This window comes from Acidovorax sp. GW823-FHT02H02, assembly GCF_058797075.1.
On the sequence record NZ_JBXAJH010000013.1, the window covers coordinates 1 to 56,107 of the forward strand.

General features: G+C 65.6%; 48 protein-coding genes, 1 pseudogene and 1 riboswitch (1 of these 50 cut by a window edge). Of the genes and pseudogenes, 26 read left to right on the top strand and 23 right to left on the bottom strand.

Annotated features, from left to right (window positions below):
* Positions 1 to 212: 212 nt before the first annotated feature.
* Entirely contained in the window at positions 213 to 1,913 is a 1,701-nt protein-coding gene (locus AC1RDS_RS14230; RefSeq protein ID WP_244273756.1) for a cation acetate symporter, read from the bottom strand.
* Between the two features lie 32 nt (positions 1,914 to 1,945).
* The gene (locus AC1RDS_RS14235; RefSeq protein ID WP_026437035.1) at positions 1,946 to 2,254 is read right to left on the bottom strand and encodes a DUF485 domain-containing protein; all 309 of its coding nucleotides are present in this window, start codon (positions 2,252 to 2,254) and stop codon (positions 1,946 to 1,948) included.
* A gap of 363 nt (positions 2,255 to 2,617) precedes the next feature.
* Between AC1RDS_RS14235 and AC1RDS_RS14240 the strand changes: the two genes are divergently transcribed.
* From AC1RDS_RS14240 to AC1RDS_RS14250, 3 genes are all read left to right on the top strand, one after another.
* The gene (locus AC1RDS_RS14240; protein ID WP_092701272.1) at positions 2,618 to 4,291 is read left to right on the top strand and encodes an MFS transporter; all 1,674 of its coding nucleotides are present in this window, start codon (positions 2,618 to 2,620) and stop codon (positions 4,289 to 4,291) included.
* Between the two features lie 143 nt (positions 4,292 to 4,434).
* Entirely contained in the window at positions 4,435 to 4,617 is a 183-nt protein-coding gene (locus AC1RDS_RS14245; protein ID WP_092701275.1) for a hypothetical protein, read from the top strand.
* 242 nt (positions 4,618 to 4,859) lie between these two features.
* On the top strand, positions 4,860 to 5,864 hold the full coding sequence (locus tag AC1RDS_RS14250) for a porin (RefSeq protein WP_092701278.1): 1,005 nt from the start codon (positions 4,860 to 4,862) through the stop codon (positions 5,862 to 5,864).
* A 433-nt stretch (positions 5,865 to 6,297) separates the two neighbouring features.
* Here the strand turns inward: AC1RDS_RS14250 and AC1RDS_RS14255 are convergent, their stop codons facing one another.
* Both AC1RDS_RS14255 and AC1RDS_RS14260 read right to left on the bottom strand, forming a co-directional pair.
* Positions 6,298 to 7,413: an ABC transporter substrate-binding protein gene (locus AC1RDS_RS14255; protein WP_348682453.1), complete on the bottom strand. Its 1,116-nt coding sequence runs from the start codon at positions 7,411 to 7,413 to the stop codon at positions 6,298 to 6,300.
* A gap of 147 nt (positions 7,414 to 7,560) precedes the next feature.
* Positions 7,561 to 8,646 (bottom strand): ABC transporter substrate-binding protein, encoded by a 1,086-nt coding sequence (locus tag AC1RDS_RS14260; protein WP_348682475.1) that lies wholly within the window; start codon positions 8,644 to 8,646, stop codon positions 7,561 to 7,563.
* A gap of 242 nt (positions 8,647 to 8,888) precedes the next feature.
* On the opposite strand from AC1RDS_RS14260, the gene uvrA reads away from it, so the two are divergent.
* Positions 8,889 to 14,759: an excinuclease ABC subunit UvrA gene (uvrA, locus tag AC1RDS_RS14265; RefSeq protein WP_348682454.1), complete on the top strand. Its 5,871-nt coding sequence runs from the start codon at positions 8,889 to 8,891 to the stop codon at positions 14,757 to 14,759.
* 127 nt (positions 14,760 to 14,886) lie between these two features.
* Here the strand turns inward: uvrA and AC1RDS_RS14270 are convergent, their stop codons facing one another.
* From AC1RDS_RS14270 to AC1RDS_RS14290, 5 genes are read right to left on the bottom strand one after another with little or no spacing between them, the layout of a single operon-like run.
* The gene (locus AC1RDS_RS14270) at positions 14,887 to 16,716 is read right to left on the bottom strand and encodes a nitric oxide reductase activation protein NorD (protein ID WP_348682455.1); all 1,830 of its coding nucleotides are present in this window, start codon (positions 16,714 to 16,716) and stop codon (positions 14,887 to 14,889) included.
* On the bottom strand, positions 16,716 to 17,747 hold the full coding sequence (locus AC1RDS_RS14275) for a 4Fe-4S binding protein (protein ID WP_348682456.1): 1,032 nt from the start codon (positions 17,745 to 17,747) through the stop codon (positions 16,716 to 16,718). The genes AC1RDS_RS14270 and AC1RDS_RS14275 overlap by 1 nt, the downstream gene beginning before the upstream one ends.
* Positions 17,737 to 18,597, bottom strand: a complete 861-nt coding sequence (locus AC1RDS_RS14280; protein ID WP_348682458.1) for a CbbQ/NirQ/NorQ/GpvN family protein — start codon at positions 18,595 to 18,597, stop codon at positions 17,737 to 17,739. The genes AC1RDS_RS14275 and AC1RDS_RS14280 overlap by 11 nt, the downstream gene beginning before the upstream one ends.
* Positions 18,598 to 18,600: 3 nt before the next feature.
* Positions 18,601 to 20,034: a cbb3-type cytochrome c oxidase subunit I gene (locus AC1RDS_RS14285; RefSeq protein WP_348682459.1), complete on the bottom strand. Its 1,434-nt coding sequence runs from the start codon at positions 20,032 to 20,034 to the stop codon at positions 18,601 to 18,603.
* A gap of 41 nt (positions 20,035 to 20,075) precedes the next feature.
* Positions 20,076 to 20,501, bottom strand: a complete 426-nt coding sequence (locus tag AC1RDS_RS14290) for a c-type cytochrome (RefSeq protein ID WP_092699546.1) — start codon at positions 20,499 to 20,501, stop codon at positions 20,076 to 20,078.
* Between the two features lie 202 nt (positions 20,502 to 20,703).
* Here AC1RDS_RS14290 and AC1RDS_RS14295 point away from each other — a divergent pair, with 202 nt between their 5' ends.
* The 4 genes from AC1RDS_RS14295 (at position 20,704) to AC1RDS_RS14310 (ending at position 23,719) form a co-directional block, all read left to right on the top strand.
* Positions 20,704 to 21,363: a cytochrome c oxidase subunit 3 family protein gene (locus tag AC1RDS_RS14295; RefSeq protein WP_303835709.1), complete on the top strand. Its 660-nt coding sequence runs from the start codon at positions 20,704 to 20,706 to the stop codon at positions 21,361 to 21,363.
* Between the two features lie 11 nt (positions 21,364 to 21,374).
* Entirely contained in the window at positions 21,375 to 21,644 is a 270-nt protein-coding gene (locus AC1RDS_RS14300) for a cytochrome C oxidase subunit IV family protein (RefSeq protein ID WP_303835711.1), read from the top strand.
* Positions 21,645 to 21,748: 104 nt separating this feature from the next.
* Positions 21,749 to 22,642, top strand: coding sequence for a polyphosphate kinase 2 (ppk2, locus tag AC1RDS_RS14305; RefSeq protein WP_303835713.1), 894 nt, complete (start codon positions 21,749 to 21,751; stop codon positions 22,640 to 22,642).
* Positions 22,643 to 22,753: 111 nt separating this feature from the next.
* A complete protein-coding gene (locus AC1RDS_RS14310; protein WP_303835714.1) occupies positions 22,754 to 23,719 on the top strand; it encodes a tripartite tricarboxylate transporter substrate binding protein in 966 nt (321 codons plus the stop codon).
* Positions 23,720 to 23,798: 79 nt separating this feature from the next.
* Here AC1RDS_RS14310 and AC1RDS_RS14315 read toward each other — a convergent pair whose 3' ends face one another.
* From AC1RDS_RS14315 to AC1RDS_RS14335, 5 genes are all read right to left on the bottom strand, one after another.
* Positions 23,799 to 24,080, bottom strand: coding sequence for a hypothetical protein (locus tag AC1RDS_RS14315; protein ID WP_092699552.1), 282 nt, complete (start codon positions 24,078 to 24,080; stop codon positions 23,799 to 23,801).
* A 57-nt stretch (positions 24,081 to 24,137) separates the two neighbouring features.
* Complete coding sequence (locus AC1RDS_RS14320) at positions 24,138 to 24,968, bottom strand: HAD-IIB family hydrolase (RefSeq protein ID WP_303835732.1); 831 nt, start codon at positions 24,966 to 24,968, stop codon at positions 24,138 to 24,140.
* A gap of 23 nt (positions 24,969 to 24,991) precedes the next feature.
* Positions 24,992 to 26,626 carry a peptide chain release factor 3 gene (locus AC1RDS_RS14325; RefSeq protein WP_303835716.1) on the bottom strand — a complete coding sequence of 545 codons (1,635 nt, stop codon included), beginning with the start codon at positions 26,624 to 26,626 and terminating at the stop codon, positions 24,992 to 24,994.
* Positions 26,627 to 26,674: 48 nt separating this feature from the next.
* Positions 26,675 to 26,941: a hypothetical protein gene (locus tag AC1RDS_RS14330; protein ID WP_348682461.1), complete on the bottom strand. Its 267-nt coding sequence runs from the start codon at positions 26,939 to 26,941 to the stop codon at positions 26,675 to 26,677.
* Between the two features lie 214 nt (positions 26,942 to 27,155).
* Entirely contained in the window at positions 27,156 to 28,730 is a 1,575-nt protein-coding gene (locus tag AC1RDS_RS14335) for a winged helix-turn-helix domain-containing protein (RefSeq protein ID WP_348682462.1), read from the bottom strand.
* 183 nt (positions 28,731 to 28,913) lie between these two features.
* Here AC1RDS_RS14335 and AC1RDS_RS14340 point away from each other — a divergent pair, with 183 nt between their 5' ends.
* From AC1RDS_RS14340 to AC1RDS_RS14365, 6 genes are all read left to right on the top strand, one after another.
* Positions 28,914 to 29,276: a group I truncated hemoglobin gene (locus tag AC1RDS_RS14340; protein ID WP_303835722.1), complete on the top strand. Its 363-nt coding sequence runs from the start codon at positions 28,914 to 28,916 to the stop codon at positions 29,274 to 29,276.
* A gap of 171 nt (positions 29,277 to 29,447) precedes the next feature.
* Positions 29,448 to 30,293 carry a class I SAM-dependent methyltransferase gene (locus AC1RDS_RS14345; protein WP_303835723.1) on the top strand — a complete coding sequence of 282 codons (846 nt, stop codon included), beginning with the start codon at positions 29,448 to 29,450 and terminating at the stop codon, positions 30,291 to 30,293.
* Between the two features lie 218 nt (positions 30,294 to 30,511).
* Positions 30,512 to 30,590: riboswitch (S-adenosyl-L-homocysteine riboswitch) on the top strand.
* 69 nt (positions 30,591 to 30,659) lie between these two features.
* Positions 30,660 to 32,096: an adenosylhomocysteinase gene (ahcY, locus tag AC1RDS_RS14350; RefSeq protein WP_303835724.1), complete on the top strand. Its 1,437-nt coding sequence runs from the start codon at positions 30,660 to 30,662 to the stop codon at positions 32,094 to 32,096.
* A 177-nt stretch (positions 32,097 to 32,273) separates the two neighbouring features.
* Entirely contained in the window at positions 32,274 to 33,272 is a 999-nt protein-coding gene (locus AC1RDS_RS14355; RefSeq protein WP_348682463.1) for a TlyA family RNA methyltransferase, read from the top strand.
* The gene (gene metF, locus AC1RDS_RS14360) at positions 33,269 to 34,120 is read left to right on the top strand and encodes a methylenetetrahydrofolate reductase [NAD(P)H] (protein ID WP_348682464.1); all 852 of its coding nucleotides are present in this window, start codon (positions 33,269 to 33,271) and stop codon (positions 34,118 to 34,120) included. Before AC1RDS_RS14355 ends, metF begins: the two co-directional genes overlap by 4 nt.
* Before the next feature lie 69 nt (positions 34,121 to 34,189).
* Positions 34,190 to 34,864: a septal ring lytic transglycosylase RlpA family protein gene (locus tag AC1RDS_RS14365; RefSeq protein WP_348682465.1), complete on the top strand. Its 675-nt coding sequence runs from the start codon at positions 34,190 to 34,192 to the stop codon at positions 34,862 to 34,864.
* A 43-nt stretch (positions 34,865 to 34,907) separates the two neighbouring features.
* Here the strand turns inward: AC1RDS_RS14365 and AC1RDS_RS14370 are convergent, their stop codons facing one another.
* Complete coding sequence (locus AC1RDS_RS14370) at positions 34,908 to 35,795, bottom strand: 23S rRNA (adenine(2030)-N(6))-methyltransferase RlmJ (RefSeq protein ID WP_348682466.1); 888 nt, start codon at positions 35,793 to 35,795, stop codon at positions 34,908 to 34,910.
* Between the two features lie 384 nt (positions 35,796 to 36,179).
* Between AC1RDS_RS14370 and AC1RDS_RS14375 the strand changes: the two genes are divergently transcribed.
* The 4 genes from AC1RDS_RS14375 to erpA all read left to right on the top strand — a co-directional run bounded on the left by AC1RDS_RS14375 (position 36,180) and on the right by erpA (position 39,660).
* Positions 36,180 to 38,099, top strand: a complete 1,920-nt coding sequence (locus tag AC1RDS_RS14375; protein WP_348682477.1) for a serine/threonine protein kinase — start codon at positions 36,180 to 36,182, stop codon at positions 38,097 to 38,099.
* Between the two features lie 180 nt (positions 38,100 to 38,279).
* Positions 38,280 to 38,711 (top strand): 50S ribosomal protein L13, encoded by a 432-nt coding sequence (gene rplM / locus AC1RDS_RS14380; protein WP_056414298.1) that lies wholly within the window; start codon positions 38,280 to 38,282, stop codon positions 38,709 to 38,711.
* Positions 38,712 to 38,722: 11 nt separating this feature from the next.
* Positions 38,723 to 39,115: a 30S ribosomal protein S9 gene (gene rpsI / locus AC1RDS_RS14385; protein ID WP_026437699.1), complete on the top strand. Its 393-nt coding sequence runs from the start codon at positions 38,723 to 38,725 to the stop codon at positions 39,113 to 39,115.
* 179 nt (positions 39,116 to 39,294) lie between these two features.
* Positions 39,295 to 39,660 carry an iron-sulfur cluster insertion protein ErpA gene (gene erpA / locus AC1RDS_RS14390; protein ID WP_092699568.1) on the top strand — a complete coding sequence of 122 codons (366 nt, stop codon included), beginning with the start codon at positions 39,295 to 39,297 and terminating at the stop codon, positions 39,658 to 39,660.
* Between the two features lie 24 nt (positions 39,661 to 39,684).
* Here erpA and AC1RDS_RS14395 read toward each other — a convergent pair whose 3' ends face one another.
* Both AC1RDS_RS14395 and AC1RDS_RS14400 read right to left on the bottom strand, forming a co-directional pair.
* Positions 39,685 to 40,794, bottom strand: a complete 1,110-nt coding sequence (locus tag AC1RDS_RS14395) for an anhydro-N-acetylmuramic acid kinase (protein WP_348682468.1) — start codon at positions 40,792 to 40,794, stop codon at positions 39,685 to 39,687.
* A 306-nt stretch (positions 40,795 to 41,100) separates the two neighbouring features.
* Positions 41,101 to 42,459: a M23 family metallopeptidase gene (locus tag AC1RDS_RS14400; protein ID WP_348682470.1), complete on the bottom strand. Its 1,359-nt coding sequence runs from the start codon at positions 42,457 to 42,459 to the stop codon at positions 41,101 to 41,103.
* A 201-nt stretch (positions 42,460 to 42,660) separates the two neighbouring features.
* Here AC1RDS_RS14400 and tyrS point away from each other — a divergent pair, with 201 nt between their 5' ends.
* A complete protein-coding gene (gene tyrS, locus AC1RDS_RS14405; RefSeq protein WP_348682471.1) occupies positions 42,661 to 43,893 on the top strand; it encodes a tyrosine--tRNA ligase in 1,233 nt (410 codons plus the stop codon).
* 98 nt (positions 43,894 to 43,991) lie between these two features.
* Here the strand turns inward: tyrS and AC1RDS_RS14410 are convergent, their stop codons facing one another.
* Entirely contained in the window at positions 43,992 to 44,987 is a 996-nt protein-coding gene (locus tag AC1RDS_RS14410) for a LysR substrate-binding domain-containing protein (RefSeq protein WP_348682478.1), read from the bottom strand.
* Between the two features lie 120 nt (positions 44,988 to 45,107).
* On the opposite strand from AC1RDS_RS14410, the gene AC1RDS_RS14415 reads away from it, so the two are divergent.
* Both AC1RDS_RS14415 and glmU read left to right on the top strand, forming a co-directional pair.
* The gene (locus AC1RDS_RS14415; protein ID WP_348682472.1) at positions 45,108 to 45,623 is read left to right on the top strand and encodes a DUF2917 domain-containing protein; all 516 of its coding nucleotides are present in this window, start codon (positions 45,108 to 45,110) and stop codon (positions 45,621 to 45,623) included.
* Positions 45,624 to 45,768: 145 nt separating this feature from the next.
* Entirely contained in the window at positions 45,769 to 47,199 is a 1,431-nt protein-coding gene (gene glmU, locus AC1RDS_RS14420) for a bifunctional UDP-N-acetylglucosamine diphosphorylase/glucosamine-1-phosphate N-acetyltransferase GlmU (protein WP_348682473.1), read from the top strand.
* Positions 47,200 to 47,353: 154 nt separating this feature from the next.
* On the opposite strand, the gene AC1RDS_RS14425 is transcribed toward glmU, so the two are convergent.
* The 4 genes from AC1RDS_RS14425 to AC1RDS_RS14440 all read right to left on the bottom strand — a co-directional run bounded on the left by AC1RDS_RS14425 (position 47,354) and on the right by AC1RDS_RS14440 (position 50,497).
* Positions 47,354 to 48,406, bottom strand: a complete 1,053-nt coding sequence (locus AC1RDS_RS14425) for a sensor domain-containing diguanylate cyclase (RefSeq protein ID WP_348682474.1) — start codon at positions 48,404 to 48,406, stop codon at positions 47,354 to 47,356.
* Positions 48,407 to 48,519: 113 nt separating this feature from the next.
* Complete coding sequence (locus AC1RDS_RS14430) at positions 48,520 to 48,864, bottom strand: chaperone modulator CbpM (RefSeq protein WP_026437691.1); 345 nt, start codon at positions 48,862 to 48,864, stop codon at positions 48,520 to 48,522.
* A 2-nt stretch (positions 48,865 to 48,866) separates the two neighbouring features.
* Positions 48,867 to 49,862: a DnaJ C-terminal domain-containing protein gene (locus AC1RDS_RS14435; RefSeq protein WP_026437690.1), complete on the bottom strand. Its 996-nt coding sequence runs from the start codon at positions 49,860 to 49,862 to the stop codon at positions 48,867 to 48,869.
* 146 nt (positions 49,863 to 50,008) lie between these two features.
* Positions 50,009 to 50,497, bottom strand: coding sequence for an Lrp/AsnC family transcriptional regulator (locus tag AC1RDS_RS14440; RefSeq protein WP_026437689.1), 489 nt, complete (start codon positions 50,495 to 50,497; stop codon positions 50,009 to 50,011).
* A 137-nt stretch (positions 50,498 to 50,634) separates the two neighbouring features.
* On the opposite strand from AC1RDS_RS14440, the gene glmS reads away from it, so the two are divergent.
* From glmS to AC1RDS_RS14455, 3 genes and pseudogenes are all read left to right on the top strand, one after another.
* A complete protein-coding gene (gene glmS, locus AC1RDS_RS14445) occupies positions 50,635 to 52,560 on the top strand; it encodes a glutamine--fructose-6-phosphate transaminase (isomerizing) (RefSeq protein WP_026437688.1) in 1,926 nt (641 codons plus the stop codon).
* Between the two features lie 79 nt (positions 52,561 to 52,639).
* Positions 52,640 to 52,816: a transposase gene (locus AC1RDS_RS14450; protein ID WP_492227114.1), complete on the top strand. Its 177-nt coding sequence runs from the start codon at positions 52,640 to 52,642 to the stop codon at positions 52,814 to 52,816.
* A pseudogene (locus tag AC1RDS_RS14455) lies at positions 52,806 to 53,195 on the top strand (IS3 family transposase); the annotation flags it as partial. The gene AC1RDS_RS14450 and the pseudogene AC1RDS_RS14455, both read left to right, overlap by 11 nt.
* 110 nt (positions 53,196 to 53,305) lie before the next feature.
* On the opposite strand, the gene AC1RDS_RS14460 reads toward AC1RDS_RS14455, so the two are convergent.
* Positions 53,306 to 54,310, bottom strand: coding sequence for a YeiH family protein (locus tag AC1RDS_RS14460; protein WP_051249085.1), 1,005 nt, complete (start codon positions 54,308 to 54,310; stop codon positions 53,306 to 53,308).
* 162 nt (positions 54,311 to 54,472) lie between these two features.
* Between AC1RDS_RS14460 and AC1RDS_RS14465 the strand changes: the two genes are divergently transcribed.
* Entirely contained in the window at positions 54,473 to 55,414 is a 942-nt protein-coding gene (locus tag AC1RDS_RS14465; protein WP_034713417.1) for a LysR family transcriptional regulator, read from the top strand.
* 220 nt (positions 55,415 to 55,634) lie between these two features.
* On the top strand, positions 55,635 to 56,107 hold the 5' portion of the coding sequence (locus AC1RDS_RS14470; protein WP_026437780.1) for a succinate dehydrogenase/fumarate reductase iron-sulfur subunit. The gene runs 262 nt beyond the window's last position; only the first 473 of its 735 coding nucleotides appear in the window; it begins with the start codon at positions 55,635 to 55,637; its stop codon lies beyond the right edge, outside the window.

Here is a 56,107-nt window from a genome sequence, read left to right on the forward strand (position 1 = left end):
TCGCCTTTCTTTTGGGTACGTTTCTTTGGCGAAGCAAAGAAAAGTACCTCGCCCGCCGGGGCGAGACCCGGCCTCCGACCTCAACCAAAGCACACCACTAACTACAAAAACAATAGCTATCACCGCATAAAAACGGAAAACCGGGCACAAGGCCCGGTCGAAGCAGCACAGCGGGCGAACCGCCATGCCAGTCTGCGCAGCGTGGCTTCCAGTCAGTGCCCTGAAGCCCCGGCCGCGCCCAGACCCGTTTCCGAACGCACCTGTTGCGCCGGGAACGCGGCGCGCTCGCGCGCGGCGTTGGCGCTCTTGTCTGTGATCGAGAAGAACCAGATGCCCACGAAGCCGATGGTCATGGAGAACAGCGCCGGCGAGGTGTAGGGGAACAGCGCCGAACCGGCCGGGTTGCCCAGCGTGGCTTCCCACACCGAGGGCGATACCACCGTCAGGCCCACCGAGGAGATCAGGCCCAGGAAGCCGCCGATCACCGCGCCGCGCGTGGTGCAGTCCTTCCACAGCACCGACAGGAACAGCACCGGGAAGTTGGCCGAGGCCGCGATGGCAAACGCCAGCGACACCATGAAGGCGATGTTCTGCTTCTCGAAGGCAATGCCCAGCGCCACGGCGATGACGCCCAGGGCCAGCGTGGTCATGCGCGAGACCTTCAGTTCCGAGGCGCTGTCGGCCTTGCCCTTCTTGAACACCGTGGCATACAGGTCGTGCGACACGGCCGATGCGCCCGAGAGCGTGAGGCCGGCCACCACGGCCAGGATGGTGGCGAACGCCACGGCCGAGATGAAGCCGTAGAAGATGTTGCCGCCCACCGACTTGGCCACCAGCACGGCCGCCATGTTGGCCGTGCCCGCGCCGCCGTGGATGACGCCCTTGACCACGTCCGCGAACTCGGGGTTGGTCAGCACCAGGGTGATGGCGCCAAAGCCGATGATGAAGATCAGGATGTAGAAGTAGCCGATCCAGGTCGTGGCCCACAGCACGGACTTGCGCGCTTCCTTGGCATCGGGCACGGTGAAGAAGCGCATCAGGATGTGCGGCAGCCCGGCGGTGCCGAACATCAGCGCCATGCCGAACGAGATGGCCGAGATGGGGTCCTTGATGAAGCCGCCCGGGCCCATGATGGACAGGCCCGCCTTGGCGGCTTCCTCGGGCGTCTTGCCCGTGTTGGCGGCAATGGCGGCACGCACTTCCACGCCCTTGGCGAACAGCGCCTCGGGGCTGAAGCCGTACTGTGCCAGCACCATGAAGGCCATGAAGCTCACGCCCGCCAGCAGCAGGCAGGCCTTGATGATCTGCACCCAGGTGGTGGCCGTCATGCCACCAAACAGCACGTAGATCATCATCAGCGCGCCGACGATGACCACGGCCATCCAGTATTCCAGGCCGAACAGCAGCTTGATCAACTGGCCGGCACCGACCATCTGCGCGATCAGGTAGAACGCCACCACCACCAGCGTGCCCGATGCGGCAAAGGCGCGGATGGGGCCCTGCTGGAAGCGGTAGCCTGCCACGTCGGCAAAGGTGAACTTGCCCAGGTTGCGCAGGCGCTCGGCCATCAGGAAGGTGATGATGGGCCAGCCCACCAGGAAGCCGATGGAGTAGATCAGCCCGTCGTAGCCGGTGGCCATCACGGCCGCCGAGATGCCCAGGAACGAGGCGGCCGACATGTAGTCACCCGCAATCGCCAGGCCATTCTGGAAGCCGGTGATGCCGCCACCGGCGGTGTAGAAGTCCGCGGCCGACTTGGTCTTGGCCGCCGCCCATTTGGTGATCCACAAGGTGCCGGCCACGAAGGCGCCAAACATGGTGATGGCCGTCCAGTTGGTGGCCTGCTTGGCGGCCTGGCCCAGGTCGGCGCCGGCCGCGTGCGCGCTGCCCGCCGCCAGCAGGGCCAGCAGCATCAACGCGCAGCCTGCATGTTTCTTGGTGGCGTTCATTTCGATGCGTCCTTCAGGATGTCTTTGGTCAGGGTGTCGAACTCGCCATTGGCGCGGCGCACGTAGATGCCGGTGATGACGATGGTGAAGATGATCACGCCCATGCCGATCGGAATGCCCAGCGAGGTCACGCCGCTGCCGATGGGCTGTGCCAGGAACTTCTTGTCGAAGGCAATCAGCGCGATGTAGCCGTAGTAAACGATCAGCATCAGTGCCGTCAGAAAGATGCCCAGGCGGTTGCGTTTGGTGCGCAGCTCCCGGTACTTCGGATGGCTCTGTATTTTCTGGACCATGGGGTCGCTCATGGATGTCTCTCCTCAAGGTTGTGTTGCACGCCGCGGTGTGGGGCGAAAGGCCGTCAAGCTGGCCGGATTCTGCAAACGCGCACTGACCAAGTGCTTACGCGACGGCGCATTGCCGCGGTTTCCTGCTGACAAAAGCCGCGGTGCGCCAGCCGAGGGGAAACCCTGAATGCTGGTTGGTCGTCGGGCGATTTTTCGCATCGAAAAATGCCGGTCGAGGGTTACTACCCGGGTTGTAAGGATTGCGGAAGTTTCGCGTCAAGTTCTGTAAGGAACGCGTCAGAGCGATGTCAGTAGCGCCACGGATAGTGGGCCCACAGGCAATTTGTATGTGCCTGTAAATTCAAATAATCAAAGGAGACAACCATGGCAACGCAACATCCCGCACCGCGGCCGATGTCCGCCGAAGAGAAGAAAGTCATCTTCGCTTCGTCGCTCGGTACCGTATTTGAGTGGTACGACTTTTATCTCTACGGCTCGCTCGCAGCCATCATTGCCAAGCAGTTCTTCAGCGGCCTGGATGCAGGCGCGGCCTTCATCTTCGCGCTGCTGGCCTTCGCGGCAGGTTTCCTGGTGCGGCCCTTTGGCGCCATCGTGTTCGGCCGCCTGGGCGACATGATCGGCCGCAAGTACACCTTCCTGGTCACCATCCTGATCATGGGCCTGTCGACCTTCATCGTCGGCCTGCTGCCCAGCTACGCCACCATCGGCGTCGCGGCCCCGGTCATCCTGATCGCGCTGCGCATGCTGCAGGGCCTGGCACTGGGCGGTGAGTACGGCGGTGCCGCCACGTATGTGGCCGAGCATGCCCCGCACGGCAAGCGCGGTGCGTACACCTCCTGGATCCAGACCACGGCCACGCTGGGTCTGTTCCTGAGCCTGCTGGTGATTCTGGGCGTGCGCCTGGGCCTGGGTGAAACGGTATTCCAGGACTGGGGCTGGCGCGTGCCGTTCCTGGTGTCCATCCTGCTGCTGGGCATCTCGGTGTGGATCCGCCTGTCGCTGTCGGAGTCGCCGGCTTTCCAGAAGATGAAGGCCGAGGGCAAGACCTCCAAGGCGCCTCTGTCTGAATCGTTCGGCCAGTGGAAGAACCTGAAGATCGTGATCCTGGCACTGGTGGGCCTGACCGCCGGCCAGGCCGTGGTCTGGTACTCCGGTCAGTTCTACGCGCTGTTCTTCCTGACGCAACAACTGAAGGTGGACAACACCACCGCCAACCTGCTGATTGCCGCCGCCTTGCTGCTGGGCACGCCCTTCTTCGTGGTGTTCGGTTCGCTGTCGGACAAGATCGGCCGCAAGCCCATCATCATGGCGGGCTGCCTGCTGGCTGTGGTGACCTATTTCCCGGTTTTCAAGATGCTGACCGAAGCGGCCAACCCCGACCTCGCCAAGGCACAGGTCTCTGCAGGCGTGGTGGTGACGGCCGACCCCGCATCGTGCTCGTTCCAGGGCAACCCGGTGGCCCGCGAGATCGACTTCCGCAGTTCGTGCGACATCGCCAAGCGCTACCTGGTGCAGAACTCGGTGAGCTATGACAACGTGGCAGGCCCCGCAGGCTCTGCGGCCGTGGTCAAGATTGGCGACAAGACGGTCGAGGCGCCTACCGGCAACGTGGTGAACCTCAAGTTCGACGAAGCGTCCGCCAAGGCCATCGCCGCCTTCAAGAAGGAAGTGGCCGACGACCTCAAGCTCGCCGGCTATCCCACGAAGGCAGATCCGGCCAAAACCAACAAGGGTCTGGTGGTGGCCCTGCTGTTCTGGCTGGTGCTGCTGGTGACCATGGTGTACGGGCCGATTGCCGCCATGCTGGTGGAAATGTTCCCGACCCGCATCCGCTATACCTCGATGAGCCTGCCGTACCACATCGGCAACGGCTGGTTCGGCGGCCTCCTGCCCACCACGGCGTTTGCCATCGTGGCGCAGACCGGCAACATGTACAACGGCCTGTGGTACCCCATCATCATCGCGGGCATGACCCTGGTGATCGGCACGCTGTTCCTGCGTGAAACCAAGGACGTGGACATCTACGCCAACGACTGACGGACGCACCGCCAGTGCACCCAGTGTCTGCCTCGCCAGCGGGGCAGGCACTGTGTTCCAGAAAAAGGCCTTGCAACGCGGAATGGTCGTGTGCGAGGCCCTTTTGTTGAACAGGCAACCCCCATCACCAGGAGATAGAAGTCATGTGGAAGATCGTTGTAGGTTTCGTGCTTTTTGCGGCGCTGTCGCTGTTCGTCATCATGAAGGCCGGCGACAAGGTGGACATGTCCGGTGAAAAACACGGTGCCGATTCCCTGAGTGCGCCGGAAACGCCCGCCAGCGCCCCTGTGCCCGCTGCGCCAGCGCCTGCGGCCAGCGTGAAGTAAGGGTTAACACCCATTCATGTTTTGGTGCGCAGGCTGCGGATTGCGCCCCGCATGAGGGCGGTCAATCCGAGGGAGTACCAACTGTTGTGGCGGCACATCACTTGTGTCATCAAAGTTTCAGCAAATAGTGCATCAAAACGTGGCGGACCATAAGATCGAGACCCCAAGCATTCTCGGCGGTCAAGTCAAAAACTGAAGCTGCCTGTGCGCCCCTGATGGCAATCTGTATCGAAGGAATATTCATGCAAAAAATGACCCGCGTTGTTCTGGCTGTCCTGGCTGTTGCCGGCACCACCGCTGCAATGGCCCAAAGCAGCGTCACGCTGTATGGCCGCATCAACACCACCGTCGAACGTCAGAAGGATGGCGACGTGTCCACCACCAAGATGGTTAACAATTCTTCCCGTTTCGGCTTCAAGGGTACGGAAGATCTGGGTGGTGGCCTGAAAGCTGGTTTTCAACTGGAGAGCGGCTTCAATTCGGACACCGGTGCGTCGGCTAAGACGTTCTTCGGCCGTCAAAGCGAAGTGAATTTGTCTGGCAACTTCGGTATGGTTCGTCTGGGCAACTTCTTCCCTGAGTCGTACTACGCCTCTGCCGATTACGTCAGCATGCACAACCATGATACGGGTCCTTCGTCAGATGCCCTGTATATCGACCCCGTGTGGCTCGGTGCAGGAAAGGTCAGCCAGGACCGCACTGGCGGTTTGGGCACCGGCAACAAGATTGCCTACCGCACCCCCAACATGGGTGGCCTCACGGTGGAGGGTTCTGCTTCCCTGCACGAGAAGGTATTGGGCACTGACAACAAGACCGGTTACGACCTGGCTGCTAACTACAACGTCGGCCCGTTGGCCCTGGGCGCTGGCTATAGCCAGTGGAACAGCAACAAGCAAGGCTCGCTGCGTGCCCTGTATACCTTTGGACAATTCACCGTGGGTGGCTACTACCAGCGTAACGACGAAGTCTTGCTGGGTACCCGCAATAACTTCCGTCTGGCCGGCATGTACTCCATGGGTGCATCTGAATTGCACTTGAATGTAGGTCGTGCCAACAGCTGGAGCAAGATTGCCGACTCGGCAGCGACCCAGTACACCGTGGGCTACAACTACAACCTGAGCAAGCGCACCAAGGTGTACGGCTACTACACCCGTATCAACAACGACAGCAACGCTTCTTATGGCAGCGTGAGTGCTGCAGGCAACGATTTCAGCTCCGTTGCAGTGGGCGTTCGCCACAACTTCTAATTCCCGATGGTCAGTTGGCTTTGCCAGCTGACGGAATGGAATCTAAAAAGGCCTTGCATCTTCGGATGCAAGGCCTTTTTCATGGGCACGCAATTTCTGTTCGGCGGGGATCGATACCGATGGGTCGCTGCGGCGTGAGTCAGGATGGATACCGTGGAACAGGGCGGTCAGCGGTCCGTTGCGGCTTGCTGAAGGAGGTCCGGAGGCCATGCCGCCAGGCCTGCGAGGGGTGTCAGGGTGGGGCTTGTTCGGAATCCAGTGACTGGACAGCTGCTTTGGCTGAACCCGTGCCGTTCATGGAGGGCGCCCTGGGTGGAAGGCAAGGCTGGCGATCTGCCGGCACGGGGTGGAAGCAGCCAGCAGGGTGGCATCGGGCGCCCCCGGTGAGCCCTGAGGATCGCGAACCAATGTCCCCTTGGGTGTGGGCGGTGGATCAGCGCTTGAAGCGCCCATCCGCTCCAATGATGGACAGATCCGTGAATGCCAGGCCGCTGTGGTCGGTGGCGCTGTAAGACAACTCCAGGCCGCCCAGGTCAAACCTGCGCATGCCTTCCAGCGCGGCCAGCAGGCGGGTGCGGTCCGGCTTGGGGCTTGCCCTGCGCAGACCCTCGACCAACACCTTGGCATTGACGAAACCCTCGACCATGGCCGGTGTCAGTTCATCAACGCCACGTGCCTTGGCCAGGCCCATGGCCTCTTTGATCAGCGGGTAATTGATGGATCGCTCCGATGGGAACACCTGGGTGACCACAACGCCCCGTGCCTGATCGCCCAGGGCCTTGGTGAAACCGCCAGAGGCATTGTTGGACAGGGTCACGATCTGGCCGGCCATGCCGGCTGCGCGCAAGGCCTTGATGCCATCCACCACCGCTGCGCCTGTGCCAATGAAGATCACGGCCTGTGGGAGCTGCTTGGCGGCACGGGGTGCAATGGCGCTGAAATCAGGCTTGCTGCGATCGAACTTTTCAATGAAAAGGGCCTGGCTACCGTTGGCCTTGAAGCCGTTCAGTGCGCCGTCCAGCGCATCGGTACCAAAGCTGTCATCGACATGGATGACGCCGATGCGCTGAACCCCCAGTGTGTTCAGGTGCCCGACGGCCTTTTCCACCTCTTGCTGGTAAGGTGCCCGTACATTGAACACGTGGCGGCTGACCGGCTTGTGCAATGCCATCGCTCCGGTGGAGGGGGCCACCAGTACCACGCCGGCTGCGTCAAGCAGCGGCACGATCCCTTGCGTGTGCGGGGTGCCACGTGTCATGAAGAGCGCAATGGCGCCATGTTTCTCGATAAGGGTGCGGGCATTTTCCAGCGTGAGCTTGGGGTCGAACTTGTCGTCCAGCACCACCAGCTCGATTTTCTGGCCGCCCACACCGCCCTGTGCATTGACCGCATCCAGATACAGCGATGCCCCCTGCATGGACTCTTTGACGGTGATGGCGGCGGAGCCCGTGACACCCACCGTTTGTCCTACGACGATCTGAGCCATGCTGTGGCCCGCCAATCCTGCGGCGAGTGCGCAGGCCGCCAGCAGGGGTTTCCAGTTTTTCATGCGTTTTCCTTCATCTGATCGGCAAGAGTTTAGGCCGGAGGCCAGGAGCAGGCACTGAGGAAATCCTGACAGCTGGGCAGCCGCAGAAACCCAGGCCCATCTCCTGTCCCGAACATTCATTGCAAGGGTCGAGCAGCGGGGCGGGTTTCAGCGCCGGAACTTGCCGTCCGTGCCAATGATGGCGAGATCGGCAAAGTCCAGGCCCGTGTGGTCGTCGGGTGCGTAGCTGATTTCAAGACCGCCCAGATCGAACTTGCGCAGGCTCTCCAGTGCGGTCTGGATTTTTTCGCGGGTGGGCTTGGGGCCTGCGCGCTTGAGGCCTTCCACCAGCACTTTGGCGGCGGCGAAGCCTTCCAGCATGGCCGGGCTGATATCCCCGAGGCCCTTGGCTTTGGCCAGATCCTGGGCTTCCTTCACCATGGCGTAGGTCATGGCCCGCTCATTGGGGAACACCTGGGTCACGATCACGCCCCGCGCATTGGCCCCCAGGCTCTTGATGAAGCCGCTGGACGCGTTGTTGGACAGCGTCACGATCTGCGCGGCCGAACCCGCCGTGCGCAGCGCATTGGCGGCATCCACCACCGCCGACCCCGAAGCCACCATCAGCACCGCCTGCGTGTCGGCCTTGGCCACCTTGGTGGCGATGGGCGTGAAGTCGGGCTTGGCGCGGTCGTACTTTTCGGACACCACGGCCGTCAGCTTGGCGGCCGCCAGGCCCTTCTGCGCACCCTGGATGCCGTCGGCGCCAAAGCTGTCGTCCGCATACACCAGGGCCACGCGGCTGATGCCCATGGAGGCCAGGTGGGTGATCGCCTTTTCAGCCTCGCGCTGGTAGGTGGCGCGCACATTGAAGATGTATTTGCGTACCGGCTGGTGCAGCACCATGGCGCCGGTGGAAGGCGCCACCAGCGCCACGCCATGCTTGTCCAGCAGCGGCAGGATGGCCTCGGTGTGGGGTGTGCCCCGGTTGAGGAACAGGGCCGAGACGTTCTTGTCTTCGATCAGCGTGCGGGCGTTTTCTGCCGCCAGCTTGGGGTCGAACTTGTCATCCAGGGAGATCAGTTCGATCTTCTGGCCATTGACGCCGCCCTTGGCATTGACGGCGTCCACGTACAGCAGTGCACCGTCGGTGGTCTCCTTCACGCCGGCGGCCACCTGGCCGGTGAAGCCGGCCGTCTGGCCGATCAGGATCTGTGCATGGCTGGCCGCACTGGCCGCCAGTGCGAGGACCATGCCGGCCGCTCGCAGTTGCCATTGTTTTGTCATAAAGGTCTCCTCTTGTTGTATGGGAGGCCGCAGTCTAAACCGATGTGTCGGGCTGGAATACCTGCTGTCCACCAGCAACGGCTCCATGGCCCCTGGTTTGTCCACGGTCAAAAGCACCGCAGCGCGCCTCGGGGGTAATCGGCGCATGCAGGCGAAAACACCGAGTGCGTCCCTAGAATGTCCCGCCTCACCCCAGAAAGACCGCCTCCATGACCCAGGGACTGATCCGTATCCGCGGCGCACGCCAGCACAACCTCAAGAACCTGGATCTGGACATCCGCACGGGCGAACTGACGGTGGTCACGGGCCCCAGCGGTTCGGGCAAGTCGAGCCTGGTATTCGACACGCTGTATGCCGAGGGCCAGCGCCGGTATGTGGAAACCTTCAGCGCCTATGCGCGGCAGTTCCTGGACCGCATGGACAAGCCCGCCGTGGACAAGGTCGAGGGCGTGCCGCCGGCCATTGCCATCGACCAGACCAACCCGGTGCGCTCCAGCCGCTCCACCGTGGGCACGATGACGGAGTTGAACGACCACCTGAAGCTGCTGTTCGCCCGTGCGGGGCAGTTGTTCGACAAGCAGACCGCCCAGCCCGTAAGGCACGACTCGCCCGAGACCATCTACGCCGAGCTGGCCACGCGTTGCGCCGCCGCCAGTGATCCACGCATCGTGTTGACCTTCCCGGTCGAGCTCCCCGCCAACACCTCGGCCGAACAGGTGGAGCAATGGTTGTCCGCCAGCGGCTTCACCAAGGTGCAGGCCGAGCGCGAAGTGGCCACGCCCACGGGCCCGCGCAAAGTGCTGGATGTGGTGGCGGACCGCTTCCGCCTGGGCAATGCCGAGAAGGCGCGGGTGATCGAGGCGATCGAGGTCGCGCTCAAGCGCGGCACGGGCCGGCTCAACGTGTACCGGCTGGTGGATGAGGGCGAGCCTGAACTCTGGCGCTTTTCCACCGGCCTGCACTGCCCCGACAGTGACCTGCGCTACAGCGACCCACTTCCGTCGGCCTTCTCGTTCAACTCTGCCGTGGGTGCCTGCGAGAGCTGCCGGGGCTTTGGCCGGGTGATCGGGGTGGACTATGGCCTGGTCATCCCCAACGACAAGCTCACGCTGCGTGCCGGTGCCATCAAGACCATCCAGACCCCCGCATGGAAAGAGGCCCAGGACGACCTCATGCGCCATGCCGAGACGGCCGGTATCCCGCGCGACACGCCTTGGTACAAGCTCACCGAGGACCAGAAGAAATGGGTCATCCACGGATCGCCGCACTGGAACGGCAAGTGGAACCAGCAGTGGTACGGCATCAAGCGTTTTTTCGAATACCTGGAAAGCAAGGCCTACAAGATGCACATCCGCGTGCTCTTGTCCAAGTACCGCAGCTACACGCCATGCCCCACCTGCGCGGGTGCGCGCCTCAAGACCGAGAGCCTGCTCTGGCGCATCGGCCGCAAGGAAGATGCCGACGCGGTGCTGGAGCCCGGCAAACGTTTCATGCCCGAGGGCGTGCAATGGTCGCGCGAGCAGCTCGAGGCGCTGCCCGGCCTGTGCCTGCACGACCTGATGCTGCTGCCCATAGCCCGCCTGCGCCAGTTCTTTGCGCGCATGCAGTTGCCGGTGGGCGACGATGCCAAGGGTGGCGACGCCCAGGCGCTGAAACTGCTGCACGAGGAAATCACCACGCGCCTGAAATACCTGTGCGACGTGGGCATTGGCTACCTCACGCTCGACCGGCAAAGCCGCACGCTGAGTGGCGGCGAGGTGCAGCGCATCAACCTGACCACGGCGCTGGGCACCAGCCTGGTCAACACGCTGTTCGTGCTGGACGAGCCCAGCATCGGCCTGCACCCGCGCGACATGCACCGCATCACCGAGGCCATGCTGCGCCTGCGCGATGCGGGCAACACGCTGGTGGTGGTGGAGCACGACCCGGCCGTGATGCTCGCTGCCGACCGCATGATCGACATGGGCCCCGGTCCGGGCCGCCTGGGTGGGCAGATCGTGTTCGACGGCACCACGGCCGACCTGCGCCAGGCCGACACGCTCACGGGCGCCTACCTGGGCGGGCGCAAGCATGTGGGCTTTGGCTTCAAGCGCATGGTGACCGACGCCACGCCGCGCCTCATCCTCGAAGGCGCGCGCGAGCACAACCTGCGCGATGTGACGGTCGAGTTCCCGCTGCAGCGCCTGGTCACCGTGACGGGCGTGAGCGGCTCGGGAAAATCCAGCCTGATCCAGGACGTGCTGGCACCCGCGCTGCTGCGCCACTTCGGCAAGGCCACCGACAGCCCTGGCGCGCACGACCGTATGCTGGGTGCCGACCACCTGTCGGACGTGGTGTTCGTGGACCAGTCGCCCATTGGCAAGACGGCCCGTTCCAACCCCGTGAGCTATGTGGGCGCTTGGGACAGCATTCGCGAACTCTTCGCCGTGGCGCCGCTGTCCAAACAGCGCAGCTACACCGCCGCCAAGTTCAGCTTCAACAGCGGCGACGGGCGCTGCCCCACCTGCGGCGGCTCGGGCTTCGAGCATGTGGAGATGCAGTTCCTGAGCGACGTGTACCTGCGCTGCCCGGACTGCGATGGCAAGCGCTACCGGCCCGAGATTCTGGAGATCACGATCGAGCGGGGCGGGAAGACCTTGAATGTGGCCGATGTGCTGGCGTTGACTGTGGCCGAAGCCGCCGCATTGTTCGCGGGCGACCGCGACGTGATCCGCGCGCTGCAGCCCATCGTGGACGTGGGGCTCGAATACGTGGCGCTGGGCCAGCCTGTGCCCACCTTGTCGGGCGGCGAAGCGCAGCGCTTGAAATTGGCAGGCTTCCTTGCGGAAGCGGCTCGCGTCCAGAGCAAGTCGCGCCAGGCCGTGGCGCGCAAAGGCACGCTGTTTTTGTTCGACGAGCCCACCACCGGCCTGCACTTCGACGACATCGCCAAGCTCATGCGCGCGCTGCGCAAGCTCATCGACGCGGGGCACTCGCTCATCGTCATCGAGCACAACCTGGACGTGATCCGCGCGAGCGACTGGCTCATCGACCTGGGGCCGGAGGGCGGCGATGCAGGCGGCCTCATCGTGGCCGAAGGCACGCCCGAAGATGTGAGGGCCCATGCCACCTCGCACACCGGCCAGGCACTGCGCGACTACGAACTGGCGCTGGGCGTGGGCGGCCACTCGGTGCACGAAAAAGCCGCTGTACTGCGCAAATCGGAGCGACTTGCGCTCATGAATCAAGCGCCAGCAGCCAAAAATGCCATTGAAATCGTCAACGCCAAGGAACACAACCTCCAGAACCTGAGCGTGGACATTCCGCGCGGCCAATTCAACGTGGTGACGGGCGTGAGCGGCTCGGGCAAGTCCACGCTCGCATTCGACATTTTGTTCAACGAGGGCCAGCGGCGTTATCTGGAATCGCTCAACGCTTATGCGCGTTCCATCGTGCAGCCCGCAGGGCGCCCCGAGGTGGATGCGGTGTACGGCATTCCGCCCACCGTGGCCATCGAGCAGCGTCTGTCGCGCGGCGGGCGCAAGTCCACCGTGGGCACCACGACCGAGGTGTGGCACTTTCTGCGCCTCTTGTACGTCAAGCTCGGCACGCAGCATTGCGTCAAGGACGGCGCCGCCGTGCAGCCGCAGACGCCCGAGAGCATCGCGGCGCAATTGCTCACCCAGTTTCGCGGCCAGCACATCGGGCTGCTCGCCCCGCTGGTGATGAACCGCAAGGGTGTCTACACCGAGCTGGCCGATTGGGCCCGTCCGCGCGGCTACACGCACCTGCGCGTGGACGGCAATTTTTTGCCGACCACCAATTTTCCGCGCATCGACCGCTTCAAGGAACACACCATCGAGCTGCCCGTGGCCAGCCTCGATGTGTTGCCCGAGAACGAAGCCCAGCTGCGCACGGCGCTGGCCGACGCGCTCACGCACGGCAAGGGCGTGGTGCATGTGCTGAGCAGCATCGGGATGCTGGCCGCCGCCATGGAGAGCGGCGCGCCCACCGCGGGCATCGGCCACCTGCAGGCGTTTTCCACCAAACGTGCCTGCCCCGTGTGCGCCACGAGTTATGCCGAGCTGGACCCGCGCCTGTTCAGCTACAACAGCAAGCACGGCTGGTGCCCCGACTGCGTGGGCACGGGCGTCAAGCTCACCAAGGACCAGCGCAAGGTGTTTGACGACTCGGTGCAGGACGACAAGGAAAAGGGCCGCGAGCAGACCTTTGCCGAACCCGAGGTGGAAGACCTGGCCGATACCGCGTGCCCGAGCTGCAGTGGCACGCGGCTCAATGCCACGGCCCGCGCCGTGCGGTTTGCGGGCGTGGGCATCACCGACATCGCCGCGTTGTCGGTGACGGACGTGCGCCGCTGGGTCGAGACCCTGCGCACCGAAGGCGGCATGACCCAGCGTGAGGCCGACATCGCCCGCGACCTGGTGCCGGAGATTCAGAGCCGCCTGGAGTTTCTGGAAGAAGTGGGCCTGGGCTACCTCACGCTGGACCGGGGCGCGCCCACGCTCAGCGGTGGCGAGGCGCAGCGCATTCGCCTGGCCGCGCAACTGGGCAGCAACCTGCAGGGCGTGTGCTATGTGCTCGACGAGCCCACCATCGGCCTGCATGCGCGCGACAACCAGATCCTGCTCAACGCCCTGCACAAGCTGGGCGACAAGGGCAACACGCTGGTGGTGGTGGAGCACGACGAGGACACCATCCGCCGCGCCGACCACATCATCGACATCGGCCCCAGCGCCGGCAAACGCGGTGGGCGCCTGGTGGCGCAGGGCAGCGTGGCCGACATCACGGGTGCGGCCGATTCGCAAACCGGCCGCTACCTGCTGCACGCGATGAAGCACCCGCTGCAACTGCGCCGCAGCATGGTGGCCAGCGAGGTCAGCGCCGAGGCCACGGCCGCCTTCGCCCAGGCCGAGGCGGCAGCCCCCAAGGGCCGCCAAAGCGCCGCCGTGAAGAAGCGCGCCGCCCAGGCCGCTGCGCTGGCGGCCGACGCACTCACCGAGGCCAAGGAACGCGCCGCCATGCGCTGGCTCACCGTGCATGGCGCGCAGCTGCACAACCTGCAGCACGTGACAGCCACCGTGCCGCTGCACCGCCTGGTGGCCGTGACGGGCGTGAGCGGCTCGGGCAAATCCACCCTCGCGCGCGATGTGCTGTTGGCCAACGTGCAGGCCTGGGTGCAGCAGCGCAGTACCAAGGCCGGACGCGATGCCATGGACGCGGGCAAGGCGCCGCCGCTGGTCGGTTGCACGGGCCTGTCGGGCTTCGAGAGCATCGACCGCGTGCTGGAAGTGGACCAGACGCCAATCGGAAAGACACCGCGCAGCTGCCCCGCGACCTACATCGGTTTTTGGGACACCATCCGCAAGCTGTTCGCCGAAACGCTGGAGGCCAAGGCACGCGGCTACGCCGCCGGACGCTTCAGCTTCAACACCGGCGAAGGCCGCTGCCCCAGCTGCGAAGGCGCGGGCGTGCGCACCATCGAGATGAGCTTTCTGCCTGACGTGAAGGTGCCCTGCGAGACCTGCCACGGCGCGCGCTTCAACCCCGAGACGCTGGCCGTGACCTGGCGTGGCAAGAGCATTGGCGACGTGCTGCAGATGGAGGTGGACGAGGCCGTGGGCTTCTTCGCCAGCATGCCCAGCATTGCGCATCCGCTGCAACTGCTGCAGGACGTGGGCCTGGGCTACCTCACGCTGGGCCAGCCGTCGCCCACGCTCAGCGGCGGCGAGGCGCAGCGCATCAAGCTGGTGACCGAACTCACCAAGGTGCGCGACGAGGTCGGCCGCCGGGGCCAGAAGGCGCCGCACACGCTGTACGTGCTGGACGAGCCCACCGTGGGCCTGCACATGGCCGATGTGGACAAGCTCATCCGTGTGCTGCACCGCCTGGTCGATGGCGGCCACAGCGTGGTGGTGATCGAGCATGACCTCGATGTGATCGCCGAGGCCGACTGGATCCTGGACCTCGGCCCCGAGGGCGGCAATGCGGGTGGCCGCATCGTTGCCGCTGCCACACCCGAAGACGTGGTGGCGGCAGGCACGCATACCGGCAAGGCCCTGGCAGCCGTGCTGGCGCGCTGACCGCGCGGATGTGACCCAACCCTGTTCGATGGGACGCATCCCTGGGTGTTGCGCATGCTCGCGTTGCTGGCCCGGCGCCGGATTGCCGCCGGGGCGGGGTGCGATGCCGAAGTGCGGGCGCAGGGCTTCAGCGCGCCAGCGTCACCCAGGCCTGCGTGAGGCGCTGCACCAGATCCTGGGGGCGCCGCACCAGCGCATAGCCCTGGCTGCCGAACAGCATGGGCAGGTATTCGTGGGCTTCCTGGTCGATGGTGACGCAAAACGGGATCAGGCCCGCATCGCGCGCTTCCTGCACCGCATGGCGGGTGTCTTCCAGGCCATAGCGGCCTTCATAGATGTCGAGATCGTTGGGCTTGCCGTCGGTCAGCACCAGCAGCAGCCGCTGGCGCTCGGGGCGCGCACCCAGGCGGCGGGTGGCGTCGCGCACCGCAGCGCCCATGCGGGTATAGAAACCGGGCTTGAGTGCCCCCACGCGGGAGCGCACGGTGTCGTTCCAGCGCTCGCCAAAGCCCTTGATGTGCTGGATGCGCACATGCTGGCGCCGCACCGAGCTGAAGCCCAGCATTTCAAAGGCATCGCCCGTGCCGGAGAGCGCTTCGCCAAACACGTACAGCGCGTCGCGGATCACGTCGATCACGCGGGCGTGGTCGGTGGCGTAGGCGTCGGTGGAGAGCGACAGGTCGGCCAGCAGCAGCGTGGCCAGGCTGCGTTCCGCGCGCTGGCGCCGGATGTATACCGGGGGCGAGTCACTGTGCTGCACGCCACCTTGTGATTCGGTCTGAAAGCGCACCCAGGCATCGATGTCGAATTCGTCGCCCGTGGTCTGGCCACCCTGCCAGCGTGGTGCGGCGCGCAGCACTTCCAGGCGCCGGCGCACGCGCCGCGCCGTGGCGCGCAGGGCCTGCGGTGGCACATAAGGCGTGCCGGGCCGTGCGACCGAGCATTGCACCGAGCAGTGCTCGGGCTGCAGCACGCTGCGGCGCCAGTCCCATTCGGGGGTCTTGCGGCCGGGGCCCAGGGGCAGGTCGTCGGCCGAGGCGCTGGGCAGGTCCAGGTCGAACTTGATGCGCGAGGCCGTGGTCTGCTCGCCGCGCGCCAGCGACAAGGTGTCCATGTCGTTGGCGGCTGCGGTGGCGTTGGGATCGACTTCGTCGTCGGTGCCACGGTCGAGGCGGATCAGCTCGCTCCAGGTGGTGATGGACTCGGTCTTGGCGGCCACCAGCAGCGGGTTGCGCGCCTCTTTCTGTTCCACGCGGCGCGAGCGGCGGCGCGACTTGCTTTCGGTATCGGGCGCGCCGTCGGGACGCTCGCCCGTGCCGTCGCCGGTGTGGCCGGATGTGCCCGCCGCGGCGTTGCCCAGGCCGGCCGTCAGCCAGAGCCAGACCGGGGCGACCTGCTGCGGCTCCACGAAGAGCGGGCCGTGGTCATCGCCGCGCAGGGCTGCCTGCACGGCCGCTTCGAAGGGCGCTGCGTCGGCGCGCAGGCGGGCCAGGGGGGGGCGCTGGGCGAGGTGCGCTTGCGCCAGGCGCGCGTGGGAGCTGCGCAGGCCGGCAAAGCGCTGCAGCGCCCGTGCCGTGGCGGCGCGGTTGTCGGCAATCCAGTCGCCCGTGGGTTCAAACACGGCGGCCAGTGCGGCCAGCCAGAGGTAGAGTTCGCGGTTGAGTTCGCGCTGATCGAACACCGCCACCTGGGCGGGCAGGGCCAGGGTTTCCCAGTCGAGCACCGGCAGGGGCACGCGGATGCCGCTGCCGGCCAGGCGTTGCAGCCAGCCGCGCGGCCCGCCATGGCGGCTGTCGGCCACCGGGGTCACGCGCACAGCGGCGTCACCGCCGCCGGCGCGGTAGAGCAACGCGATGCTGCGGCGCATTTCTTCCAGGGTGACCTGCGCATGGGTACGATCAGGTTCCGCGGCGCGGGTGACGGCGCGGTGCCACCACTGGCCAATCCATTCTTCCATCAGCGCTGCTCCTCGCGCCGCTGGCGCAGGGTTTCGCGCACGGCGTCCAGGCCCACCTTCCATTCGAGGCTAGGGGTGCGGCCCTGGTCGGTCTGCGTGGTATCGCATGCGGACAGGCACTGGCCGCACTGCACACAGGCAAACATCATGCGCTTGATGTTGCGCGGGTTCAGGCGCATGGGGCAGGCGTTGTCGCAGGCGCTGCCGCGTGGCGCGTCGCAGGTCTTGCATTCGCGTGCACGGCTGCGCGTGAACGACACCACCATCGCCTTGGGGTTGGCCATCCAGGCGACGCTCTGGAACAGGCCCACGGCACAGCCATAGCGGCAAAAAAGGTGCCGCGCGAGGGTGAACTCCAGGGTGAAGACCAGCGTGCCCACTGCCAGAAAGCGCGCCTGGTTGGGGGTGAGGGTGCCGTGCACCAGGTTGCCCCAGACCATGGCGGGCGGCAGCAGATAGGTCAGCAGCGTGATGGCCCAGACAAAGCCAAAGACCAGGCAGGCCGCCAGGAACACCGGCCACCAGTGCTTGTCGGCGGTGCGGCCGGGGCGCGGCGTGGGGGATTTGTCCCATACGCTGAGCTTGCCGGTAGCGCGGTGCAGCAGATCGTTGAGGGTTTCGACCAGCGAAAAATGCGGACACAGCCAGCCGCAATAGAGACGGCCAAAGTGGTAGGCCACGGCCAGAAAACCGACCACCAGGGTGAGCACGGGAATGATGCCGCGCCAGGTGATGGACCATGCCGTCTGCATGGCGCTGGCCTCGCCGCGCAGGAACGCATCAATGCCCAGTGACCAGCGAAAACCAAGCACCCACAACTGGGTCTCGGTGAGGTCAAAGCGCAGCAGGTTCAGCGCGGGGGCCAGCAAGAAAATGGCAAAAAAGGAGAGCTGGAACCAGCGCCGGCGGCGCTGCAGCTGCTGGGTGGCGGGCTGCGCCTCGGATGCACGGCCGTCCTGCGTGCTGCCGGCCCTGGCTGCTCCGGTGGAGCAACCGGAGGCACTGGCACAGCTGGAACAGTCAGTTGTCATCGCCCACCACGGCGCGCACCACTTCGTTGAGTGCGAGCAGGGTCTCGGTGTCGTCGGTCAGCGCTTCGATCACGGCGGCGCGGCAGGCTTCGCGCAGCGGCAGGCCCGAAGCGACCAGGCGTGCCGCCATGACCAGCAGGCGGGTGCTGGCGGTTTCTTCGAGGTCGTGGTCGGTGAGGCGGCGCAGTGCCTGGGCGAGTTGCACCAGGCGCGCGGCCAGTGCCGGTGAGGCGTGGCCTTCGCGCTCCAGGATGGCGCGCTCGACCGCCGGGGCCGGGTAGTCCAGCGCCAGGGCGGTGAAGCGTTGGCGTGTGCTGGGCTTGAGGCCCTTGAGCAGATTCTGGTAACCCGGGTTGTAGGAGATGACGAGCATGAACTCGGGCGGCGCCTTGAGCAGCTCGCCCGTGCGCTCGATGGGCAGCAGGCGCCGGTCGTCGGCCAGCGGATGCAGCACGACGGTGGTGTCCTTGCGGGCCTCCACCACTTCGTCCAGGTACAAAATGGCGCCTTCGCGCACGGCGCGGGTGAGCGGCCCGTCGGCCCAGACGGTGTTGCCCTGTCCGATCAGATGGCGACCGACGAGGTCGGCCGCGCTCAGATCGTCGTGGCACGAGACAGTGATCAGGGGGCGCGCCAGGCGTGCCGCCATGTGTTCGACAAAACGGGTCTTGCCGCAGCCCGTGGGGCCTTTGATCAGCAGCGGCAGCTGCTGATCAAAGCAATGTGCAAAGAGTGCACATTCGCTCCCCTGGGCTGCGTAAAACGGTGCATCGCCCGCAACAGGGGCCGCGCCCAGCGCGTTGCTGTTGCCAATGGTCTGTGAGGCCGCTGCGTGGGCGTGGGCTTGCATGGCTCAGGCCTGTTGCAGACGGCTGCCGCTGGCGCTGAAGTTGCTTGCTTCGTCAGCCGATGGGCCAATGAAGAAGCTCGACAGGTAGGTCAGCAGACCGATCAGGAACATGACGCCGCCTGCTACACGCGTCCAGTAGAAGAACACCAACTGGTCTTGCGTGGCCATGAAGGACATCGCCGTGCCCGAAGCGGGCATGCGCTGCAGCCAGACTTGCAGGATACCTGCGCCGCTGAGGGCCAGCACCATGACGGCCATGCCGATGCTCATGATCCAGAAGCTCCACATTTCAACGCGCTGTGCGTGCTTGGGGTTGGCTTCGCGGCCGCGCAGGATGGGCATGGAGTAGCTGATGAGGGCCAGCACCACCAGCACGTAAGCGCCGTAGAAAGCCAGGTGGCCGTGGGCCGCAGTGACTTGCGAGCCGTGCGTGTAGTAGTTGACCCAGCTGAGCGTGTGGATGAAGCCCCAGACCCCTGCGCCCAGGAAGGCGATGACGGCGGTGCCCACGGCCCACAGCACGGCAGCCTGGTTGGGGTGTTCGCGGCGGCGGCGCTGCACCATGTTGAAGGCAAACAGCGTCATCATGAAGAACGGAATGGGTTCGAGTGCGGAGAACACGCCACCCACCCAGTGCCAGTAGCCTGGCAGGCCGATGAAGTAGAAGTGGTGGCCCGTGCCCAGAATGCCCGAGATCAGCGCGAAGGCGACGATCATGTACATCCACTTGTCGATCACTTCACGGTCAACCCCGGTGGTCTTGATGAGCACGAAGGCCAGCAGAGAGGCCATGATCAGCTCCCAGGTGCCTTCCACCCACAGGTGCACCACGAACCACCAGTACATCTTGTCGCGCACCAGGTTGCTGGGGTTGACGAAGCTGAACAGGAACAGCAGCGCCAGGCCCCACAGGCCGAGCAGCAGCACCAGGGTGATGGCGGTCTTGCGGCCCTTGAGCACGGTCATGCTGATGTTGAACAAAAAGCCCAGCGCCACGACCACGATGCCGACCTTGGTGGGCAGGGGTTGCTCCAGGAATTCGCGCCCCATGGTGGCCAGCAGGTCGTTGCCGGTCATCTGCGCCAGCGTGGCGTAGGGCACCAGCAGGTAGCCCAGGATGGTGGCGGCGCCGGCAGCCAGGAAGATCCAGAACAGAATCTTGGCGAAGAGCGGGCTCCAGAGCTCGGTTTCACTCTCTTCGGGCACCATGTAGTAGGCGGCGCCCATGAAGCCGAACAGCAGCCACACGATCAGCAGGTTGGTGTGAACCATGCGGGCGATGTTGAAGGGAATGGCCGGGAACATCAGGTCGCCGATCACGTATTGCAGGCCGAGCGTCAGACCGAAGAGGATCTGGCCGGTGAACAGTCCCAGCGCCGCGATGAAGTACAGCTTGGCGACTGACTGCGATTGGTATTTAAGGGTTGCGGGTTGCATTTTTGTGTCCTTGAATGTGAGATCTCAGTGCACTGAGATGCTTACCCTTCGATATTGGGTGGCCACTTCTCGGCATCGATGCCATTGGTCCACCGCAGGAACTCGACCAGATCGTCCAGCTGTGCTTCGGTGAAGTTGAACTGCGGCATCTGCCGGCGCCCCGGCGTGTGCGTGGGCATGGCTTTTATCCAGCCCTTGATGAAATCAGGGCCCCGACGTGCATAGACGTTACCCAGCTCAGGCGCGAAATACGCCCCTTCGCCCAGCAACGTATGGCAGCCGATGCAGTTGCGCGTCTCCCAGAGATGCTTGCCGCGGACTACAGCCTCCGTGATTTCGCCCGACTTGGAGCGCTCGGGGATCTTGGTTTCGGTGTGGAAAATGAGACTCGCAAACACGAGCACGAAAAAAACCGTGCCCCCGTAAAAAATGTTGCGCGCCATCTGGCTCGTGAAGCCTTGACTCATGGTGTACCTCATGCAGTGATGAATCCGCATCGTAATGACTTAGCGGGTCGAAAGGTTGATTAGAATCAATAAGATTCATACGAAATGAATCTTACATTGATCCAATGCCTCTGAGTGCATTGCGCGAAAAAAATGCAAACCCAGAGTTGCTTGTGTGCAACTCCCCGCGAACGGCGGCCGATCATCAGACAGGATGTGTTTCATGCATGACCCTATTTCCTCGACTTTTTCACCTGCAGGCCGGGCGGCGCGCCCGGTGTCGGGTGCGGCCGGCGGTGCTGGCACCCGTGCGCACTTTCAGGGTGCCGCGCCCAGGCTCCGTGGTGACCTGGGTGTCTGGCTGGTCATTCTGTTGGAGTTTTTGACCTTTGCCATCCTCTTTGTGTCCTTTGCCTTTGCCCGCACGCGGGAGGTGGCGCTGTTCAATGCCTCGCAAGCCACGCTCAACCTGAACGCCGGTGCGCTCAACACCGTGCTGCTGATCTCGGGCAGCTGGTGCGTGGCCAGCGCGGTGGCCGCCGTGCGGCGCGATGCCTCGGCGGTGGGCGCGCGCTGGCTGCTGGGAGCGCTGGTCTGCGGGGGCGGCTTTATGGTGGTCAAGCTGGGCGAATACGCGCAGAAGCTGGCCTCTGGTGTGGATCTGTCGACCAATACTTTCTACATGTTCTACCTCCTCTTGACCGGCTTCCACTTTCTGCATGTGGTGGTGGGCATGCTGGCGCTGGGTTATCTGTGGGTGAAAACGCGGCGCGGGCGCTACGGCAGCCAGGATTGCCACGCCCTCGAGACGGGTGCTGCGTTCTGGCACATGGTCGATCTGCTGTGGATCGTGCTGTTTCCGCTGGTTTATGTGATGCGTTGAGGACCTTGAAAATGCATGCTCTTTCTCTCACCCGGATCTGGATGATCTTGCTGGCCATCACCGCCGCCACTTACTGGATTGGCGAGGCGGGCCTGACCGGCCATGGCTCCATGGGGCCTGTGCTGGCCATGTTTGCCCTGGCGTTCGCCAAGGGCTTGCTGGTGTGCCTGGATTTTCTCGAACTGCGGCATGCGCCCGCCTTGTGGCGCTGGCTGGTGGCGGGCTGGCTGGCGCTGGTGCTGGTGCTGATCGTGCTGGCGTACTGGATCGGCTTGCCATAAAGGCGCAGTGATGCGGGGTGACCACTGACGGCGTCATTCCATTGACATGGGGGTGTCATGGGGCGTGGGCAGCATGGCCTGCTCTTTCCAGGAACCCCATTCCCATGACGCTGCCCAGTGCACTGAATGACCACGACGACCTGGTGCGGCGCATCGCGAGCGATCTGGTGGACAGCTACGACGAAGAGATCGAGCTGGAACTGGAAGGCCGCCATGTCGCCGACCGGGGTGAGCGCCAGGCCTATTTCAGGGAGCTGTTTCGCCTGCAGGGCGAGCTGGTCAAGCTCCAGGACTGGGTGCAGCACACGCGCAAGAAGGTGGTGATCCTGTTCGAGGGGCGCGATGCCGCCGGCAAGGGCGGTGTCATCAAACGCATCACCCAGCGCCTGAACCCGCGTGTGGTGCGCGTGGCCGCGCTGCCCGCGCCCAACGACCGCGAGCGCACGCAGTGGTACTTCCAACGCTATGTGGCGCACCTGCCCGCTGCGGGCGAGATGGTGCTGTTTGACCGCAGCTGGTACAACCGCGCGGGCGTCGAGCGCGTGATGGACTTTTGCACCGACGACGAATACGAAGAGTTCTTCCGCACCGTGCCCGAGTTCGAGAAGATGCTCGTGCGCTCGGGCATCACGCTCATCAAGTACTGGTTCTCCATCACCGACGACGAACAGCACCTGCGCTTTCTGGGCCGCATCCACGACCCGCTCAAACAGTGGAAACTGAGCCCCATGGACCTGGAAAGCCGCGTGCGCTGGGAGGCCTACACCAAGGCCAAGGAAACCATGCTGGAGCGCACCCACATCCCCGAGGCGCCTTGGTGGGTGGTGCAGGCGGTGGACAAGAAAAAGGCGCGCCTGAACTGCATTGCGCACCTGCTGGACCAGCTGCCGTACCACGAAGTGCCGCACGCCCCGGTGGAGCTGCCTGCGCGGGAGCGCAACCCCGAATACCTGCGCCAGCCGGTGCCCGCCGAGATGTACGTGCCCCAGCGGTACTGAGCGCGGTCTCCATCCGCTGCCGCCTTGGCGACAGCCGCTCGGGGCTTTCCTCCGTGCCGTGGCGCGGAAATTGCGCTCCAATGGGGTTTTTCGTCTCTTGAGGATCGCCACATGCAACGCCGACACATCATCCAATGGGGCGCAGCCGCCATGGCCGCCGCCGCCCTGGGCTCCGCCAGCGCCCAGAGTTTTCCGGTCAAACCGATCAAGCTCGTGATCGCCTTCCCCGCAGGCGGCCCCACCGACATCACCATGCGCGTGCTGGCTGAGAACGCCGGCCGCATCCTGGGCCAGCCCGTGATCGTGGAAAACAAGCCCGGTGCCGGAGGCACGCTGCCGGCGCAAGCCTTGCAAGGGGCTGCCGCTGACGGGTACACCATCGCCCAGATTCCCCTGGGCGTGTTCCGCATGCCCTACACCACCAAGATCAACTGGGACCCGGTCAAGGACATCAGCTACGTGCTCAACGTCACCGGCTATGCGTTCGGCATCGTGGTGCCGGCCGATTCACCGCTGAAGACCTGGACGCACTTTGTGGCCTGGGCCAAGGCCAATCCGGGCAAGCTCAGCTATGGCTCCACCGGCACCATGACCAGCCCGCACCTGACGACCGAACTGATCGCGCAAAAGCTTGGCATCGAACTGCTGCATGTGCCCTACAAGGGCAGTGCCGACCTGATGCAATCCATTCTGGGTGGCAACATCATGGCGGCGGCCGACTCCACGGGCTTTGCCCCGCAGGTCGAAGCGGGCAAGCTGCGCGTGCTCAACACCTGGGGGGCCGAACGTCTGGCCAAGTTTCCTGATGCACCCACACTCAAGGAACTGGGCCTGGACATCGTCCAGAACTCGCCGTTCGGCATTGGTGCGCCCAAGGGCACGCCAGCGCCCGTGGTCAAGCGCCTGCACGACGCGTTCAAGCAGGCCATGGAGCAAGAGAGCTACCGCACGGCGCTGGCGCGCTATGACATGGTGCCCATTTACATGGGCACGGCGGCGTACCAGAAGTTCGCGCAGGACACTTTTGCGCGCGAGAAGGCGCTGGTGGAAAAGCTGGGCCTGGCGAAGGTGCAGTAATGCTATTTATTCAATAGCTATTTGTGCAGGTGTTGCGCGCACAATGGCCGGAAAAGACATCCAGTTTTTGTCCGGCCGCTCAATCCAGACCGAGTTCCCGGGCGTCTTCCAGGTGGGCATCCCAGGCCCCGCTGATGCGCGGGTCCGGATCGCGCGTCAGGTAGTTGCTGCCACGGGCGGCCCGCAAGATCAGCGCGCCCCCGGCGGCGGCCTGCAGCGCGGCCGTGCCGCGGCGTTCCGAGCGCAGGGAGACGGCGATCAGGGCCAGCCCCAGGCCGGCGACCATGAGATTTTCACTGGGCAGGCGTGCCCTGGTCCGGTCGATGGCCTGCCAGTGTCGGAGAGTGTTGATCAAGTCCATGCCGAACTCTAGCGCAGCTTGGGTGTGCCGGGGCACCGCCGGCCTTGCCGGATGGCATCAACGTGTCGCCAGCACCGCGCGCGCGACCTCCGCAAAACCCGCGCCGCGCTCGCCCTGCGTCACATAGCGCGGCAGATGCGCCAGTTGCGGCACAAAGCGCGCAATGTTGGCCACGCCCACGCTGCGGGGAAAGTGCTGGAACATGAGCTGGTCGTTGGTGGAGTCGCCCACATACACCCAGCGGTCGATCTCGGCATCCAGGTCGCGCCCGAACAGTTCGCGCACGATCCAGCGGGCGCCCTCCAGCTTGTTGTGCGCGCCAAACCAGCCGTTGATGTGGATGCTGCTCACCGTGGCGTTCATGTCCGCGCTGCGCATGATGCGCACGGCGTGGGCGATGGCATCCGGCGGCAGATGGGTGAATTCGCTGTGATCGATGGCGATGTCGGTCTCGCGGCCCGGCGAGTCCGTGGCGCGGTGGGCACCGGGCACCTCGCGCTCGACCTGCGCCAGAACCTGCTGCATGCGCGCGTAGTTGGCCGCCCGCGTGGCAGCGTCCTGTTGGTATGTTTTTGATAGCTGCTCACGCCTTTCTTGATTGCGCAACAGCCCATTTTCATTCGCAGCGTTGGCAACGCGCCGCAACGCCACGGCGCCGTTTTCCGCCACGATGGCGTCCACGGGCCAGGTGGCGGCAAATGGCTCGCTCCAGCCCACGGGCCGGCCGGTGATGGGGATCACATGCAGGCCGCCGGCCTGGAGCGCCGCCAGGGCCTGCAGCGCATCGGGCGTGATGGCACCGTCGGTGGTCAGGGTGTCGTCGATGTCGGTGAACACGCCCAGCAGTTGCCCAGGCGCCGGCACCGGCCATTCGCTCAGGGCGCGCATCCATGCCGTCATGGTCGCCGCTGTCAGTGGTTGCTGTCCAGCGCCAGGCCCGCGTGCTCGCGCAGCGGATGGAAGTGGATTTTCGGAAACCGCTCCTGCGCCAGCCGCACGTCATACGGCGAGGTGCACAGGTAGGCCAATGCGTTGGCCGCATCGTGCGACAGGCGCATGGGATAGGCGTCGGTGAAGGCACGCAGGTCGGCCGGGCTGTCGGCGGTGATCCAGCGCGCGCCGGTGTACTGGCAACCTTCCAGGCGCACATCGGCGTCGTATTCGGCCTTCAGGCGGTGCTGCACCACTTCAAACTGCAGCTGGCCCACGGCGCCCAGCAGCATGGGGCCGCCCACGTCGGGCCGGAAGACCTGGATGGCGCCTTCCTCGCCCAGCTGCGCCAGGCCTTGCTGCAGCTGCTTGGTGCGCAGCGGGTTTTTCAGGATGACGGTCATGAACAGCTCGGGGGCGAAGAACGGCAGGCCCGTGAACTGCAGGTTGGCGCCGTCGGTGATGGTGTCACCCAGCTGCACGCCGCCGTGCGTGGTGAAGCCGATGATGTCGCCCGCGTAGGCCTCTTCGACCGCCTCGCGGCGCTGGCTCATGAAGGTCACCACACTGGTCGGGCGCAGTTCCTTGGCGGTGCGCTGCACCTTGAGCTTCATGCCCGGGGTGTACTTGCCCGAGGCCACGCGCACAAAGGCGATGCGGTCGCGGTGGTTGGCGTCCATGTTGGCCTGCACCTTGAACACCACGCCGGCAAAGCCTTCGTCTTCGGGCTGGATGACTTTGACCACGGGCTGCTTGTTCACCTGCAGCGTGCTGGTGCGCGGGCCGGGCGGGGGAGACATGTCCACCACGGCGTCCAGCACCTCCATCACACCGAAGTTGTTCACGCCGGAGCCGAAGAACACGGGCGTGAGCTTGCCGGCCAGAAACTCTTCGTCGTTCCAGGCGGCCGAGGCGCCGACGGCCAGTTCCATGCTCTCCAGCGCATCGTCGAAGGTCTGGCCAAAGCGCTGGCGCAGCCGGTCGGCCTCGGCCAGCGGGATCACTTCAAAGTCTTTCGGACCCCGGTCGCTGCCGGGGGTGAACACCGTCATGCTCTGCGTGCGCAGGTTGATGATGCCGCCAAAGCTCTTGCCCTGGCCCACCGGCCAGGTGATGGGGCAGCAGGGCATGCCCAGCTCGCGCTCGACCTCGTCCAGGATGTCCAGCGGGTCGCGCACCTCGCGGTCCATCTTGTTGACGAAGGTGATGATGGGCGTGTCGCGCTGGCGGCAGACCTCGATCAGGCGGCGCGTCTGCGCTTCCACGCCGTTGGCGGCGTCGATCACCATCAGGGCCGAGTCCACGGCGGTGAGCACGCGGTAGGTGTCTTCCGAGAAGTCCTTGTGGCCGGGCGTGTCGAGCAGGTTGATGACGTGGTCGCGGTACAGCATCTGCATGACCGAGCTGGCCACCGAGATGCCGCGCTGCTTTTCGATCTCCATCCAGTCCGAGGTGGCGTGGCGGCTGGCCTTGCGACCCTTGACGGCGCCGGCGATCTGGATTGCGCCCGAGAACAGCAGCAGCTTTTCCGTCAGCGTCGTTTTACCGGCGTCGGGGTGGGAAATGATGGCAAAGGTACGGCGGCGCCGGGTTTCGGCAAGAAAGGGTGCGGACATGCAGGCGGTGGCCGCGCCCCGGGGCGGCGGCCAAGTCAAAAGGGTGGGTCAACCCGTGATTATCCCGCGCCGCTGCCAACCCTGCGGGATGGCCTGCCAGGGCCGGCTGGCCGGTGTGATCTCGACCCGGGGCCGATCGATGGCCTTTTCCTTGGCCTTGATGGTGGGCACCGTGGCGGTTTTCTGCTCCGTGGCCACGCTGGCATCGGGGGTTTTGACGCCGTGCTGGAGCAGCGTCACGTTGCCCGCCTGGGTTTTTTTCACGTCGCATGCGGCGAGGCCGGCGACACCCAGGGAGACAACGGGGATGGCCATCAGGTTTTCATGGCGGGGCGCGCTTTCTCTGGCACAGCGAAACCAAATACCGCTCACCGGGACCGATGCCTCATGCCGCCATGGAAAACGCAACGCCACGTTCTGGCGGCAGGAAGGCCGACCGTGCGGGTGCCGGCCTGTGGCCCGTGCTGCCCCGAGCGCTGGGCCTGGTGCAATACCTTTTCCACCCAGGACATGCCCTCTTCGGAGGGCGTCATGCCATGCCGATGCGCGCGGCCCCCTGGCGAAACAGGGCTGCGCCCTCGGGGTCGAAGCGGAAAGCCGCGAAAAAGTCGTCGGCCTGGTAGTTTGGTCGCGCCTGGCGTATTTCTGCCGCATAGGTGCGTGCCAGGTCGAGCGAACCCGCCAATGCCAAGCTGTAGGCCGCGATGGCGCGGATGTGCGTGTGGGCGTTGGGACGGGCGGCGGCCTTGACGGCCCAGTCCGCCGCCTCGTCGAACCGGCCCAGGCGCACCAGCGCCATGGCGCGGGTCCCCAGCATGCCGAAAAGCAGCGGGTCGAAGGGGCTGAGCAGGCGCGAGTGGTCGGACGCCGCGATGGCGGCCTGGGGGTCGCCCGCCTGGGATTGGACAAACGCCAGCGTGTAATGACCCAGCGCGAAGCTGGGACTCAGGTGGATGGCCTGCTCCAGCTCAACCACGGCCGAGTCCTGCTGAGCGCGCAGCCACAGTGCCCGGCCCATGGCCCAGTGGGCCGCCGGGTTGCGGTCGTCGGCGTCCAGGCTTTGGCGGGCCGTGGCCATGGCCTGGTCGCAAGCGGCTGCGCGCTCGGACCAGCCCTGGAAGGCGTTCTGGAAGTGCGTGAACGACAGCCCGGCGTAGGCACGCGCGAAAGTGGGGTCGAGGTGCACCGCCATGGCAAAGAATTGGCGGGCGCGCTCGTTGTCGGCCTGGTTGAATCGGTACATATGCCACAGGCCACGGTGGTGGGCCTCCCAGGCATCGAGGGTGTTGGGCGGGCGCAGCAGGGCGCGGTTGCGCTCGGCCAGCTCGATCTCGCTGGCGGCGATGGCGACGATCTGGCTGCCAATGTCGTCGAGGACGAAAAAAGCGTCGTCCAGGGGGCGGTCGAAGATGTCGGCCCAGACGACGTGCGCGGTGCGGACCTCCACCAGTTCGGCCGTCACCACCAGACGCCGTGCGTGGCGGCGCACGGTGCCGCTCACCACATAGTCGACATCAAGAAGGCGCGCGGCCTCCTGCGGGCCGATGTCGCGTTCATGCAGCGCGAACACGGTGCCTTGTGCGATGACGAACAGGCTGCGCAGCTGGGCCAGCCGGGTGATGACGTCGTGGGCCAGTGCGTCGGCTGTGCCCCCACGCCCACCGGCCACGGGCGAGAGGTCGGCGAAGGGCATGACGGCGATGGACGCGCGGTGCGGATGCGCGTCGCGGGCTTTGTCGAGAGGCAGATCCGGGCCTGCGCCGGGCGCGCTCTGGCACAGGGGGGTGGGCGGTTCGTGTTCCGTGGCCGTTGCCACGAAGCGGTAGCCGCGGCGTGGAATGGTGGCAATGCAAGCTTGGGCCATGCCACTGTCGCCGATGGCCTGGCGTGCCGCCTTGATGCAACTGCTCAGGGCCGACTCGCTCACCACCTTGCCGGCCCACAGCGCATCCAGCAGTTCCTGCCGGGGCACGATGCGGTGGCGGTGCTGCAGCAGGTAGGCCAGCAGGTCGAACACCTGCGGCTCGACCTGGCGTGTCTGCCCCTGGCAGCGCAAGGTGAACAGACGGGTATCGAGCTCACAGTCTCTGAAAGTCAGCAGCACCGGCTACTCCTTCACGGAAGCAGAGCCGGAATCATATGGCGCACCACCATCTTCAGCCAATCTCCACGCCTTCCCCATGGTGGCGCCAAGGAATCTGGCGCGGTTGTGCGTAAGCTTTTTCCACCGTGGCTCGGGCAGACCGCGCAACGTATTCAGGAGTTTCTTGACCGAAAGGAGTTCACCATGGGTACCACGCTTTACCAACGGCTGGGCGAATCGGCGGGCATCGCCCGCCTCGTGGACGATGTCATTGCCGCCCACCTGAGCAATCCCCTCGTCAAAACCCGTTTCGAGAACGCCGAGGACCTGGAGCACACCAAGAAAATGGCGACCGAGTTCTTCTGTGCGGGTGCCGGGGGACCGCAGCCTTACACCGGCAGAGACATGCTCACGGTGCACAAGGGGATGAACATCAGTGAACAGGAGTATCTGGCGGTCATGGATGACATTGTTGGTGCCATGGGCAAGCACCAGCTGGACGATGGCACGAAGAACGAGGTGATCGGCATCCTCTACGCGCTCAAGGGCCACATCATCCGCGTCTGATTCCCTTCTTCCATCACCCGTGTCGTTGTTGCTGCGCATTGCCTTGCAAGGCACGGGCTGCGGTTGAGCGCCCAGACACCAAGGATCAGGAATCGGAATGACCGGGTCTCCTGCCGGCGCGGTCGCGCCGCAGGGGCGGAGGGTTGCACACCATCTATGGAGGTACCTCAAATGGACTCGCAACTAGAAAGCATTCGCGAACAACAGCAAGCGTCCTGGAACCGGTTCTCCGCGGGCTGGAAGAAATGGGATGAGCTGTTCATGGACTTCCTGCGCCCCATGGGCGACGAAATCATCCGTTGGCTGGACCCGAAGGGCCAGGACGTGGTGCTCGATGTCGCCGGCGGCACGGGAGAGCCCGGGTTGACGATTGCGGCGCGCATTCCGCAGGGGCGGGTGGTCGTCACCGACCTGGCGGCGAACATGCTGGAGATCGCCAGGGAGAATGCGCAGCGCCGCGGGCTGGCCAATGTGGAGACCCGCGTGTGCGATGTGTGCGCGCTGCCTTTTGCGGACCAGAGTTTTGATGCCGTCAGCTGCCGCTTTGGCTTCATGTTTTTCCCCGACATGGATCTGGCGGCCCGGGAGATGGCGCGTGTCCTGAAACCCGGCGGGCGCCTGGCCACTGCGGTCTGGAATGTGGCGGAGAAAAATTTCTGGGTGACGGCCATCATGGGCGCGATCAACCGGAACATGGCCTTGCCTGCACCGGCGCCGGGCGCGCCGGGCATGTTCCGCTGTGCCCAGGCGGGCTGGGGCGAGGCGCTGTTGGCGCAGGCCGGGCTGAAAAATGTGTCGGTCAGGGAGGTGGCGGGACGGCTCGACTGCCAGACCGCCGATGTGTACTGGCAGGCCATGACCGAAGTGGCCGCACCGGTGGTTGCCGCACTGGGCCAGGCCGACGAAGCCACGGGAGAGAAGATTCGGGAAGAGGTGTATCGGGCCATCGAGCAGAAATTCCCGGATGGCAATGTCCGGATCGACGCCAGCGCACTCGTGGTTTATGGCGAGAAATGAAGGAGCGCTGCCGTACCTGGGGGGGGGCAGCCACCATGCATGGCAACGGGGCCTGGTGACGGATGCCTCCCCGCGCACTGGGCGCATCGTTGCCGGCGGATGCGGCGCTTGCATCGGTGGGTCCCGCGCATGCCGAGCCATGTGGCCGGGGAATGCGCCCTGGCTGGCGGCCGGGATGGCGTGGCGCCGGGTGCGCGCGTCCGTATAATCCCGACCTCATCCGAGGAGCGTTGCAGCGTCCCCAGCATTGGCGGGGCGTGAGGCTCGGAGTCACTTTCGCAACGACGCTCATCCACTTTCCGCGTGGTGAGCTTTTTCCCTTCCCCCCCGGCGAGTGGTTTTTTCAAACATGCTTTGGAGCAAACCATGAACGCACGCGTCAACGCACCTACCCTGGCCGACAGCGCCATTGCCGACATCGGCCTGGCCAACTGGGGCCGCAAGGAAATCCGCATCGCCGAGACCGAGATGCCCGGCCTGATGGCCATCCGCGAGGAATTCGCCGCCAGGCAGCCCCTGAAGGGCGCGCGCATCACCGGCTCGCTGCACATGACCATCCAGACGGCCGTGCTGATCGAGACCCTGAAAGCCCTGGGCGCCGATGTGCGCTGGGCTTCGTGCAACATCTTCTCCACCCAGGACCACGCCGCCGCCGCGATTGCCGCCACCGGCACGCCGGTGTTCGCCATCAAGGGCGAAACCCTGGTGGACTACTGGGACTACACCCACCGCATCTTCGACTTCGGCGCCAAGGGCACGGAGGGCGAAGGCCCGAACATGATCCTGGACGACGGCGGCGACGCCACGCTGCTGATGCACCTGGGCAAGAAGGCCGAGCAGGACGCCTCCGTGCTGGCCAATCCCGGCAGCGAGGAAGAGCGCATCCTGTATGCCGCCATCAAGGCCAAGCTGGCCGAAGACAGCACCTGGTACAGCCGCAAGAGCGCCCAGATCCTCGGCGTGACCGAAGAGACGACGACCGGCGTGCACCGCCTCAAGGAAATGTCGGCCAAGGGCACGCTGCTGTTCCGCGCCATCAACGTGAACGACTCGGTGACCAAATCGAAGTTCGACAACCTCTACGGCTGCCGCGAATCGCTGGTGGACGGCATCAAGCGCGCCACCGACGTGATGATCGCCGGCAAGGTGGCCGTGGTGGCCGGCTACGGCGACGTGGGCAAGGGCAGTGCCCAGGCGCTGCGCGCGCTGAGCGCCCAGGTGTGGGTGACCGAGATCGACCCCATCAACGCCCTGCAGGCCGCCATGGAAGGCTTCAAGGTCGTGACCATGGAATGGGCCGCGCCACTGGCCGACATCTTCGTCACCACCACCGGCAACCGTGACGTGATCACCTTCGAACACATGAAGGCCATGAAGGACCAGGCCATCGTCTGCAACATCGGCCACTTCGACAATGAGATCCAGGTCGCCAAGCTCGAAGAACACTGCCAGTGGGAAGAGATCAAGCCCCAGGTGGACCATGTGATCTTCGCCGACGGCAAGCGCATCATCCTGCTGGCCAAGGGCCGCCTGGTGAACCTGGGCTGCGGCACGGGCCACCCGAGCTTCGTGATGTCGAACTCGTTCGCCAACCAGACCATCGCGCAGATCGAGCTGTTCACCCACCCCGAAGGCTACGACGTGGGCAAGGTCTACGTGCTGCCCAAGCACCTCGACGAGAAGGTGGCACGCCTGCACCTCAAGAAGGTGGGCGCCATGCTGACCGAGCTGAGCGACGAGCAGGCCGCCTACATCGGCGTGCCCAAGCAGGGCCCCTACAAGCCCGACACCTACAGGTACTGATTCCCCCTCGGGCGCTTGCGCCTTCCCCCTGAGGGGGACGCCACCAGCGGCCCGGCAAAGCCGGTTCCGCGGTGGCGCTGGCGGGTGGCGCGGCTCAATGATGCTATTTTTATATGAGCTGCTGGCGCTTGATTTACTAACGCTACCAGCTGACTTGACTCAAAAAGGATGGGCGCGATGCGCGCAGATGTGTTTTTGGTGGAACGTGGCCATGCGGCCACGCGCTCGCAGGCGCAGCGGCTGATTGCCGCGGGCGTGGAGTGGCGCCTGTCGCCGCTGGCGCCCTGGCAGAAGGTGGCCAAGAACGGGGACGAAATCCCGTCCGTGGCCGAGGTGCGGCTGCTCGACGATGCCGAGGCCAAGTACATCTCGCGTGGCGGCCTCAAGCTCGAAGGGGCGCTGCGGGCCACCGGCCTGTCGGTGGCGGGGTTGCGCTGCTTGGATGTGGGGCAGAGCACGGGCGGCTTTACCGACTGCCTGCTGCAGCAGGGCGCGGCCCAGGTGATTGGCGTGGATGTGGGCCATGGCCAGCTGCACGAGCGGCTGCGCGCTGATCTGCGCGTGGTCTGCGTCGAGGGCGTGAATGCGCGCTCGCTGACGGCGCAGGCCTTGCAGGATGCCTGTGAGCTGGCCCTGTCGGAAGTGATCGAGGCCGAAGAGGACAACGAGACCCAGCCCGAGGCACCCTACAGCTGGATGCGCAATGGCGGGCAGGTGGACGAGGCCTACGACGACAGCAACGATGCCAAGGACCAGGACATCGAAGCCTTCAAGTCCGAGCGCGCCGCCCGCGCCAAGGCCCGCGAACAGGGAATGCTGCCGGTGGAGCGCCGCCGCCGGCCCGAATGCGCCGATACCGACATCACACCGGTGTTCGATCTGGTGACGGGGGACCTGTCGTTCATCTCGCTCACGCTGGTGCTGCCCGCGCTGGTGCCGCTGCTGGCGCCAGGCGGCAGCCTGCTGATGCTGGTCAAGCCGCAGTTCGAGCTGCAGCCCGGCCAGGTGGGCAAGGGCGGCATCGTGCGCGATGCCGCGCTGTATGCCGTGGTGGAACAACGCATCCGTGACTGCTGTGCCGGGCTGGGCCTGGTGGTGCAGGCGTGGCTGGACAGCCCCATCAGCGGCGGTGACGGCAACCATGAATTTTTTGTTTTTGCGAGGAGGGGCGCATGACCGCGGCCAACGCACCAGCCACCGGTCTGCCGGTGAGCTTCGAATTCTTTCCGCCCAAGACGCCCGAGGGCGCCGAAAAGCTGCGCGCCGTGCGCCAGCAGCTGTATGCCCGCAAGCCCGAGTTCTGCTCGGTGACCTATGGCGCAGGCGGCTCCACGCAAGAGGGCACCTTCGGCACCGTGCAGGAGATCCTGGCCGAGGGCGTGAGCGCGGCCTCGCATTTCTCGTGCGTGGGGGCCACGCGCCAGTCGGTGCGCGAGCAGCTCGCCACGCTCAAGGCCATGGGCGTCAAGCGCCTGGTGGCCTTGCGCGGTGACCTGCCCAGCGGCTACGGCATGGGCGGCGAGTTCCACTACGCCAGCGACCTGGTGGCCTTCATCCGCGCCGAGACCGGGCGTGATTTTCACATCGAGGTGGCCGCCTACCCCGAAGTGCATCCGCAGTCCAAGTCGCCCGAGGCCGACCTCCAGGCCTTTGCCGCCAAGGTGCAGGCAGGGGCTGATTCGGCCATCACCCAGTATTTCTTCAATGCCGATGCGTACGAGCGCTTTGTGAACGATGTGCGCCGCCTGGGGCTGGATGTGCCGGTGGTGCCCGGCATCATGCCCATCATGGGGTCTTCGCAGCTCATGCGCTTTTCGGATGCCTGCGGTGCCGAGATTCCGCGCTGGATCCGTCTGCGCCTGCAGGGTTTTGGTGACGATACGGCGTCGATCCGGGCGTTTGGCCTGGATGTGGTGACCTCGCTGTGCGAGCAGTTGCGCCAGCGCGGCGTGCCGGGCCTGCACTTCTACACCATGAATCAGAGTGCAACAACGCTGGAACTGTGCCGGCGCCTCGGTTTGTAATGGGGGGCGGGGCCGGGCGTGATCACTGCCACGCGGTGGGGCCTTTCGTTTTTCAGGAAGTGGTGATGGATGCAGCGGACTGACAAGAGTGTGAAGAGCGTGCGCTGGTGCCCGCTGCTGGGGGTGGCGGCGCTTTCATGGGTGCTGGTGGCCTGTGCGCCCCTGCCGGTGGCGGACCCGGGGCTCCCCGAAGCGGCCGCCGGGATGTCGACCGAGCCCCGCAATGCCTGCGAGCTGGCGCAGCAACGTGGCGCGTCCCGGTCGCGGTTTTGCGCGCCGGCGGCCGGCAAGCAGGTCGAACCGCCGCCGCGGGCGAAGCCAGTGCCGGAGCCGGCGCGCAACGAAGCCGCCCGGCGCGGAGCCGACAGCGCGGAGCCGCAGGACAGCGCGGACGGGCCCGTGCGCGAAAGCGACCAGCAGGGCCTGGCATCCTGGTACGGACCGCGCTTTCACGGCCGGCGCACGGCCAGTGGCGAGATCTTCAACCGCCGCGACTTCACCGCCGCACACCGTTCCCTGCCATTCGGCACCCGGGTGTGTGTGCGCAGCCAGCTCACGGGCCGCGCCGTGGTGGTGCGCATCAATGACCGCGGCCCTTTCTCCGGGAACCGCGTGATCGATGTAAGCCAGGCTGCCGCCCAGGAGCTGGGCATGCTGGGACTGGGCATCAAGCCCGTGGAACTGTGGCTGCTGGAGGAAGGCGAGAGCGACTGTTTCCAGTCGCTTTCGGGATCGGCCCCTTGAGCCTGGCCGTAGAGCCAGGAAGCGGTCCATCGCCCCGCCGCTTTCAGCCGCCCGATTCGAGCGTGTGGGTGGCATGCTGGTCCTGGGCCAGCAATTCCACCATCTGGGGCAGGGCGGTCTTCAGGGCGGCCTTCAGGGTGAAGGGGGGATTGATCAGGAACATGCCGCTGGCAGGCAGGCCCGGACGCTTGATTTCGCCATCCGCCTTCCCGGTGAGCTTGCTGGACTTGACGGTCAGCGTGGCATGCAGCCAGCCCTTGCCCGCCTTGGTGGTCAGGGTTTTCAGGCGGCGCGGCAGGTCGTGCGCTTCGGGGCGCGGAATGATGGGGTACCAGACGGCATAGGTGCCCGTGGCAAAGCGCTTGAGCGAGTCGGCCGCCATGTCCAGCACCTTGGCATAGTCGCTCTTCATTTCATAGCTGGGATCGCACAGCACCAAAGCGCGGCGGGCCGGTGGAGGCAAAAATTTCTTGATGCCTTCGAAACCGTCTTCGTGCAGCACGGCCACCTGCCGACCCGCCTCCAGCTGGGCCACGTTGCCGGCCAGCGCGCGCAGATCGGTGGGGTGCAGCTCAAACAGCTTGAGCTTGTCGTGCTCGCGCAGCAGCCGCTGGATGATGAAGGGCGAGCCGGGGTACACCTTGGTGGTGGCGCCCTGGTTGAAGGCTTTCACCAGGTCCACATAAGCCTGCAGAGCGGGTGTGAGGGCGGCAACGCCGGGTGCAGTGAGGCGCAAGATGCCGTCCCCCGCCTCGCCGCTGGTGCTGGCGTAGTCGCCATCGAGCCGGTACAGGCCCGCACCCGCATGGGTGTCGAGAACCGTGAGGGCCGCGTCTTTTTCGGTGAGGTGTTGCAAGGCGGCAATCAGGACGGTGTGCTTGAGCACATCGGCGTGGTTGCCTGCATGGAAGGCGTGGCGATAACTGAACATGGCGCAATGGTAACGATTCGGCCTCTGGTGGCCGATGTGCGTTGCTGTACAGCGTGCATCGGACGCACAGCGCGGGCCTGAATAGAGTCCTGAAATGCTATAAAAGCAATAGCTTTTAGTATTTTGTCTGCGGGGAATTCAAGCTATTTTCCTGGTTGTTCGGCAGGTGTGATGGTTGGGCGGGGCCGGCGCGCTGCTGGCGCACTGGAAAAAACGGCACAATCGGCGGCGTTCGTGCCGTTGGGTGACGTTTTTGGCAGACAGGATGCCTTTTGTTTCCGGGGGCGACGGTGCATGCAGCATGATGGAAGCCGTGACGGTCGAGGCACCGCGCATCTCTCCCGTTGCTGCCCCGGACGCGTTCCCGCATTACCCCCGCCCATGATGATCGAAAACCCCAGCCCCACCCCTGTCAGCCGTGTGAACCATGTGGACGCGCTGACACCGGGCACGCGTCTGGCCGAGTTTGAAATACTGCAACTGCTCGGGGTGGGCGGTTTTGGCATGGTCTACAAGGCATTCGACCATTCGCTGCACCGCGCCGTGGCCATCAAGGAGTACATGCCTTCGGCGCTTGCGGGCCGTTCGCAGGGGCAATCGCTGTGGGTGCGATCGTCATCCGACCAGCAGACCTACCATACCGGGCTGGCGTCCTTCATGGGCGAGGCCCGCCTGCTGGCGCAGTTCGACCATCCGTCCCTGGTCAAGGTTTTCCGTTTCTGGGAGGCCAACAACACCGCCTACATGGTCATGCCGCTGTACACCGGCATGACCTTCAAGCAGGCGCGCTCGCAGATGCGCACGCCACCGCCCGAGGCCTGGCTGCGCAAGATGCTGTGGTCGGTGCTGGGTGCGCTGCGTGTGCTGCACGAGGGCAACACGCTGCACCGCGACATCTCGCCCGACAACATCTTCCTGCAGGACAACGGGCCGCCGGTGCTGCTCGACCTGGGCGCCGCGCGCCATGCCATCAATGACCAGGGCCACCAGCACACGGTCGTGCTCAAGGTGAATTACGCGCCCATCGAGCAGTATTCCGAGGGCGATGACGAGTTGCGCCAGGGCCCCTGGAGCGACCTGTATTCGCTGGCTGCCGTGGTGCATGGCTGCCTGTGCAACGACACCCCGCTGCCCGCCACGCTGCGCTCGATCCGGGACCGCATGGTGCCGTTCGCGCGCGTGGCCAAGACCGTCCAGCGCCAGTTCGGCGTGCAGTATTCGGCGCCATTTGTGGCCGCCATCGCCCAGGCCCTGGCCCTGCGCCCCGAGGACAGGCCCCGGAGCATCGACGCATTCCTGCAAACCATGGGAATGACGTCGCCGCCCGAGGGCGTCGAGCACTTCGACTTCCGGGCCGAACTGGGGGGTATCTGGGTCGAATCCGCAGATCGGCCAGGCCCTGGCGGGACCGCGCCCATTGTGGACGCTGTCTCTGCTCCCCCCCAAATGGCCGATCTGGAGGACTTGACCTACCGTTCGGCGCGGCCTGAACTGCCGCCTGCTGGCCTGGGCGCGCGGGACAACCCTGCTGCCGCGGGGCCGGACACGGTGGCGGCAGGCATGGCTGACACGGTTTTCATCGATGTGGGAGACTCGGTTTTCGAGGATTCACCCAGGATGGGGACGGTGCCGGCAGAACCGCCTTCGCGGGCGGAGCGCTCCGAGCAAAAGCAAAAACGCACGCGAAAAGCGCCAGGTAGCGGAGCGCAACGAACGGGGCATGCCGCCGCAGGGACCCGGTCCCGGTGGCCATCGTCGTCGGTGTGGCTGGCGGGCATCCTTCTGACCCTGGGCGCCGCCGCCGGAGCATCGTGGTGGACGCAGGGGCACTCCACCCCCCCGAGGCCGGCCGGCGACATGCTCACGGAGCTCAAGGAACCACTGGCGGTGCCGGCGAATTCCATTAGCGACATTCCCCTGGCGGGGGAGGGCGATCAGAGTGCTGCTGCGGTTGCGGGCGGTCCGGGCGGAGTGCCCGCAGCGCCCGCCGCCGCGGAAGCCGCCGTTGCCGGCCCCGCCGTGCGCATGCCGGCGCAGCGCCGCGCCCTGCCGGGGCCTTCTTCCACCACCGCGGTGGTGGTGCAGGATATATCTGCGCCCGAGCCGGTCGTGGGGCCCAGGCCCAGGGCTCCGGTGGCGCGCGCCATGGGGCCTGAGGAAGCTTGTGCCGATGCCGGCATGCTGGCCCGTCCCCTGTGCATTTTCAATGAATGCAAAAAACCGGGATTGGCCACGCATCCGGTGTGTGTGGATGTTCGCCGGCGGCAGGAGGCCGACGAGCAGCGCCGGCAGATGCAAAACTGACGCTGCAGTGCGTTCTCGCGGCCGCCCTTGCCTGAAAAGGGTGCTGCTTTGTATAATGGCAGGCTTCGCAGCGCTTTTGTGGTCCCGCGGCGAAGGCTTCATCCCACCTAAGAGGCTTCCTTCAGAGAAGCACCGACCGTGGAAAAGGACCCGCCAAACCCTCTTTCCAAGAGAAAACTCATGACTACTACTTTCAGCGCCAAGCCCGCTGAGGTCGTGCACGAGTGGTTTGTGATTGACGCGACCGACAAGGTCCTCGGACGAGTAGCCAGCGAAGTTGCTCTCCGTTTGCGCGGCAAACACAAGGCCATTTACACGCCTCACGTCGACACCGGTGACTTCATCGTCATCATCAACGCCGCCCAGCTCAAGGTCACCGGCACCAAGTCCCTGGACAAGGTGTACTACCGCCACTCGGGTTATCCCGGCGGTATCACGGCCACGAACTTCCGCGACATGCAAGCCAAGCACCCCGGCCGCGCGCTGGAAAAGGCTGTCAAGGGCATGCTGCCCAAGGGCCCCCTTGGCTACGCGATGATCAAGAAACTCAAGGTGTACGGTGGTGCCGAGCATCCCCACACCGCCCAGCAGCCCAAAGCGCTGGAAATCTAAGGAGCCTTGAGATGATTGGTGAATGGAACAATGGCACCGGCCGTCGCAAATCCAGCGTCGCCCGCGTGTTTCTGAAAAAAGGCTCCGGCAAGATCACGGTGAACGGCAAGGACATCCAGTCCTACTTCGGCCGCGAAACCTCGATCATGATTGCCAAGCAACCCCTGGCGCTGACCAACCATGTCGAAACCTTCGACGTGATGATCAACGTGCACGGTGGTGGCGAATCCGGCCAGGCCGGCGCTGCCCGCCACGGCATCACCCGCGCCCTGATCGACTACGACGCGACGCTCAAGCCCGTCCTGAGCCAAGCCGGCTTCGTGACGCGCGACGCCCGCGAAGTGGAGCGCAAGAAGGTCGGTCTGCACTCCGCCCGCCGCGCCAAGCAGTTCTCCAAGCGTTAAGCGCTGGTACTGCCTGCCTGCCATCCTTGCGGTGGTGGGTCGCAACAAGAAGCCGCCTTCGGGCGGTTTTTTGTTGCCAGCCACAATGCCCCCACTGAAATTGGCGTCAAACGCCGGTGGCCTGAATTCCCGACTGGATTGCAGTAGCATTCCAGTCAGATCCTGAATTGGAGTACCCCATGAGCGCAGTTGCCGAAAACGTCCAGACCGAAATGCCCACCCCCATCCTGTTCACCGACAGCGCAGCGGCCAAGGTGGCGGACCTGATCGCCGAAGAGGGCAATCCCGACCTGAAGCTGCGCGTGTTCGTCCAGGGCGGCGGATGCTCGGGCTTCCAGTACGGATTTACCTTTGACGAAATCACCAATGAAGACGACACCACCATGACCAAGAATGGTGTCTCGCTGCTGATCGATGCCATGAGCTACCAGTATCTGGTGGGTGCCGAGATCGACTACAAGGAAGACCTGCAGGGCGCCCAGTTCGTGATCAAGAACCCGAACGCCGCCAGCACCTGCGGCTGCGGTTCGAGCTTCTCGGCCTGACGGGTCGGGCAGAATCCTCTTTTTTCAGGCCGGGTAGACGGCCCCCAGCACACGGGCGCCTCGGGCGCCCGTGACGCTTTGGAGGTTGCCGGTTTGCCCCTGCGCCGTCTGGCGGGCCAGCCAGGCAAAGGCAGCAGCCTCCACTTGCAGCGCGGGCAGGCCCAGGGTGTCGGTAGGCGCCACCGAGATGCCGGGCGCCAAGGCCTGCAGGCGCCGCATCAGCTGGGTGTTCAAGGCGCCGCCACCGCACACTGCCAGTGTTTTGCTATTTTTCCCATGGCCGATGGCGCTCATTGCGCAAGCGCTGGCGGTCAATTCTGTCAAGGTAGCCTGCACGTCAACGGGCCGGACGCCGGAGTGCGCCGCCAGCGCATCCGACAGCCAGGTCGGGTTGAACAGGTCGCGCCCCGTGCTTTTGGGCGGGGGTTGCCGCAAAAAAGGCTCCTGCAGCAATGTGGCAAGCAGGTCGGGTTGCACCTGGCCCTGGGCGGCCCAGTTTCCATTTTTGTCAAAGGCCTGACCGGTGTGCAACTGGCACCAGTGGTCCATGAGCGCGTTGCCGGGCCCGCAGTCGAAGCCCGCTACGCTGCCGTCGGCGCCCAGCACGCTGAGGTTGGAGATGCCGCCGATATTGAGCACCAGCACCGTCTCGCCTGTCCGGCCAAACACGCCCCGGTGAAAGGCCGGGACCAGCGGGGCGCCTTGTCCGCCTGCAGCCACATCCCGGCTGCGAAAATCCGCCACCACGGGGATGCCGGTGCACTCGGCTAGCAGGGAGGGATTGTTCAGTTGCAGGGTATAGCCCGTGCCGTCGAATTCCTGGGGGCGGTGGCGCACGGTCTGTCCGTGCGCGCCGATGGCCCGTACGGCGCTGGCGGGGACGCCGCTGTGTTTCAGCAGCCTTCGCACGACCTCGGCGTAGGCCCGTGCCAGCGCATTGCCCGCCAGGGCCGCACGGTGCAGTTCGTTGGGGCCGGGGGTGTTGAGTGCGAGTAGTTCTGCTCTTAAATCAGGAGCTAATGGTGCTGATTCATGGCCGATAACAGCCATTTTCTCTTGTGAGAAATCGGCCAGAACGCCATCCACGCCGTCGAGCGAGGTGCCCGACATGAGGCCGATGTACAAGCTGGGCATCGCCTGCAACATCAGAACCTGTTCAATGTCTTTTTGGAGCCACACAAGTGTCTTGCCGGGATGGGATGCAAGGCGCTGTGCGCAGCCAATAGCTCAGCTATTGGCAAGCGCCGCAACGCCGCAGACCGCCCGGCAAGGCACTTGCCCGAAGGGTTGGAGTGAAATCGGGCGATTGGACGCCCCGGCTGCTTGCATGGGCATGAGCCCATGCGGCGCATCCGAAGCATCCACTCATCCCGATTGCACTCCAATGTGATCTCCCAAAAGACATTGAACAGGTTCTCAGAGCGGCGTGCCGGTTGCGGCTTACTCGGCGCTGGCCTGCTGCACCAGTGCAGCAGCCGACAGTTGCACGCGCATGTTCGCGGCCAACCGGTCGAAGGCGGGACGGGCGGCGGCCGACACCGGGGCGGCGGATTCACTTTGCTGGGCGATGGCTTGTGGATCTTGCTGCTGTCCGTTCACGCGGAATTCGAAATGCAGGTGCGGGCCGGTAGCCCAGCCCGTCGCGCCCACGGCGCCAATGGTCTGGCCCTGTTCGACGGTCTGGCCCTTTTTCACGTCCATCCGGCTCAGGTGGGCGTACACGGTCTGGTGCTGGTTGCGGTGCTTCACGTAGATCACGTTGCCGAAACCGTTCTGCACGCCGGCAAATTCGATGACACCGTCACCCACCGTGCGCACCGCCGTGCCCGTGGGCGCGGCATAGTCGGTGCCCAGATGGGCGCGCCACTTCTGCAGGATGGGGTGAAAACGCATCTTGAAGCTGCTGCTCACGCGGGAAAACTCCACCGGCGAGGTGAGGTAGGCGCGGCGCATGCTGGCGCCATCCAGGGTGTAGTAGGCGCCTTTGGCGGTGCCAGGTTCCTGGAACCACACCGCCTCATGGGTTTTGCCGTTGTTGTGGAACTCCGCGCTGAGCACGCGACCGCTGCGCAGCGGTTCGCCGTCGGCTTCCAGGGTTTCATAGACCACCGAGAAGCGATCACCCTTGCGCAGCGACCGGTGAAAGTCGATGTTGCCCGAGAACACCTCGGCCAGCTGCACGGCCACGGCATCGGGGATGCTGGATGCGTCGGTGGCGGCAAACAGCGAGCTCTGTATCACCCCGCCCGCCAGGCGGCTGCCCGTGGTGAGGGGGGCGGACTCGATGCGCGAGGTGAACCGCTCGCCGGAACGCTCGACCACCAGACGGCGGAAGTTGCCGCTGTCGTCCGGGGCCCAGCGGGCGGTCAGGCGCAAAAGGTGGTGGTCATCGGTGGTTTCGGCCGAGACCGAGCGCCCTGCGCGGCCCAGCAGGTTCTGGCGAACCTGGGCGTCGTCGCGCAGGAAGGCCGAGGCGGCCGGATCGGCCACGCCCATGCGCTGCAGCAAGGACTCCGCGGTGTCGCTGCTGCGGGTCTGTTCCGAGCGGTACAGCGAGAAACCGGGTGCTTCCAGGGCCTCCAGCACCGGGTTGGCCGCCAGCGACTCGACGGCGTAGCTGATCTGGCGCACGGGAAGATCCGATGGATCGGGGGCCAACGATGCCACGGCAAATGCGCCGCCGCCGCCGGTCAGCAGCAGGGTTGCCACGGCGGCGGTGATGCGTTGGGGGTGTTTCTGGACACAGTGAACCAGCCGGGCCAGCAATACGGTGGTGGCGGTGGTGAAGCCGTTGATCAAAGGTCTGTCCCCAAGGTTGAAGGTGCTGCCGGCATGGTTCCCGCTGCAAAACGGGGCAAAACCGGGAGTGCAGGCGGTCAGGTTGCAGGAATGCGACAGGGCTGCCGAGGTGTCGAAACGGCGAGACCACTAGAATCTGCCCACTGCAATGTGGGCTGAAGTATAGCGGGGCACGCTGTCTAGACATCCCAGAAAACCCTTATGAATCAATCTGCTGTTACAAAGAACCTGGTATCCGATGGTGTAGGACGGGCCCTTGAAATCTCGTTGCGCGGCGTGGACGAGCTGCTGCCGCAGGACGAGTGGATCAAGAAGCTGGCGCGCTCCGAAACCACGGGCCAGCCGCTGCGCATCAAACTGGGGCTGGACCCGACGGCGCCGGACATCCACATCGGCCACACCGTGGTGCTCAACAAGATGCGGCAATTGCAGGACCTGGGCCACCAGGTGATCTTCCTGATCGGCGATTTCACCAGCCTGATCGGCGACCCCTCGGGGCGCAACAGCACGCGCCCGCCGCTCACGCCCGAGCAGATCCAGTTCAACGCCGAGACGTACTACCGCCAGGCCAGCATGGTGCTGGACCCGGCGCGCACCGAGATCCGCTACAACAGCGAGTGGAGCGAGCCGCTGGGCGCGACGGGCATGATCCAGCTGGCCTCCCGGTTCACCGTCGCGCGCATGATGGAGCGCAACGATTTCCACGACCGTTTCAAGGCGGGCAACCCGATTGCGGTGCACGAGTTTCTCTACCCGCTGATGCAGGGCTACGACTCCGTGGCCCTGAAGAGCGACCTGGAGCTGGGTGGCACCGATCAGAAGTTCAACCTGCTCATGGGGCGCCATCTGCAGCAGGAATACGGCCAGGAGCCGCAGTGCATTCTGACCATGCCGCTGCTCGAAGGCCTGGACGGCATCGAGAAGATGTCCAAATCCAAGAACAACTACATCGGCATCAGCGAAGACGCCAACACCATGTATGCCAAGGTGCTGAGCATTTCCGACACGCTGATGTGGCGCTGGTACACGCTGCTGTCATTCCAGTCGCTTGCGCAGATCGAGGCCCTCAAGGCCGAGGTGGCGAATGGCCGCAATCCCAAGGACGCCAAGGTGGCGCTGGCCAAGGAGATCACTGCGCGCTTTCACAGCGCTGCGGCGGCCGATGCGGCCGAGCAGGACTTCATCCACCGCAGCAAGGGCGGCGTGCCCGACGAGATTCCCGAGGTGGCGCTGTCGGGCGCCCCGCTGGGCATTGGCGCCCTGCTCAAGCAGGCCAACCTGGCGCCCTCGACCAGCGAGGCCAACCGCCTGATCGAGGGTGGCGGCGTGCGCATCGACGGCGGCGTGGTCAGCGACAAGGGGCTCAAGCTCGAAGCAGGTACCTACGTGGTGCAGGTGGGCAAGCGCAAGTTTGCACGGGTGACCCTGGCCTGATTGTGGGTGAAAATGGCTGTAGGCGCTGGTTCAATAAGCGCTGAAAGCTCTCAATTTGGAAGTGCAGAGTCCGCCGGGGCTCGGCACTTTTTGGGTGGTCAGTCCAGGTTGTCGTTCAGGTCCGGGTCGGGCACATCCCCAATCGCCGCGCGCGTGGCCTCGGCTTGCACCTGCAGCCAGGCGCAAAAGGCCTTGATTTCCGGCCGCTGGCTGCTGCGCGGCCCCACCATCAGCCAGTAAGCCAGGGGCGAATCGATGCGGTGGCCGGGCAGCACCTCCACCAGGTCGCCGGCGGCCAGCGCGTCGGCAATCAGCGGCATGCGCGCCAGCGCCAGGCCCTGGCCGGCCAGGGCGGCCTGCACGATCTGGTGGGCGTAGTTGAAGTACAGCCAGCGTTCGGGCTGCAGCTTGGCCAGGTCGCGGGCATCGAACCAGCGGCGCCAGCTGAGCCATTCCAGGTGCTGGCTGCGGTGCGCGTCGCTCGCCTCGATCAAGGTGAACCGGGCCACATCGGCCGGGGTGCGCAGGGGCTGGCCGCTTTTGAGCAGCCAGGGGCTGGCCACCACCGCCAGCTGCTCGCCAAACAGGCGCTGCCCGCCCTGGGTGCCCGCACCCGGCAGGCTGCAGCGCAGGGCCAGGTCCACGTCTGAGGTTTCCAGGTCCACCGCCACGTCGCTGGCATCAATGCGGATGTCGATGCCGGGGTTGTCGCGCTGAAATTCTTCCATGCGCGGGATCAGCCACATCGACGCAAAGCTCGCCCAGGTGGTGATGGCCACGCTGCGCCGGCCCGCCGTCTGGCGCACCAGGCGCACGGCGGTGTCCATGCGCTCCAGCGCGGGTGCCACCGCGCGCTGCAGCTGGGCGCCCGCGCTGGTCAGCTCCACGGCCCGCGTGTGGCGCAGGAACAGCGCAACACCCACTTCGTCTTCGAGCGCCTGGATCTGGCGACTCACGGCCGACTGGGTGAGCGCCAGCTCATCGGCGGCGGCGCGAAAGTTCAGGTGCCGTGCCACGGCCAGAAAGGCGCGCCAGTGGCCCGTGGCCACGGGGCGGGTGCGCAGCACGGCGGGGGCGTATTCGGCGGAAACCATGCTCAGATGATTCATGCGTGGATGGAATGAATAGCGTAGCGCGTTTTCATTGGACTGTGGGGCATGGGCGGCGCACCATTCCTTCTGCGCAACCCTTCTTCATGAGTCAAGGAGCCTGTCATGTTCACTCCCCATGTTCTGCCATTGCAACCCTCCGTGCTGGCCGCCGGCCAGGCCCTGTCGCTGCGCCCGCGTTGCGCTGGGGTGCTGGAGGTGGTCCAGGGCCGGGTCTGGCTCACCCTGCGCGGGTCTTGGAGCGATCGGCCGGGCGCCGTGGCCGACCATGTGCTCCAGGCGGGCGAGCACCTGTGCATCGCAGCCGGTCAGCATGCCGTGGTGGAGACCTGGGGGCCGTGCGCCAGCGCCGATGCTGCGGCATTGTGCTGGAGCGGTGTGACGGCGGCCCCGGCCACACTGGCCCCTGCTGCGGGCGCCGCCTCCTGCGACTGGGAGGGTGGCGTGGTGCAGCCGCTGCGGGATCTGCGGCACGCGCTGGGCCAGGGCGGGCGGGCCCTGGGCACGGCCATGGCGGACGTGGCCGGCGCGGGCGGGCGGTGTGTCGCCGGCCTGGCCCGGTTTGCCCTGCACCGGACCGTGCCCCGGCGCCAGCGCGGCCCTTGCGCTGCCCTGCCTTGATGCGGTGCAATGAATGCAGGCGTTTCAGGGGTCAGTGCTGATAGCCATTGTTTCAATCGCTTTTTGGTGCAGGGCATGCGGCAACCGATAATCCACGCCATGCCCGCGCGGCGTGCTGTTGCCGCGCGCACAACCCCGTTTCTTTATGACCCCACTCGACATTCTCATCATGGCGGCCGGCAAGGGCACGCGCATGAAAAGCCGCATCCCCAAAGTGCTGCAGCGCCTGGCCGGGCGCCCGCTGCTGCACCATGTGCTGGACCAGGCCGCGCACCTGGGCGCGCGCAGCGCCATCGTCATCACGGGCCACGGTGCTGCAGAAGTAGAAGCTGCGACCGCAGGCGCAGCAAGCACTGATGGCACTTTTGATCTGAAATTTGTACGCCAGGAGCCCCAGCTGGGCACGGGCCACGCGGTGCAGCAGGCCGTGCCGCACCTGCGCGACGATGGCACCGTGGTGGTGCTATCGGGCGATGTGCCGCTGACCCAGGCCGACACGCTGCGCGCGCTGGTGGCTGCCTCGGTCGGCGACCGGCTGGCGCTGCTCACCGTGGCCCTGCCCGACCCCACGGGCTATGGCCGCATCGTGCGCGATGCGCAAGGCGCCGTGCAGGGCATCGTCGAACACAAGGACGCCACCGACGCCCAGCGCGCCATCACCGAGGTCTACAGCGGCATCATGGCCGTGCCCGCGCGGCTGCTGCGCGGCTGGCTGGCGCGGCTGACCAACGACAACGCCCAGGGCGAGTACTACCTCACCGACATCGTTGCCATGGCCGTGCAGGATGCCGTGCCCGTGGTGGCCCACCGCATCACCGACGCGCTGCAGGTGGCGGGGGTGAACAGCCCGCTGCAACTGGCCGAGCTGGAGCGCGCCCACCAGCTGCGCACCGCGCGCAGCCTGATGGAGCAGGGCGTGCGCCTGGCCGATCCGGCGCGCCTGGATCTGCGCGACGACGCGCGCACCGGCGTGCGCGGCGCGCTGGTGTGCGGCCAGGACGTGGAGATCGACGTGAACTGCGTCTTCACCGGCCGCGTGGAGCTGGGTGAGGGCGTGCACATCGGCGCGAACTGCTGCATTGCCAACGCGCGCATCGCGGCCGGTGCGGTGATCCACCCCTTCACCCACATCGACGGCGAAAAGCTGGGCGCCACCGTGGGGGCGGGCGCGCTGATCGGCCCCTTTGCCCGCCTGCGCCCCGGCGCGCAGCTGGGCCGCGAGGTGCACATCGGCAACTTCGTGGAAGTGAAGAACTCGACCCTGGCCGACGGCGCCAAGGCCAACCACCTGGCGTATCTGGGGGATGCCACGGTGGGCGAACGCGTGAATTACGGTGCGGGCAGCATCACCGCCAACTACGACGGTGCGAACAAGCACCGCACGGTGATCGAGGCCGATGTGCACATCGGCAGCAACTGCGTGCTGGTGGCGCCCGTCACCATCGGTGCAGGCGGCACGGTGGGCGGTGGCAGCACCATCACCAAGGATGTGCCGCCCGGCGCGCTGGGCGTGGCGCGCGGCAAGCAGGTCAGCAAAGAGAACTGGCACCGCCCGGCCAAGCAGCCCAAGGCATGACAGTGGCCGGCAGCCTCCTGAGGCAACGCTGAACAAATCCCTCGCGTGCCGCGTAGCCAATGCGCGCAATGGCTGGGGCTATTGCTGCGCTCCGCGCCTTGCATTCCATCCCCAACCAGGGCGCGCGCCATCGCGGTGGCTTGTTCCGCGTTGCCTAGACCACCGGCGCCAGAGCCGGCATGGCGCCGGCCGAGACCCGGTTGCGCCCCGCGGCCTTGGCCTGGTAGAGCTCGGAGTCGGCGGCATGGGTCCAGGCGCGCAGGCTGCTGTGGCGGTGGTCGGCCGGGGCCACGCCCAGGCTGCTGGTGAGCTGCAGCTGGGGCAGGTCGTGCAGCTGCAGGGCCTGCACCTGTTCGCGGATGCGCTGGGCCACCACCATGGCGTTGTCCAGGTGCATGCCGCGCAGCACGATGGCGAATTCATCGCCGCCGTAGCGGCCTGCGCAGTCGGTGGCGCGCACGTTGCCGAGGATGATGCGCGCCAGCGCACGCAGCACTTCGTCGCCCACGGTGTGGCCGTGCTGGTCGTTGATCTGCTTGAAGTGGTCGATGTCCAGCATCACCAGGCAGGCGGGTTCGTCGGTGGCATGGTGGCGGCGCAGCGTGGCCTCGGCCTGCTCTTGCCAGTGGCCGCGGCCATACAGGCCCGTGAGGGCGTCGATGCGCCGCAATTCGTCGAGCAACTGGTTCTGCCGTGACACCTCGCGGATCAGGCGGTAGCTCACCACGCTGACCGACAGGGTGTGCAGGACGAGCACGGGCAGGCACGCAATGAGCACCGGCATGGATGTATGCGGTGCCCAGTGAAAACCGGCGAAAGCCGTGCTGATCACCGCCGCGCCGGCCATGCCAGGGAGCGAGCGGACCCACAGGCCGCGGATGCCGGTGGTGATCTTGTCCACCATGGTCAGCGTGATGATCAATACGCTGGGCAGCAGGTTGAAGTGCATCAGTGGTATCAGGGCCACGATCAGCGCCGAATCCACCAGCAGATTGCGTATTTCTGCGCGGTAGGGGTTGGAGTTGCGGTGGCTCAGCTGGTAGGCCACATGGGGCCAGACGAAGGAAATGAGCGCCATGCACAGCCAGGCCGGCAGGCTGGCGTTGCGCTCCCACAGCACCACGCCCGCCACCACGCCGCCGAGCCCCATGCCCAGCAATCGCAGGGGATAGACCCGGCGAGGGAGTTGGCGTTGGGGGGTGGGCATGGTGGGTGCGTCAGGGGCCGCCGCCCGGGCAGGGCGTGCGCTGGGTGTGGAGTTGTTACAGAAGCCTACAGGGAGCGCCCCGCCAGCGCCAGAAAAAAATGGCACCGGATGCGTCATCCCCGCGCAAGGCCGTTTCTCGTGGCGGCTTCCAGGTGCTGCAGGCGCTGGCGCAGCCGCGCCACTTCCTCGATCAGATCGGCCGTGAGGGCGGCGAGATGGGGGTCTGCGTCGAAGGTGGTTTCCAGCTGGGCCAGTCGACGCGCGCGCACCACGGTGGCGCTGGCGAAGCGCCAGTGGCCGCCCGGGCCGTCGGTCTGCAGCAGGCCGGCTTCCAGCCGTTCGCTGACCCAGCCCGGTGCCATGTGGCAGATGCGGGCCAGGTCCTCCAGGGTGAGTTCGGCTGCTTCATCCAGCAGTTCGCCCGGCTGGATGGTGGGGGTGTCGTGGGCAGAGGGCATGGTCAGGCTCCGGGAGTGGCGCGCGGGTTGAAGCGGGGAAAGGCCGCGCCCAGCGCGGCATAGGCGGCGCGCTCAGCGTCGCTGTGGGCTGGTGGCAGGGCGACGCTCAGTTCCAGATACAGGTCTCCGGGCGTGGCGGCCGGAATGCCCCGGTCTTTCAGGCGCAGCTTGCGCCCGGATTTCCAGTGCGCGGGCACGGTCACCTCCAGGGCTCCCGCAGGGGTCTGCACCGCGATGACGGCGCCCAGCTCGGCCTCCCAGGGCGCCACGGCCACGGGCTGGTACACATCCCGGTCGATGGCGCGCCAGCGCGCGTCGGGCTTGAAATGCACCTCCAGGAACAGATCGCCCGCGGGCGCGCCACCCGTGCCCGGGCTGCCCTGGCCGGTCAGGCGGATGAGCTGCCCTTCGCGCACGCCCTTGGGGATCTTGACCTGCAGGCTGCGTTCCTCGTGCACCATGCGGCCTGCTGCATCGAGGCGGGCGCCGCGCAGCGCCAGGCTGCGCTCGGCGCCCTGGTAGGCGTCCAGCAGGTCGAGCTCGATCTTGGCGTGGTGGTCGTTGCCGCGCGAGGGTGGGGCTGCGCCATCCCATGCGGCATCGCGGGGCGGCTGGCGGTGTGCGCCGTGGGCCCGCCGGGTGCGTGCCTGGCGGCCGAACAGCTGCTCGAAAAAGTCGCTGAATTCGCCGTCGGGCCCGCCGGCCGCACCTGCCCCGTCGGAAAACTCGAAGCCCGCGTCCCAGTTGGGCGGGGGGCGAAAATCCTGCCCCGGGCGGTGCGGCGCCTGCCGGCCCAGGGCGTCGTAGGCTTCGCGCTTTTCGGGGTCGGAGAGCACGGCGTTGGCTTCGTTGATCTCGGCCATGCGGGCCATGGCATCGGCCTCCTTGCTCACGTCGGGGTGGTACTTGCGCGCCAGCTTGCGGTAGGCCTTCTTGATGTCCTCGGCGGTGGCGGTCTTGCCGACGCCCAGCACCTGGTAGTAGTCCTTGAATTCCATGCGGCGTTTCCTTCGCGGTGGGGCTGCAAGGGGCAGCAGCGGGGGCTGCTACTGTAGGCCGCAGTCCGGCACCATGGCAATGCCGGGGCGCTTGCGGCCGGCGCCATGCCGGCGGAATGCCGCAAAAAGATGGCTGCAGGCGCTTGTCAGGGAAGCGCTATCGGTATTTTTGTCTCGAATTTTGCCCGGCGGGTGGCAAAGAAGGCTTTGACGTTGCGCACATTGGCGTCGCCCGTGAACAGGCGTTGCGACAGTGCCAGGTACGCCGGCATGTCGCGCGTGTGCACCACCAGCATGAAATCCGGCCCCGGCGACACGCGCCAGCACTGCTGCACGCCGTCGTCCGCCACGGCGCGGGCTTCGAACGCGTCCAGCCATTCGGCGCCCTGGCGGTCCAGCGTGACCTCCACGATGGCCGACAGCCCGTGGCCCTGCAGGGCCGCCAGCCGGTCGGGCTGCAGGATGGCCACCTGGCGCTCGATCAGTCCGGCATCGTGCAGGCGCTTGACGCGCCGCAGGCAGGTGGGCGGCGACACGTGCACCTGCTGCGCCAGGGACTGGTTGCTCTGCGCGGCATCGGTTTGCAGCAGGTGGAGCAACTGCAGGTCGGTGGCATCTATTGCTATTTGTTCCATAAATTGATTTTTTGTGGAATTAAATTCCGTTTCTATTGAATGGTGAAATTAAATTTCAAATTTCAAGAAATATCAATCCAATATTTTTCTTTGACCTGCCTACCATCGCAGCATCTTTTCAACCCAAGGCAACCACCATGTGCGGCATCGTCGGCGCGGTCTCCACGCGCAACATCGTTCCCATCCTCGTGCAGGGCCTGCAACGGCTCGAATACCGGGGTTATGACTCCTGCGGCGTGGCGGTGCACGCCTCCAGCCTGGAGGCCGCGCGCCAGGGCTCGGTCCCCGGCGGCCTGCAGCGCGCCCGCAGCACGGCGCGCGTGGCCGAACTGCTGGAGCAGGTGGCCACTGAGCACATCGCCGGCGCCACCGGCATTGCCCACACCCGCTGGGCCACGCATGGCGCGCCCGCCGTGCACAACGCGCACCCCCATTTCAGCCACGGCACCGGCGCCGACGCCAGCACCACCAGCGCGGGCCGCGTGGCGCTGGTGCACAACGGCATCATCGAAAACCACGAAGAGCTGCGCGCCGCCCTGCAGGCCCGCGGCTATGTGTTCGCGAGCCAGACCGACACCGAAGTCATTGCCCACCTGGTGGATAGCCATTACAGCGGCGACCTGTTCGACGCGGTCAAGGCCACCATCGCCGAATTGCATGGCGCCTACGCCATTGCCGTGGTGCACAAGGACGAACCCCACCGTGTGGTGGGTGCGCGTGCCGGCTCGCCGCTGATCCTGGGCGTGGGCCAGGAGGGCTCGGAACATTTCCTGGCCAGCGACGCCATGGCCCTGGCCGGTGTGACGGACCAGATCGTGTACCTCGAAGAAGGCGACCTGGTGGACCTGCAGCTGGGCCGCTACTGGATCGTGGGCAAGGATGGCGCGGCCCTCACACCCGCGCAACGCCCCGTGCGCACCGTGCAGGCGCACAGCGGCGCGGCCGAGCTGGGCCCCTACCGCCACTACATGCAAAAGGAAATCTTCGAGCAGCCGCGCGCCATTGCCGACACGCTCGAAGGTGTGGCGGGCATCGTGCCCGAGCTGTTCGACGGCGCCGGCGTGCATGGCGAGCCGGGGGCCGCCGCCTGGCGCGTGTTCAAGGAGATCGACAGCGTGCTCATCCTGGCCTGCGGCACCAGCTACTACAGCGGCTGCGTGGCCAAATACTGGCTGGAAGACATCGCCGGCATCCCCACCCAGGTGGAAGTGGCCAGCGAATACCGCTATCGCACCAGCGTGCCCAACCCGCGCACCCTGGTCGTCACCATCAGCCAGAGCGGAGAAACGGCCGACACCCTGGCGGCCCTGCGCCATGCGCAGTCTTTGGGCATGCAGCACACGCTCACCATCTGCAACGTGGTCACCAGTGCCATGGTGCGCGAATGCAAGCTGGCCTACGTCACCCGCGCGGGGGTCGAGATTGGCGTGGCCAGCACCAAGGCCTTCACCACGCAGCTTGCCGGCCTGTTCCTGCTGACGCTGGCGCTGGCGCAAGCCAAGGGCCGCCTGACGGACGAGCAGGAAGCCGCCCACCTCAAGGCCATGCGCCACCTGCCCGTGGCCCTGCAGGCCGTGCTGGCACTGGAGCCGCAGCTCATCAGCTGGGCCGAAGACTTTGCCCGCATGGAGAACGCACTCTTTTTGGGCCGGGGTCTGCACTACCCCATCGCGCTCGAAGGCGCGCTGAAGCTCAAGGAGATCAGCTACATCCACGCCGAGGCCTATCCGGCCGGCGAGCTCAAGCACGGCCCCCTGGCCCTGGTCACCAGCGCCATGCCGGTGGTGACCGTGGCGCCCAACGACGCGTTGCTGGAAAAACTCAAGAGCAACATGCAAGAAGTGCGCGCACGCGCCGGCGTGCTGTATGTGCTGGCCGATGCCGACACCCACATCGAAAGCAGCGAAGGCGTCCACGTCATCCGCATGCCCGAACACTACGGCCACCTCAGCCCGCTGCTGCATGTGGTGCCGCTGCAGCTGCTGGCCTACCACACCGCCTGCGCGCGAGGGACGGATGTGGACAAGCCCAGAAACCTTGCCAAGAGTGTCACGGTCGAATGATCGTGACGCTCTTGGGTGAATAGCCCCGGCTGCACTAGACACCTTTGAGCCTCAAACCTGAGGCCCAATAGGAGGTGCCATGACGAAGCAGCCATATCCCGAAGAATTCAAGATCGAAGCGGTCAAGCAGATCACCGAGCGAGGCCACCGGGTGGCCGATGTATCCGCCCGGATCGGAGTGAGCCAGCACAGCCTGTACAAGTGGATCAAAGCCTATGCGATACCTGCACTTGAGCGACAGGCGCAGCCGCATTAACACGAGCCTGGTCCTCGATGCACTGCTGATGGCACTGTGGCGCCGACAGCCGCATGCGCCGGTCATGGTTCATTCCGATCAGGGCTGCCAGTTCACCAGCCACGAGTGGCAAACCTTCCTGCGCGAGCACAACCTGGTCAGCAGCATGAGCCGGCGTGGCAACTGCCACGACAACGCTGTGGCCGAGAGCTTCTTCCAGTTGCTCAAGCGCGAACGCATCCGCCGGCGGATCTATACAACCCGTGACGATGCGCGATCAGACGTCTTCAACTACATCGAAATGTTCTACAACTCCCAGCGCCATCATTCGTCGGCGGCAGGACTATCACCTGTAGAGTTCGAGCAGCGACATTCCCAACGGCTCAAAGTGTCTAGATAAGTCGGGGCTATTCAGCGTGGGGTAGGGCATTGCCGTGGTGCTGGAGCGGGTGTGAACGAACAAAAGGAATGGACGCCGCAGCGCCCATCCATTGGGGCGCGCCTTCGCGCTCAAAGCCAGAGCAGGGTGGCCAGCACCAGCAGGGCGAGGAAGACCGTTTCGCCCACCAGCATGGCCACCGGGCGCCAGCCCACCAGAGCCAGGTCTTGTAGGCGAGTGCGCATGGCCGCGCCCGCGATGGCGGCCACCAGCAGGGCGCGCGAGCCGTCGGTGGCGGCCTGGGTGAGGGTTGAGGTGGTGAGGCCCAGCGAGCCCAGGGCCACCAAGGCGATGAAGCCCACCAGAAAGCCCGGCACGATGGGGGGGCGGCCCGAACCGGCGGCCCTGGCGCCACGGCTGGCGATGATGGAGATCACCACCACCACCGGGGCCAGCATGGCTACGCGGAACAGCTTGACGATGGTGGCCGAGTCGCGTGCTTCAGGTCCGAGCATAGTGCCGGCGGCCACCACCTGGGCCACGTCATGAATGGTGGCGCCAAGGAAGATGCCGGCGGGCACGCCGGTGACGTCGAGCAGGCTCAGCACTAGCGGGTACAAGACCATGGCGATGGTGGACAGCAGCGTCACACCCATCACGGTGAGCAGCGTGTGGCGCTCGTTCTCGTGCGTCTGGGGCAAGGCGGCGGAGATGGCCAGTGCTGCTGAGGCACCGCAGATCGCCACCGACACACCCGAGATCCAGCCCTCGTCGTTGGGACGGCGCAGCAGACGGGCGAGCAACAGACCGCAGGCAATGGTGCTCACCACGCCCAGCGCTACGACCATGCCGGTCTGCCAGCCCAGCTGCGCGATCTGGTCCACCGTGATGCGTGCGCCCAGCAGGGCAACGCCCACGCGCAGCAGCGTTTTCGAGGTGAACACGATGCCCGGCGTCAGGCTTTCGTGACTGGAGAGAAAGTTCAGCGCCATGCCCAGCAACAGGGCGTAGAGCAGTTGCGGGCCGCCGTAGTGTTCAGAGAGGAAACCGGCCGCAAGGCCCACCACACTGCAGAGGGCCAAGCCTGGCCAGATGGCCTGTGCCTGAACCCACATGGCGCGGGGCGCTGCTTGCATCGTGTCTCCTTGGTGCTTCGTTTGCCGGTCATGATAGGTAGATTGCGTGAATATAAAAATCGAACAATTTAAATTTGCATGATTCAAAAATACGATCAACTGGGCTGTGGCTGGCCTAGCGGGCAAGACCTGTTGCCGCCAACCCCCACTCGGAGACCCTCCATGTCAGACACCAGGATTCATCGGCTTCGCCTGACGCTGCGCCAGCTGGAAACCTTCGTGGCCACCGCCACCTCGGGCTCTACCCGCGCCGCGGCGGACAAGGTGGCGCGCTCGCAGTCGGCCACCAGCGTGGCCCTGGCCGAGCTGGAGGCCAGCCTGGGCGTGGCGCTGTTCGACCGGGTGGCGCGCCGGCTGGTGCTCAACGAGAACGGGCGCTTGCTGCTGCCGCGCGCCGCGGCCTTGCTGGACAAGGCGCTGGAGATCGAGGCCTTGTTCGATGCGGCCGCGGTGGTGCCCTTGCGGGTGGCGGCCAGTTTCACCATCGGCGAGTACCTCATGCCCACCCTGATCGCCGGGTGGAAGGGGTTGCACCCGAGCGCGCAGGTGCAGCTTGACGTGGCCAATACCCGCGCGGTGCTGGAGTCGGTGGCTAGCATGCAGGCCGACCTGGGCTTCATCGAGGGCTCGCACACGCACCCCAGCCTGCGCGTGGAGCACTGGCTGGAGGACGAGCTGGTGGTGGTGTCGGCGCCTGGCGTGGCCTGGGGGGTGGGTGCGGTGTCCAACGAGCGCCTGGCGCGCGCCACCTGGATCATGCGCGAGGCCGGCTCGGGCACCCGCGAGGCGGCCGACCGTTTCCTCATTCCCGCACTGGGGCAGTTCTCGGTGGGGCTGGAGCTGGGCAGCAACGAAGCGGTGAAGCGGGCGGTGGCCTCGGGCCTGGGCTTGGGCTGCCTCTCGTGGCACGCGGTGCAGGACGCCGTGGCCTACGGCTGGCTGGCGCAGGTGCCCACGCGCCTGCCCAAGCTGCGCCGCACGCTGGCCATCGTCACCCACCGCGACAAGCCGGTGGGCAGCACCGCACAGGCCTTCCTAGCGCATTGCCAGGCCTGGGCCAAGGCCCAGTCGGGCGAGCCCGAGCGCTCGCGCGACGCGGGCTGATTCTTCCCCTTTACCCCAACTAGGAGCAGGGCCCGGCTAATGGCTGAGGGCCCGGCCTTTCGTGCGCCCGTTTGCCGCTGCTGTCTCGGTCAGAGTTCTGCCTTTAACTTTATAAAAACAAAACAAAAAAAATCTTGATAAAAATAAAATCGACATATAAACTGCGCTCCATACCCGAAACCGGCGCTGGTCGCAGCGGCCCGCCTCAACGAGGAGACACATGGAAACCAAGCCAGACACGCCCCAGCGCACGCTGACGGTGAAGATCTATCGCGGTGAAAGCGAGGGCGATTTCGTGACCTACTCGGTGCCCTGGCGCGAGAACCAGACGGTGCTCGACGTGGTGACCGAGGTGCAGCGATCGCTGGAGCCCACCCTGTCGTACCGCTTCGCCTGCCGCGTGGGCGTGTGCGGTTCGTGCGCGATGACGGTCAATGGCAAGCCACGCTGGACTTGCCGCACCCACGTCAGCCGCGTGGAGGAAGATGGCGTCATCGTCATCGAGCCGCTTCGCAACATGCCGCGCATCAAAGACCTGGTCGTGGACATGAGCGAGTTCTTCGACAAGTGGAAGAAGGCGGGCAATGAGTTCAAGGGCACGGCCACGCGCCACGACCCGCCGGCCAACGTGTCGCCGCAGAGCAAGAAGCGCAAGCTGGCCGATGCGGCCATCGAGTGCATTAACTGCGGCGT

What these genes read in the sequence shown, in the direction of transcription:
- AC1RDS_RS14235 (WP_026437035.1), bottom strand. Translation starts at nt 2,254, where the DNA reads ATGAGCGACCCCATGGTCCAGAAAATACAGAGCCATCCGAAGTACCGG.
- AC1RDS_RS14290 (WP_092699546.1), bottom strand. Translation starts at nt 20,501, where the DNA reads ATGAGTCAAGGCTTCACGAGCCAGATGGCGCGCAACATTTTTTACGGG.
- AC1RDS_RS14460 (WP_051249085.1), bottom strand. Translation starts at nt 54,310, where the DNA reads ATGCAAGCAGCGCCCCGCGCCATGTGGGTTCAGGCACAGGCCATCTGG.
- AC1RDS_RS14245 (WP_092701275.1), top strand. Translation starts at nt 4,435, where the DNA reads ATGTGGAAGATCGTTGTAGGTTTCGTGCTTTTTGCGGCGCTGTCGCTG.
- AC1RDS_RS14320 (WP_303835732.1), bottom strand. Translation starts at nt 24,968, where the DNA reads ATGCGCGCCCTGAGCGAATGGCCGGTGCCGGCGCCTGGGCAACTGCTG.
- ppk2 (WP_303835713.1), top strand. Translation starts at nt 21,749, where the DNA reads ATGACGCTGCCCAGTGCACTGAATGACCACGACGACCTGGTGCGGCGC.
- uvrA (WP_348682454.1), top strand. Translation starts at nt 8,889, where the DNA reads ATGACCCAGGGACTGATCCGTATCCGCGGCGCACGCCAGCACAACCTC.
- AC1RDS_RS14355 (WP_348682463.1), top strand. Translation starts at nt 32,274, where the DNA reads ATGCGCGCAGATGTGTTTTTGGTGGAACGTGGCCATGCGGCCACGCGC.
- AC1RDS_RS14295 (WP_303835709.1), top strand. Translation starts at nt 20,704, where the DNA reads ATGCATGACCCTATTTCCTCGACTTTTTCACCTGCAGGCCGGGCGGCG.
- AC1RDS_RS14255 (WP_348682453.1), bottom strand. Translation starts at nt 7,413, where the DNA reads ATGAAAAACTGGAAACCCCTGCTGGCGGCCTGCGCACTCGCCGCAGGA.
- AC1RDS_RS14310 (WP_303835714.1), top strand. Translation starts at nt 22,754, where the DNA reads ATGCAACGCCGACACATCATCCAATGGGGCGCAGCCGCCATGGCCGCC.
- AC1RDS_RS14340 (WP_303835722.1), top strand. Translation starts at nt 28,914, where the DNA reads ATGGGTACCACGCTTTACCAACGGCTGGGCGAATCGGCGGGCATCGCC.
- AC1RDS_RS14440 (WP_026437689.1), bottom strand. Translation starts at nt 50,497, where the DNA reads ATGGAACAAATAGCAATAGATGCCACCGACCTGCAGTTGCTCCACCTG.
- AC1RDS_RS14325 (WP_303835716.1), bottom strand. Translation starts at nt 26,626, where the DNA reads ATGTCCGCACCCTTTCTTGCCGAAACCCGGCGCCGCCGTACCTTTGCC.
- AC1RDS_RS14275 (WP_348682456.1), bottom strand. Translation starts at nt 17,747, where the DNA reads ATGACAACTGACTGTTCCAGCTGTGCCAGTGCCTCCGGTTGCTCCACC.
- AC1RDS_RS14395 (WP_348682468.1), bottom strand. Translation starts at nt 40,794, where the DNA reads ATGCCCAGCTTGTACATCGGCCTCATGTCGGGCACCTCGCTCGACGGC.
- AC1RDS_RS14365 (WP_348682465.1), top strand. Translation starts at nt 34,190, where the DNA reads ATGCAGCGGACTGACAAGAGTGTGAAGAGCGTGCGCTGGTGCCCGCTG.
- AC1RDS_RS14410 (WP_348682478.1), bottom strand. Translation starts at nt 44,987, where the DNA reads ATGGTTTCCGCCGAATACGCCCCCGCCGTGCTGCGCACCCGCCCCGTG.
- AC1RDS_RS14450 (WP_492227114.1), top strand. Translation starts at nt 52,640, where the DNA reads ATGACGAAGCAGCCATATCCCGAAGAATTCAAGATCGAAGCGGTCAAG.
- AC1RDS_RS14370 (WP_348682466.1), bottom strand. Translation starts at nt 35,795, where the DNA reads ATGTTCAGTTATCGCCACGCCTTCCATGCAGGCAACCACGCCGATGTG.
- glmU (WP_348682473.1), top strand. Translation starts at nt 45,769, where the DNA reads ATGACCCCACTCGACATTCTCATCATGGCGGCCGGCAAGGGCACGCGC.
- tyrS (WP_348682471.1), top strand. Translation starts at nt 42,661, where the DNA reads ATGAATCAATCTGCTGTTACAAAGAACCTGGTATCCGATGGTGTAGGA.
- AC1RDS_RS14280 (WP_348682458.1), bottom strand. Translation starts at nt 18,597, where the DNA reads ATGCAAGCCCACGCCCACGCAGCGGCCTCACAGACCATTGGCAACAGC.
- AC1RDS_RS14300 (WP_303835711.1), top strand. Translation starts at nt 21,375, where the DNA reads ATGCATGCTCTTTCTCTCACCCGGATCTGGATGATCTTGCTGGCCATC.
- glmS (WP_026437688.1), top strand. Translation starts at nt 50,635, where the DNA reads ATGTGCGGCATCGTCGGCGCGGTCTCCACGCGCAACATCGTTCCCATC.
- AC1RDS_RS14345 (WP_303835723.1), top strand. Translation starts at nt 29,448, where the DNA reads ATGGACTCGCAACTAGAAAGCATTCGCGAACAACAGCAAGCGTCCTGG.
- AC1RDS_RS14430 (WP_026437691.1), bottom strand. Translation starts at nt 48,864, where the DNA reads ATGCCCTCTGCCCACGACACCCCCACCATCCAGCCGGGCGAACTGCTG.
- AC1RDS_RS14435 (WP_026437690.1), bottom strand. Translation starts at nt 49,862, where the DNA reads ATGGAATTCAAGGACTACTACCAGGTGCTGGGCGTCGGCAAGACCGCC.
- AC1RDS_RS14240 (WP_092701272.1), top strand. Translation starts at nt 2,618, where the DNA reads ATGGCAACGCAACATCCCGCACCGCGGCCGATGTCCGCCGAAGAGAAG.
- erpA (WP_092699568.1), top strand. Translation starts at nt 39,295, where the DNA reads ATGAGCGCAGTTGCCGAAAACGTCCAGACCGAAATGCCCACCCCCATC.
- ahcY (WP_303835724.1), top strand. Translation starts at nt 30,660, where the DNA reads ATGAACGCACGCGTCAACGCACCTACCCTGGCCGACAGCGCCATTGCC.
- AC1RDS_RS14415 (WP_348682472.1), top strand. Translation starts at nt 45,108, where the DNA reads ATGTTCACTCCCCATGTTCTGCCATTGCAACCCTCCGTGCTGGCCGCC.
- AC1RDS_RS14230 (WP_244273756.1), bottom strand. Translation starts at nt 1,913, where the DNA reads ATGCTGCTGGCCCTGCTGGCGGCGGGCAGCGCGCACGCGGCCGGCGCC.
- AC1RDS_RS14315 (WP_092699552.1), bottom strand. Translation starts at nt 24,080, where the DNA reads ATGGACTTGATCAACACTCTCCGACACTGGCAGGCCATCGACCGGACC.
- AC1RDS_RS14285 (WP_348682459.1), bottom strand. Translation starts at nt 20,034, where the DNA reads ATGCAACCCGCAACCCTTAAATACCAATCGCAGTCAGTCGCCAAGCTG.
- rpsI (WP_026437699.1), top strand. Translation starts at nt 38,723, where the DNA reads ATGATTGGTGAATGGAACAATGGCACCGGCCGTCGCAAATCCAGCGTC.
- AC1RDS_RS14260 (WP_348682475.1), bottom strand. Translation starts at nt 8,646, where the DNA reads ATGGTCCTCGCACTGGCGGCCAGTGCGGCCAGCCATGCACAGATCCTG.
- AC1RDS_RS14465 (WP_034713417.1), top strand. Translation starts at nt 54,473, where the DNA reads ATGTCAGACACCAGGATTCATCGGCTTCGCCTGACGCTGCGCCAGCTG.
- rplM (WP_056414298.1), top strand. Translation starts at nt 38,280, where the DNA reads ATGACTACTACTTTCAGCGCCAAGCCCGCTGAGGTCGTGCACGAGTGG.
- AC1RDS_RS14250 (WP_092701278.1), top strand. Translation starts at nt 4,860, where the DNA reads ATGCAAAAAATGACCCGCGTTGTTCTGGCTGTCCTGGCTGTTGCCGGC.
- AC1RDS_RS14425 (WP_348682474.1), bottom strand. Translation starts at nt 48,406, where the DNA reads ATGCCCACCCCCCAACGCCAACTCCCTCGCCGGGTCTATCCCCTGCGA.
- metF (WP_348682464.1), top strand. Translation starts at nt 33,269, where the DNA reads ATGACCGCGGCCAACGCACCAGCCACCGGTCTGCCGGTGAGCTTCGAA.
- AC1RDS_RS14270 (WP_348682455.1), bottom strand. Translation starts at nt 16,716, where the DNA reads ATGGAAGAATGGATTGGCCAGTGGTGGCACCGCGCCGTCACCCGCGCC.
- AC1RDS_RS14375 (WP_348682477.1), top strand. Translation starts at nt 36,180, where the DNA reads ATGATCGAAAACCCCAGCCCCACCCCTGTCAGCCGTGTGAACCATGTG.
- AC1RDS_RS14330 (WP_348682461.1), bottom strand. Translation starts at nt 26,941, where the DNA reads ATGGCCATCCCCGTTGTCTCCCTGGGTGTCGCCGGCCTCGCCGCATGC.